The 49,324-nt window shown below is 61.1% G+C and carries 48 protein-coding genes and 2 pseudogenes; 43 read left to right on the forward strand and 7 right to left on the reverse strand.

Features of this window, described 5'->3' with window-relative positions; all coding sequences use genetic code 11:
• Nucleotides 1–427: 427 nt before the first annotated feature.
• Nucleotides 428–692: pseudogene (locus tag ILP92_RS16685) on the forward strand (IS66 family transposase); the annotation flags it as partial.
• Nucleotides 693–756: 64 nt separating this feature from the next.
• On the opposite strand, the gene ILP92_RS16690 reads toward ILP92_RS16685, so the two are convergent.
• Nucleotides 757–1,635: a hypothetical protein gene (locus ILP92_RS16690; protein ID WP_198917554.1), complete on the reverse strand. Its 879-nt coding sequence runs from the start codon at nt 1,633–1,635 to the stop codon at nt 757–759.
• Nucleotides 1,632–3,158 carry an AAA family ATPase gene (locus ILP92_RS16695; protein ID WP_198917555.1) on the reverse strand — a complete coding sequence of 509 codons (1,527 nt, stop codon included), beginning with the start codon at nt 3,156–3,158 and terminating at the stop codon, nt 1,632–1,634. The genes ILP92_RS16690 and ILP92_RS16695 overlap by 4 nt, the downstream gene beginning before the upstream one ends.
• 882 nt (nt 3,159–4,040) lie before the next feature.
• On the opposite strand from ILP92_RS16695, the gene ILP92_RS16700 reads away from it, so the two are divergent.
• Nucleotides 4,041–4,640 (forward strand): hypothetical protein, encoded by a 600-nt coding sequence (locus ILP92_RS16700; RefSeq protein WP_198917556.1) that lies wholly within the window; start codon nt 4,041–4,043, stop codon nt 4,638–4,640.
• Nucleotides 4,641–4,665: 25 nt separating this feature from the next.
• Here the strand turns inward: ILP92_RS16700 and ILP92_RS16705 are convergent, their stop codons facing one another.
• Complete coding sequence (locus ILP92_RS16705) at nt 4,666–5,946, reverse strand: tyrosine-type recombinase/integrase (protein ID WP_198917596.1); 1,281 nt, start codon at nt 5,944–5,946, stop codon at nt 4,666–4,668.
• A gap of 609 nt (nt 5,947–6,555) precedes the next feature.
• Between ILP92_RS16705 and ILP92_RS16710 the strand changes: the two genes are divergently transcribed.
• The 14 genes and pseudogenes from ILP92_RS16710 (at nt 6,556) to ILP92_RS16770 (ending at nt 21,440) form a co-directional block, all read left to right on the forward strand.
• Nucleotides 6,556–6,759, forward strand: a complete 204-nt coding sequence (locus ILP92_RS16710) for a helix-turn-helix domain-containing protein (RefSeq protein WP_370738344.1) — start codon at nt 6,556–6,558, stop codon at nt 6,757–6,759.
• Nucleotides 6,756–7,022, forward strand: coding sequence for a hypothetical protein (locus tag ILP92_RS16715; RefSeq protein WP_198917557.1), 267 nt, complete (start codon nt 6,756–6,758; stop codon nt 7,020–7,022). Before ILP92_RS16710 ends, ILP92_RS16715 begins: the two co-directional genes overlap by 4 nt.
• Nucleotides 7,019–7,414 (forward strand): VRR-NUC domain-containing protein, encoded by a 396-nt coding sequence (locus tag ILP92_RS16720; protein ID WP_198917558.1) that lies wholly within the window; start codon nt 7,019–7,021, stop codon nt 7,412–7,414. The genes ILP92_RS16715 and ILP92_RS16720 overlap by 4 nt, the downstream gene beginning before the upstream one ends.
• Complete coding sequence (locus ILP92_RS16725; RefSeq protein WP_198917559.1) at nt 7,411–8,427, forward strand: helix-turn-helix domain-containing protein; 1,017 nt, start codon at nt 7,411–7,413, stop codon at nt 8,425–8,427. The genes ILP92_RS16720 and ILP92_RS16725 overlap by 4 nt, the downstream gene beginning before the upstream one ends.
• A 71-nt stretch (nt 8,428–8,498) precedes the next feature.
• A pseudogene (locus ILP92_RS18630) lies at nt 8,499–8,888 on the forward strand (DNA cytosine methyltransferase); the annotation flags it as partial.
• A gap of 55 nt (nt 8,889–8,943) precedes the next feature.
• A complete protein-coding gene (locus ILP92_RS18635) occupies nt 8,944–9,507 on the forward strand; it encodes a DNA methyltransferase (protein WP_235971554.1) in 564 nt (187 codons plus the stop codon).
• Nucleotides 9,504–10,184, forward strand: a complete 681-nt coding sequence (locus ILP92_RS16735; protein ID WP_198917560.1) for a hypothetical protein — start codon at nt 9,504–9,506, stop codon at nt 10,182–10,184. Before ILP92_RS18635 ends, ILP92_RS16735 begins: the two co-directional genes overlap by 4 nt.
• A 58-nt stretch (nt 10,185–10,242) precedes the next feature.
• Nucleotides 10,243–10,452: a methylation-associated defense system helix-turn-helix domain-containing protein MAD1 gene (gene mads1, locus ILP92_RS16740; protein WP_198917561.1), complete on the forward strand. Its 210-nt coding sequence runs from the start codon at nt 10,243–10,245 to the stop codon at nt 10,450–10,452.
• A complete protein-coding gene (locus tag ILP92_RS16745; protein WP_198917562.1) occupies nt 10,445–13,510 on the forward strand; it encodes a BPTD_3080 family restriction endonuclease in 3,066 nt (1,021 codons plus the stop codon). The genes mads1 and ILP92_RS16745 overlap by 8 nt, the downstream gene beginning before the upstream one ends.
• A gap of 1 nt (nt 13,511) precedes the next feature.
• Nucleotides 13,512–14,420 (forward strand): hypothetical protein, encoded by a 909-nt coding sequence (locus ILP92_RS16750; protein WP_198917563.1) that lies wholly within the window; start codon nt 13,512–13,514, stop codon nt 14,418–14,420.
• A 3-nt stretch (nt 14,421–14,423) separates the two neighbouring features.
• A complete protein-coding gene (locus tag ILP92_RS16755; RefSeq protein ID WP_198917564.1) occupies nt 14,424–17,327 on the forward strand; it encodes a site-specific DNA-methyltransferase in 2,904 nt (967 codons plus the stop codon).
• Nucleotides 17,328–17,331: 4 nt separating this feature from the next.
• Complete coding sequence (locus tag ILP92_RS16760; RefSeq protein WP_198917565.1) at nt 17,332–17,556, forward strand: HTH-like domain-containing protein; 225 nt, start codon at nt 17,332–17,334, stop codon at nt 17,554–17,556.
• The gene (locus ILP92_RS16765; protein ID WP_198917566.1) at nt 17,556–19,646 is read left to right on the forward strand and encodes a 3'-5' exonuclease; all 2,091 of its coding nucleotides are present in this window, start codon (nt 17,556–17,558) and stop codon (nt 19,644–19,646) included. The genes ILP92_RS16760 and ILP92_RS16765 overlap by 1 nt, the downstream gene beginning before the upstream one ends.
• Before the next feature lie 534 nt (nt 19,647–20,180).
• The gene (locus ILP92_RS16770; protein ID WP_198917567.1) at nt 20,181–21,440 is read left to right on the forward strand and encodes a site-specific DNA-methyltransferase; all 1,260 of its coding nucleotides are present in this window, start codon (nt 20,181–20,183) and stop codon (nt 21,438–21,440) included.
• 53 nt (nt 21,441–21,493) lie between these two features.
• Here the strand turns inward: ILP92_RS16770 and ILP92_RS16775 are convergent, their stop codons facing one another.
• The 3 genes from ILP92_RS16775 to ILP92_RS16785 all read right to left on the reverse strand — a co-directional run bounded on the left by ILP92_RS16775 (nt 21,494) and on the right by ILP92_RS16785 (nt 22,735).
• On the reverse strand, nt 21,494–22,033 hold the full coding sequence (locus tag ILP92_RS16775; RefSeq protein WP_198917568.1) for a DUF3489 domain-containing protein: 540 nt from the start codon (nt 22,031–22,033) through the stop codon (nt 21,494–21,496).
• 97 nt (nt 22,034–22,130) lie between these two features.
• Nucleotides 22,131–22,400, reverse strand: coding sequence for a hypothetical protein (locus ILP92_RS16780; protein ID WP_198917569.1), 270 nt, complete (start codon nt 22,398–22,400; stop codon nt 22,131–22,133).
• A 116-nt stretch (nt 22,401–22,516) separates the two neighbouring features.
• Nucleotides 22,517–22,735, reverse strand: a complete 219-nt coding sequence (locus tag ILP92_RS16785; RefSeq protein WP_198917570.1) for a hypothetical protein — start codon at nt 22,733–22,735, stop codon at nt 22,517–22,519.
• 122 nt (nt 22,736–22,857) lie between these two features.
• Here ILP92_RS16785 and ILP92_RS16790 point away from each other — a divergent pair, with 122 nt between their 5' ends.
• Genes ILP92_RS16790 through ILP92_RS16825 form a run of 8 tightly spaced genes read left to right on the forward strand, consistent with a single transcriptional unit; the run spans nt 22,858 to nt 30,273 of the window.
• Nucleotides 22,858–23,397 carry a hypothetical protein gene (locus ILP92_RS16790; protein WP_198917571.1) on the forward strand — a complete coding sequence of 180 codons (540 nt, stop codon included), beginning with the start codon at nt 22,858–22,860 and terminating at the stop codon, nt 23,395–23,397.
• Entirely contained in the window at nt 23,342–25,396 is a 2,055-nt protein-coding gene (locus ILP92_RS16795; protein ID WP_198917572.1) for a phage terminase large subunit family protein, read from the forward strand. The genes ILP92_RS16790 and ILP92_RS16795 overlap by 56 nt, the downstream gene beginning before the upstream one ends.
• Before the next feature lies 1 nt (nt 25,397).
• Nucleotides 25,398–25,613 (forward strand): phage head-tail joining protein, encoded by a 216-nt coding sequence (locus ILP92_RS16800; RefSeq protein ID WP_198917573.1) that lies wholly within the window; start codon nt 25,398–25,400, stop codon nt 25,611–25,613.
• 3 nt (nt 25,614–25,616) lie between these two features.
• A complete protein-coding gene (locus tag ILP92_RS16805; protein WP_198917574.1) occupies nt 25,617–27,113 on the forward strand; it encodes a phage portal protein in 1,497 nt (498 codons plus the stop codon).
• The gene (locus ILP92_RS16810; RefSeq protein ID WP_198917598.1) at nt 27,113–28,471 is read left to right on the forward strand and encodes a S49 family peptidase; all 1,359 of its coding nucleotides are present in this window, start codon (nt 27,113–27,115) and stop codon (nt 28,469–28,471) included. Before ILP92_RS16805 ends, ILP92_RS16810 begins: the two co-directional genes overlap by 1 nt.
• A gap of 38 nt (nt 28,472–28,509) precedes the next feature.
• Complete coding sequence (locus tag ILP92_RS16815) at nt 28,510–28,890, forward strand: head decoration protein (RefSeq protein WP_198917575.1); 381 nt, start codon at nt 28,510–28,512, stop codon at nt 28,888–28,890.
• A 33-nt stretch (nt 28,891–28,923) separates the two neighbouring features.
• The gene (locus ILP92_RS16820; protein WP_198917576.1) at nt 28,924–29,946 is read left to right on the forward strand and encodes a major capsid protein; all 1,023 of its coding nucleotides are present in this window, start codon (nt 28,924–28,926) and stop codon (nt 29,944–29,946) included.
• A gap of 12 nt (nt 29,947–29,958) precedes the next feature.
• Nucleotides 29,959–30,273: a head-tail joining protein gene (locus ILP92_RS16825; protein ID WP_198917577.1), complete on the forward strand. Its 315-nt coding sequence runs from the start codon at nt 29,959–29,961 to the stop codon at nt 30,271–30,273.
• A gap of 66 nt (nt 30,274–30,339) precedes the next feature.
• Here ILP92_RS16825 and ILP92_RS16830 read toward each other — a convergent pair whose 3' ends face one another.
• Nucleotides 30,340–30,627, reverse strand: a complete 288-nt coding sequence (locus ILP92_RS16830; RefSeq protein ID WP_198917578.1) for a sll1863 family stress response protein — start codon at nt 30,625–30,627, stop codon at nt 30,340–30,342.
• A gap of 69 nt (nt 30,628–30,696) precedes the next feature.
• Between ILP92_RS16830 and ILP92_RS16835 the strand changes: the two genes are divergently transcribed.
• From ILP92_RS16835 to ILP92_RS16915, 19 genes are all read left to right on the forward strand, one after another.
• Entirely contained in the window at nt 30,697–31,332 is a 636-nt protein-coding gene (locus tag ILP92_RS16835; RefSeq protein WP_198917579.1) for a DUF6441 family protein, read from the forward strand.
• 221 nt (nt 31,333–31,553) lie between these two features.
• Complete coding sequence (locus tag ILP92_RS16840; RefSeq protein WP_198917580.1) at nt 31,554–32,672, forward strand: hypothetical protein; 1,119 nt, start codon at nt 31,554–31,556, stop codon at nt 32,670–32,672.
• Between the two features lie 88 nt (nt 32,673–32,760).
• Nucleotides 32,761–33,183 (forward strand): acyl-CoA transferase, encoded by a 423-nt coding sequence (locus tag ILP92_RS16845; RefSeq protein WP_198917581.1) that lies wholly within the window; start codon nt 32,761–32,763, stop codon nt 33,181–33,183.
• Nucleotides 33,184–33,207: 24 nt separating this feature from the next.
• Nucleotides 33,208–34,149 (forward strand): phage tail tube protein, encoded by a 942-nt coding sequence (locus ILP92_RS16850; RefSeq protein WP_198917582.1) that lies wholly within the window; start codon nt 33,208–33,210, stop codon nt 34,147–34,149.
• Nucleotides 34,149–34,586 carry a hypothetical protein gene (locus ILP92_RS16855; protein WP_198917583.1) on the forward strand — a complete coding sequence of 146 codons (438 nt, stop codon included), beginning with the start codon at nt 34,149–34,151 and terminating at the stop codon, nt 34,584–34,586. Before ILP92_RS16850 ends, ILP92_RS16855 begins: the two co-directional genes overlap by 1 nt.
• An 83-nt stretch (nt 34,587–34,669) precedes the next feature.
• Nucleotides 34,670–34,816, forward strand: a complete 147-nt coding sequence (locus ILP92_RS18760) for a DUF7697 family protein (RefSeq protein WP_438361563.1) — start codon at nt 34,670–34,672, stop codon at nt 34,814–34,816.
• Nucleotides 34,809–37,256, forward strand: a complete 2,448-nt coding sequence (locus tag ILP92_RS16860) for a phage tail tape measure C-terminal domain-containing protein (protein WP_198917584.1) — start codon at nt 34,809–34,811, stop codon at nt 37,254–37,256. The genes ILP92_RS18760 and ILP92_RS16860 overlap by 8 nt, the downstream gene beginning before the upstream one ends.
• Nucleotides 37,256–37,882 carry a DUF2460 domain-containing protein gene (locus tag ILP92_RS16865; RefSeq protein WP_198917585.1) on the forward strand — a complete coding sequence of 209 codons (627 nt, stop codon included), beginning with the start codon at nt 37,256–37,258 and terminating at the stop codon, nt 37,880–37,882. The genes ILP92_RS16860 and ILP92_RS16865 overlap by 1 nt, the downstream gene beginning before the upstream one ends.
• Complete coding sequence (locus tag ILP92_RS16870; RefSeq protein WP_198917586.1) at nt 37,879–38,229, forward strand: Clp protease/crotonase-like domain-containing protein; 351 nt, start codon at nt 37,879–37,881, stop codon at nt 38,227–38,229. Before ILP92_RS16865 ends, ILP92_RS16870 begins: the two co-directional genes overlap by 4 nt.
• Nucleotides 38,222–38,353, forward strand: coding sequence for a hypothetical protein (locus tag ILP92_RS18765; protein ID WP_268968567.1), 132 nt, complete (start codon nt 38,222–38,224; stop codon nt 38,351–38,353). Before ILP92_RS16870 ends, ILP92_RS18765 begins: the two co-directional genes overlap by 8 nt.
• A 4-nt stretch (nt 38,354–38,357) precedes the next feature.
• Nucleotides 38,358–39,017: a lysozyme gene (locus ILP92_RS16875; protein WP_198917587.1), complete on the forward strand. Its 660-nt coding sequence runs from the start codon at nt 38,358–38,360 to the stop codon at nt 39,015–39,017.
• A gap of 4 nt (nt 39,018–39,021) precedes the next feature.
• Nucleotides 39,022–39,252, forward strand: coding sequence for a hypothetical protein (locus ILP92_RS16880; RefSeq protein WP_198917588.1), 231 nt, complete (start codon nt 39,022–39,024; stop codon nt 39,250–39,252).
• An 86-nt stretch (nt 39,253–39,338) separates the two neighbouring features.
• Nucleotides 39,339–39,569 (forward strand): hypothetical protein, encoded by a 231-nt coding sequence (locus ILP92_RS16885; RefSeq protein ID WP_198917589.1) that lies wholly within the window; start codon nt 39,339–39,341, stop codon nt 39,567–39,569.
• Nucleotides 39,559–39,699 (forward strand): hypothetical protein, encoded by a 141-nt coding sequence (locus tag ILP92_RS16890; protein ID WP_198917590.1) that lies wholly within the window; start codon nt 39,559–39,561, stop codon nt 39,697–39,699. Before ILP92_RS16885 ends, ILP92_RS16890 begins: the two co-directional genes overlap by 11 nt.
• Nucleotides 39,696–40,580, forward strand: a complete 885-nt coding sequence (locus tag ILP92_RS16895; protein WP_198917591.1) for a phage/gene transfer agent baseplate hub protein — start codon at nt 39,696–39,698, stop codon at nt 40,578–40,580. Before ILP92_RS16890 ends, ILP92_RS16895 begins: the two co-directional genes overlap by 4 nt.
• Nucleotides 40,577–41,008 (forward strand): NlpC/P60 family protein, encoded by a 432-nt coding sequence (locus tag ILP92_RS16900; RefSeq protein WP_198917592.1) that lies wholly within the window; start codon nt 40,577–40,579, stop codon nt 41,006–41,008. Before ILP92_RS16895 ends, ILP92_RS16900 begins: the two co-directional genes overlap by 4 nt.
• A 9-nt stretch (nt 41,009–41,017) precedes the next feature.
• Nucleotides 41,018–44,986, forward strand: a complete 3,969-nt coding sequence (locus tag ILP92_RS16905) for a baseplate multidomain protein megatron (protein ID WP_198917593.1) — start codon at nt 41,018–41,020, stop codon at nt 44,984–44,986.
• Nucleotides 44,987–44,996: 10 nt separating this feature from the next.
• A complete protein-coding gene (locus ILP92_RS16910) occupies nt 44,997–46,073 on the forward strand; it encodes a DUF2793 domain-containing protein (RefSeq protein WP_198917594.1) in 1,077 nt (358 codons plus the stop codon).
• Nucleotides 46,074–46,496: 423 nt separating this feature from the next.
• Nucleotides 46,497–49,055, forward strand: a complete 2,559-nt coding sequence (locus tag ILP92_RS16915) for a cadherin-like domain-containing protein (protein ID WP_198917595.1) — start codon at nt 46,497–46,499, stop codon at nt 49,053–49,055.
• Nucleotides 49,056–49,324: the final 269 nt, after the last annotated feature.

The following is a 49,324-nucleotide window of genomic DNA, read 5'->3' on the forward strand; positions in this document are numbered from 1 at the left end:
GAAACCCTAGCGATTCCAATAGGTTAAAGAAACCAATCACTTAGGCGACAAGCCTTTGATTTCACGCAATTCCCGATCTGACACCGTCCGTCATTGACCGGCTTTCAACATCCCAAACCGCGCCAAACAGGCGTAGGCAGGTTGACATGGCGTTGACATGCATTGCGCGATCATCAATCGCGCCGCGGGGCAGCGCGGCGGAATTCAGCTTCGGAACGGTGCCCACGAAGAATAGATCGAGTGGATTTTTTCGATGTCCAGGTTCTCTGGCGGGGTCGGTGTATAGTGGCCCCTCTGGCGGCACCAATGGTCGCAAAACGGATAGACGCGCGCGCGGCGACATCCTATCCGGGCTTCATGACCAGTGCTGCCTCCCACATCCCGTCTACCGACCGCATCCTTGCAGGCGTTGTCCTGATGGTTGGGTTTCCTGACCGACGGCCGGGTCGAGATGGACAGCAACGCCGTCGAGCGAACGATCAGGCCGATTGCTTTACAGAGGAAGAATGCACTCTTCGCTGGGCACGATGCGGGAGCGCAAAATTGGGCTGTCATCGCGTGGTTGATTGACACCTGCAAGTTGAACAAAGTCGAACCGCATGGCGACCTGACAGGTGTACTCTCGGCCATCGTCTACGGGCACAAGCAAAAAGGACATCGATCAACTGCTACCGTGGAACCGGGCGGGATGAAGAACCGCTTGCGGTTCTCGAACAGCTATTCCGGATCAAGTTGCGGAACGTTCAGGCGACAGCGTCAGGCGAAATCTGCCTCGCAGAACCATTTCGAGGCGGCCAATGCAGAATACAGCGTTCGCTTCCAACCATTTATCGGCAGGTTCGGCTCATTCGCGATCACTAAGAGGTGCTCGCGGAACTGCTCAGAGCTAAATATCCTTAGTGTAGACTTGCGCTGAGATATCAAGGGAGTGAGCTCCGTCCATGCACGAGAGCGGTACCGTGCCTCAAGCTTGCAAGCTCTAAAGTGTGCCGTGACACGTTGTCGGTCCTTTTCGGGCCAACTAGCTGGTGACCTCACCTCAAAATCAACGACCAAAGGATCTTCATTACGAACGGATGCCGAAGTCCATTTCTCCAGAAAAAAATGGTCTTCGTCCAAGTACGGATGCAGTGGCTGAGAGTTTTCGTCCGTCGGAAAACTACCTCCCATCCCTTTATTGCAGACTTGACATGCGGGCACCAAATTTAGTGGTAGAACGGCGTAAGTTGGGAAGTATGCCTTCGGCAAAAAGTGATCTGCAGTGCCTAGTTCACCTACTTCACCCATTTCCCCCATACCTCCACAATATGGGCACTCATCGTGGGCGCCCAATTTGATCTGATCGTACATATTTCTTGGTTTACCCTTAGACTTCACAACGCCCTCATCATAAAGGCTCACCAACTCACCTTTTAAGAGTGAGCCCAAAACGATCGCCTCTGGATTACCATGAGCAGCCCTTGGGAGATCACACCAGGTTTTGGTCTGCGAGCTTTCATCAAACCGTCCATATGCTTCGACGACTGTCGGTCGATTGCGCAAAAACTTCTTTCTAAGTAACTCGTCACCTAAACCTGCGACGCTTTCATCGTACAGATTTATTGAAGCATAAGGCGGTGCGTCTAACCTCTTCATTCTTTGATATGCCCCTCATCGCGATTAATGATCATCGCCTTGAGAATTCCCCGAGCCTCATTGCCCAGACTTCCGCCTAGCCTCTCCATGATTTCATCGTACGTCCCACCTTGGCCAACTAGTTCGGACAGTACGGTATGGAATCCTGATCGGGAGACCTCAAGGCCGAACACGTCTCGGGTCAAGACACCCACATTCTCACCGAAAGTCTCTGTATCTGGGCGCTTTTTCTCTGATACAAGCTTGCTCCGAAAAACCTTCCAAACACAAGACCTCGGGATTTCCTGTAAAACGACCGGGGAGTGGGTCGCAATTATCGCGACTGCGTTTCGCGTGTGCAGGAGTTGGCTTAAGCTTCGCATCAGAGCAGAAAGTAGAGGTGGGTGGAGATGGCTTTCTGGTTCGTCGAATAGCACCAGTGTCTTCTCTTCAACCTTCATCACCAGAAGGGTCATTGCAAGAATCACTACCGCGTGCCCAGAGCTCATCTTATCAATCAAAAAGAGCCCACGTTTCTTTAATTCCTCGCCGCGCAGCTCCGCCAATGACAATAGCCGCATATCGGCGAAATTCTCATCACTTTGGAGGGTTTCAATTGCTTGGATCCACCGGTTTCGCCTGCGATCATCTTCCAAACAAAACGCTAGACCGTCGACAAATTCCTCAAAAATCTCGACTTTTGATTTTATGATCGCGCCATCATCATCGGCATAATCAGTCAAGCCGATGTATGTGTACGGCGTGTCATCGCCCTCGCCGGGAAGGTCAAATGGATCGAAAGCGCTAAAAGCAACCGATACTAAACTTCTGAAGTATTCGTTGTTTTTCTCAACCTCTTCAAAGATATCGCGTGTATAAAAGTATGCTTCCGTCTCCACATGATCGGCAACCGCTTTGACCATTGAATTCAACAGAGTTGTTTTCCCAACTCCGTTTCTACCGATCAAAGCATGCATGTTTGTACTAGGTGTCGAGCTTGCCCTAACTCGAAAAGGAAGATCGAAACCGGCAAATTTGTCAGAAGGCGGCAGACAAAACCCAAACTTATAATCAGTTAGGAGAACGTCGCCTCCAAGCACGCTGGCGAATTGATCTCGAATTTTGCTCATTGAGATCGAGCGGAGGTGAGAGACTTCAAAGACCCTTTCGCTCTTTATCGCTTCGAGAAGGTCCTTGTCCCAAACGACATCGCACATTCGCGTCAGGAATTCGCGTCGCCATTCTTCACTGAAGTCAGCGAATAAGTCTTTATAATATTCGACGTCCATTCCGAGGGAGAAATAACCTTCACCCAATCTGTCGAAAGTATCGCCCAGCTTTGAGTACGTTGAATCCTCTTCGGTTTGACCGACGAATCCTATCCTCACGTTCGACAAGCTGTGACCTGTACCGTCTTCATCGAACACATGGACGGCAAAGCTCGTGACGAAGGAGTAGTCATTCCAGTGATCAATAGTGAGATAAACCTCGTTGCAGCCGGACGACGGCGGGCGTCTCTTCGCTGGAATTACATGAAACTTCATTTGCGAGCTCTCTGTGGGTTGCTTTTCGTCACGGGACGCCTCCACCGACTAACTCAGTTTGCACGCTTCGAAAGTTCTGTACCATTTTTTCGAACGAACAAGGAACCCATTGAGAGTGTGACTGAGTTTGTAGCTTCCCAGAAACCTCGTGGGCAACGGTCAAACAAGTCTATGAAGGGCATTCCCTGATATGGAGCGAACCAGACCCTCAGGCCATAGATTTCTTGTCGACAGACCCAACACTTCAATCTCTCGGTCCTTAGTACCGGGACTATGCATTAGCTGTGATCGCAGAAGAGGACTTGAGCCATTGGCACCTCAGTTTGTCCGCACCAACATCTCGCAATTGTAGCAAATGGCTGCTGTGACGGGCCGCAGCGTTTCATTCGCTTGCCTTGGCGAACGGCAGTATTGGGCATGTCACATCCCAGAGGCCGAAAATAGCTCGCAACTTTGCGGCGTCGGCTCCTTGCGCATGGCTGCCGTTCGACGCCGATGTAGCATCCGATTCTCCGGACTCTTTTCCTATCCTTCACCGCACCTTGCGTCGAGGTCCGTCTGTCCAGCTTGGGGTCAGTTCACAACGTGAAGATCAAGTTTACCTCACGTTCCACACCAACGACCAATCCTGCCGCCGCGTTACCCACAGATTCCTGCTTCGCCCCTATTGCTCCCGTTTCTGTCGAATGCGAAATACACGCATGAGGTGAGCAGGCCTCAATCAGAATCATGACAGGACGACCCATTTCGCGCAGAAGTGTTGAAGAAGGCGATCGCACGCCCTGACCTTTTGCGCCCGGATTTTCCTGTCTTGCCATAAAAACATGGTCAGCAGGGCACAGGCATGGTCTCTCCTCTGGCCCAATTGAGGAGGGGGTCGCCGTGGCATTACCACCGCGCGTGTTTTTTTCGCTTTATGAAGTCTCAGTCCGTTGGGATTGTTCTGTCGCCGACATCGCGGGATGGGCATCACAGGGCAAGCTGAAGATCATGACGGGGATCGGCCTTGTCCGTTGTGGCGATGCCATGGTGGCGGGCCCGGTGACCCTGTCACCGATGGACCAGCTGCCCCTGTTTCGCCGCAGCGGACCCAGCCCGACCGAAGGTGCCATGCAACGCATCCTGCCACCCGATGCCTCGAACTGGCTGATCATCACAGACCCGCCGGATGGCGTGCCGGTGGCGGTGGCGGATATGTTGATCCGCGCGGAGGAGGTTTTCGGCTTCGAGGACGAGCACGACCTGGTTCGCAAGGCCGCTGCGGGCGCGAATGGCGGACAGCCCTATGATTGGGCAGGCATGAACATCGCCCTGATCCGGCGCATCCATGATCAGGGCCTGCCCGCCACACAGGCCGAACTCATTGCGGAGATGCAGGACTGGTTTGCCGATCAGGCTGGAGGCGCGAGGATCCCCGACAGCCGCAGCATCCGCAGGCGGATCACGCCGATCTGGCATGAGTTGCGCCGCGAAGAGGCCTGACGGGCCCCAAACAACGCGGCGCAGGTCAAGCGGACTTTTGATCGTCGGCCAGGTTCCTCGGCGCGGCATCGCCATCATGCACGATCTTCGGCCTGGGCCGGAGCATGCTGGCCACGGCATCGACACCGGCGCGCAGGGGCGAATCCATCAGGTGCGCATAGCGCTGGGTCGTCTGCATCTGGCTGTGGCCCAGAAGCTTGCCGATCATCTCCAGCGACGCCCCGCCGCTGACCAGCAAGGACGCGAAGGTGTGGCGCAGGTCGTGGATCCGCACCTCGGGAAGCTTGGCCTCTTTCTGCATGTTGATCCAGAAGCGACGAATTTCCTTGACCGGCTGGCCCGGCACATCGCCGGGAAAAAGCCACGGGGTGCCCTTTGACACCACCAGTTGGCGCTGGCGCACAATGGCGGCGACCTCGGCCGAGATCGGAATACGGTGGATCTTGCGCTGCTTGGTGGTGGTGGCGGGCTTTGCCCAGCTGCCCAGCTCCAGATTAAACTGCTCAAACCGCGCCTGCCGCACCTCGCCGACCCGGCTGCCGGTCAGCAGGCACATCCGGATGATCCCCGCCGCGCGCTGATCCTCAGCCCCGTCCAGTGCCTCGGCCAGCCGCGCGATCTCGTCTTGCGACAGGAACCGCTCGCGGGCGTTCTCCACCCTTTTCCTGAAGCCCGCCGCCGGATTGTCCGTGCGCCAGCCCCAGCTGATGGCAAGCGTGAACATCTTGCGCAGCACCTCGCCCGTCCGGTTGGCGCGGATCGGGGTCGGCTTTGACCCTTGCAGCTTGCGCGCCCGGTTGTTGGGTTTGTCTTTCGAAGGCCGCGCCCGGCCCTTGGCGATGATGTTCAGCAGTTTCGCCACATCATGCGGCGTGATCTCACTGACCAGTTTGTTGCCCCAATGGGGTGCGACGAGTTTCGTCAGCATGGACCTCTGGTCAGATGCGTTGGTTTTGGCCAGATGCGGAAGATGCTCGTCCATGTAGCGCGCGATCATGTCGTTGATCCTTGGGGCCTCGCGCAACTCACCCCGCGCGCCAAGGGGATCGTGGCCATCGTCAATCTCGCGGCGCAGGTCCTTGGCGCGTTCGCGCGCAGCTGTCACCGTCCATTCCGGCCAGCGCCCGATGGCCATGCGGCGCTGGGCCCCGGCATACCGATAATCAAGCGCAAACGACCGGTTGCCCGACCGCAGGATGCGGATCGAAAACCCCCGCACCTCGGTGTCGAAGATCTGATAGTCGCGCCCCTTCGCAGGGATCGCCTCCCGCACCGATTTATCATTCAATCGCAATCTGTTGACCAACTCAGCACGTCCTTTCACCTGTGACACAGGCGTAGATTCGCCCCACAATCAAGCCAAGCACACACACCGGGGTGGCGGGGAGGCGCAGGGTGGCACCGGATTGCCAGATCCGTGCCACCCGTTGTTTTGCTGGGTTTTGCGAAAAATCTGGCAAGTGCGGCTCACGCGGTGGTGACATGCAACGGGTCGCGCAGCGCGCATTGGCGCCAGATTCACCAGCGCGTTTTGTAAATTTCCAATGAAATCAGGGGGTGGCGCGGTTTTGGCGGAGCGATGCCACCCTGCCACCCAACTGAAACCCCGCGTGCGCTGCCGAGTGTCGCCCGATCCGGGCCGATGCGGTGCGAACAGGCACAACCGCCCCCGGCGCGGTGCTCGCGGGCACGCCTGCCCGTCCTGCGCCTGAGCAGTCCCTCTGCACGCCAGACGCGCAAACCCCAATAAAACAAGGGGTGGCACGCAATGCCAATTCCGGTGCCACCCTGCGCCTTCCCGCCACCCCTTTGCGTCTGCGTCTTTTGGATCCGGAAATCGGCCCGCTTCGGGCGATCAACGGGAGACAAGAGCATGCGAGATACCGGAACCTCAGAGCGATCCGCGCCAGGTGGCGTGTTGACCGGCTGGATCAGCCGCCTCGATCTGGCGCTTGAACTGGATCTGACGGTGGACACGCTGCGCCGCTGGGAGGCGCGACGCTTCGGGCCGCCCTGCGTGCGCGCGGGCCGCAAGGTCTATTACCGCCGTGACGCGGTGCAGGACTGGCTGCAACAGCAGGAACTGCCGAGCCCCCGGCGCGCGGGAGGTCGGCGATGAAGCCGCACCTTTCCGTTCGCAAACACTCTGCGCGGGACGCAGCGCGCACGGACTGGATCGACGAGCGGCGGCGCGAGGCCCGCGCCGTCGTGGCCGATGTGGTCCACCATTCCGATCATCTGATCCGGCTGGCCTGCAATGTGCTCGTTCAACATGGCGAGACGATTGAGGAACGCGAGGACGCGCGCATCCTGCTAGTGGTGGTCGATGCAAGGCATCCCACGCGGGGCAACCACCGGCCGGATCCGGAGGTGGGGTCATGAAGCGGCGCGGCACCCCCGAGGCCGATCTGCAACGCGCGGTGGTGCAGGCGCTGCGCGTTGCCCTACCGCGCACGGCCATCATCCATCACTGCGCCAACGAGGTGACCGAGGCTGGCCCCCGCGGCGCAAAGCGCCAGGCGATCCTCGTCGGCATGGGCGTCCATGCGGGCTTTGCCGATCTGATGATCCTCTGCGATGGCCGCGTTCTGTTTCTCGAGCTGAAGGCCCCGAAAGGGCGGCTGCGCCCGACGCAGGAGGCCTTCCGGGATGCGGTGCTCACGCAGGGCTTCGGCTGGGCACTGGTGCGCAGTCTCGACGATGCGCTGGGCGCGCTGGCCGATCACGGTTTTACAACCCGCATCGCGCCCCCAGCTCGGAGGCTCGCGCCATGAGCCATGACGCCACCAACTGGGCTATCAAACAGCGCGGGTTGAAGCCCACCACCAAGATCGTGCTCTGGCATCTCTGCGACCGGTTCAACCCGGACTATGGCTGCTTTCCCTCGCAGGCGCGGCTGGCCCATGATTGCGAGATCAGCCGATCGACGCTGAACGATCACCTGCGCCAGCTTGAGGCAGGCGGCCTGCTGCGCCGCGTGCCGCGCATTCACCCCGTCACCAAGCGGCAGATGCCGACCCGCTATATTCTGGGGTTCGAGCCGGGCTTTACACCAGATGATCCAACCCCGTGTCCAGAAACCGGACACGGCGATAACGATGCCGAAAACCCCTTTGCGGGAACAGAGGATCGGGCGGATGAACCTTCTTCTGTGCCCGAGCCGTGTCTGAATTCCGGACATGGAAAGGACGCGGGAGCCGTGTCCGATTTTGACCCCGACCCGTGTCCGGAAAAAGGCCAAAGCCGTGTCCGAAATCCGGACACTAACCTTGTAAGAGAACCCCTAAGTAAACCAGTAAAAGAGGAGGAGGACGCGCAGGCGCGAGATTCCGATTTTGATCGGTTCTTTGACGAGCTGCTCTCGGCGCTGGGCTTTGCCGCCAATGCGATGCTCCCTGCCTGGTGGCAGGGCTGGCCAGCGCGGCAGCATGTTTGTCGTTGGCGTGATGAGCTCGGTCTCTCCACGGATCGGATCATCGAGACCGCCACCGAGACCCGGCGCGATCATCCGAACCCGCCTGATGGGCCCAAAGCGCTGGATCGGTTCATGGAACGCGCTGCCCAGCGCGATGCGTTGGACGCTGCCAATTCCGTAAAAACCAAGCGCAGCCGCAAGGCCCAAGGCACGCCACCGCCCAGCCCGGATGAGCTGGCGGCCTTCTATGCGGCCAAGGTCAATTCCGAAGAATATCTGCCCCCCAGCATGATCAGTAACGCCATGTGCGAGGCGATGCTGGCCCGCAGGTTGGTTACATCGGACAGGCTGCGGCAACGGGGGGTGTGGTGAATGGCATGGTGTCACGTCCCCGGCACGGATTGTCCCTCTGCGCAGGCGGCGGAGGCCTTGATCTGGGCCTCATGCTCGCCGAGCCCGGATATCACACCCGAGCATTTGTCGAATGGGAGGACTGGCCCCGAACTGTCCTCATCGCCGCCCAGCGCGCGGGGTATTTCGCTCCAGCCCCGATCTGGGATGATCTGCGCAGCTTCGACGGCCATCCATTTCGCGGGGCCTTCGATATCGTCCTCGCCGGATATCCCTGCCAACCCTTCAGCGCTGCCGGAAAACGTGGAGGCGCCGACGATCCCCGCCACCTCTGGCCGGATGTCGCCCGCGTCATCACTGAATGCCGTCCCGCATGGGTCTTTCTCGAAAACGTCCCCGGCCACGTCAGCCTCGGCCTTGAAACCGTACTGCGAGGGCTTTGGGACATGGGCTACACGCCTACGGCGGGTCTGTTCAGCGCGGCAGAAGTTGGCGCGCCGCACCAGCGGCTTCGCATCTTCATCCTGGCCCACACCGATGAGCCTGCATCCGGGCACGGCCAGCTACAACCCGGCAGGCAACAGCGACATCGTGCAGAAGGCCAAAGCACTGGCGCTGGGCATCACGCAGGCACAAGCGCTGCAATGGCCAACCCCGGCAGCGCAGAACTGGAAGGGCAGCAGCCCGGAGAGCGTGACGCGGGCCGATGGCAAATCCCGGATGGATATTCTGCACTACCGGGCCGAGCAGGGCTTCATCCGCCCGGACCCGACGACCATGCCGCGTGGGCAGCGATCCTCGCCGCACGCCCCGATCTCGCGCCCGCTTTGGGCTTCAATGATTGCCTCGCATGGGCGCGTCGTCTCGCGGCGGATCCTGAAATCCCGGGCACGGCGGCGGCTGAGCCCGTTCTTCGTCGGATGGCTGATGGGCTGGCCCATCGAGCACGCGCTCTGCGCCTGCTCGGCAACGGAGTTCACCCACTGGCAGCGGCACATGCGTGGCGCTCTCTCGCGGCTTCCCATTGCCTCGGGCCCGTGGATTTGGCGACCGAGCGAGGGCCCGGCTCAGATGAACCTCTTTGAAGGATTGCTGCCATGAGCATGCAGGGACGGATTGGTCGGGCTGGCGGGACAAGGGTGAAACGTGCGCTGGGCGTCCAAGCGGCGCTGGAATGGGCGTTCCGTGTCGAGAAGGCTCAGCTGGAACTACCCCTGCCGAAGGATGTGACCGAGGAGGGTTTTGGCTTCGGCCTTGAATACGTTCTCATGCAGCGCGCCACGCTGGGCTGCAAGGTCGATGGCGGGCAGCACAAAATGGGCAGTTACACCCATGTGGACGCCGAGGTGATCGCGGCCACAGTTGCCGGAATGCCCGACAGCCTCGGCGGCATCCGCATGGCTATCCGCGTCGCGGAACTGGCCCGGGCCGGACTGACACCCGACTGGATGCCCAGTGTTGTGCCCCGCTGCGTCCCGGTGGAAACGCGACAAAACCAGCATGGCGTTCGGGCCGTGACGGAAGTCGTGGGCACCGAACGTATACTCTCGCGCGGACGGTGGCGAACAGTGGAGGTATTAGCCTGCCCAGTAACCTGGCGACCTCACCCCGAACAGATCGCATCAGCTCGGCGCGGTTATCACGATTGGTGGCTGGCATTGGATTGGGTGTTGGATGGGCTGATATCGGGCGGCATGCTGCGGGACATTGAGGTGACGGACGCAATGCCAAAGGTGCAACCTTGGCACTCGAAACAACTCAGAGCAATCAAACCCTAGTAAAGTCTAGCAAAGTCTGGCAGCTTCTCTCTAAGTTTTTTCCAGAAGGAGCAGGTCCATGAAGGACCCTATTCTCACTTTGCCAGAGGTTGCGGTTTTGTTGAAGGTTGCCGAGAAAACTGTCTACACAATGGCGCAGAGCGGCCAGATACCGGCTTTCAAGGTGCGCGGGCAATGGCGGTTCAAACATGACGACATTGACGCATGGATAGACGATCAAAAGGCCGCCGCGAAAGCGAACATCGGAAAAGGTGTTGCGGATGTCTGAGCAGTTCTTTGAAAAGCCGATTCTGAATTCTCCATACTTTTATCCTGGCAGACATTGGGAACTTGATCCCGAAGGTCAGCCAACGAACCGCATTCTCGATTCGAGACGACGTTCCGACCTGATAACGCCGGTTCCAAAGACTAAGAAACAGCGGCAGAATACTAAACAGGGTGCGCTATTACTTGGTGCTGATGATGAGCTTTCGAGCGAGGATCAGGAATACAATCCGACCCCAATCATCAACGAAATCCGGGGATATGTCGAAACCTGGCGCAAACTGCCGAACCCCGATCAATGGCTGGTGACGCCAGAGACGGCCCGTCTGTTGCAGCACTGGCGGCACCACAAGTTCGAGGGCATCCGTCCGTTCTTCTGCCAAATCGAAGCCGTTGAAACCGCCATCTGGCTAACCGAAGTCGCGCCGAAGATGGGACCAAGGGTCGCCAAGTTCTGGGCCCACATCAAGGGGGCCAATGAGCAGGCAAACCCTGAACTGATGCGACTTGCACTGAAACTTGCAACTGGGGCGGGCAAGACCACAGTGATGGCGATGCTGATTGCCTGGCAGACGGTCAATGCCGTGCGCCACCCTAACAGCAAGCAGTTCTCCAGCCGGTTCTTGATTGTTTCTCCCGGCATCACCATTCGTGACCGGCTGCGCGTTTTGCTACCCAACGATCCCGAAAGCTATTATCGCGGTCGCGAGATCACGCCACCAGATATGCTGCGCGATATTCAGAGCGCAAAGATTGTCATCACCAACTACCACGCCTTCAAGCTGCGTGAAAAGCTGGCGATCGCCAAAGGCACACGTCAGGCGCTCGAGGGGTGGCGCGGCGACAAGATCCAGACAATCGAGACTGAGGGCGAGATGATCCAGCGGGTCATGGGCGACCTGATGGGTCAGAAGAACATCGTGGTACTCAACGACGAAGCGCACCATTGCTATCGTGAGCGAGTGAAGGACGCCGATGGCGAGACCGAAGACGATCTGAAGGGCGACGACAAAAGCGAGGCCAAGGAGAACAACGAAGCCGCCCGGATGTGGATTTCTGGGCTGGAAGCAGTCAAGCGCAAGCTGGGCATCAGCCTAGTCTATGACTTGTCGGCCACTCCATTCTTCCTCCGCGGCTCGGGCTACATCGAAGGCACGCTGTTTCCGTGGACAATGTCAGACTTTTCTTTGATGGACGCCATCGAATGTGGGATCGTCAAGCTGCCGCGCGTTCCTGTGGCCCAGAACGCTCCCGGCGACAGTTTGGTCTATCGAAACCTCTGGGAACACATCGGTAAGTTGCTTCCAAAAAAAGGGCGCGGCACATCGGCGAAAGCTGCTGATCCCCTATCTCTTCCCGCCAAGCTGCTCGGCGCTCTTGATGCACTGTATGGACACTACACGAAGACTTTCGAGCTTTGGCAAGAAGAAGGGATCGGCGTCCCTCCGGTGTTCATCGTCGTCTGCAACAACACAGCGACTTCGGAACTGATCTACAAGTACATCTCCGGTTTCGACCGGGTCAGCGATGATGGCACCGAAACCACGCTGGAAAACGGCCGCCTCGCTCTGTTCCGGAATTATGACGACTTCGGCAACCGGATGCCGCGCCCGAACTCGATCCTGATCGACTCTGCACAACTCGAATCCGGCGAGGCGCTGGACAAGGATTTCCGCGAGATGGCAGCAACGGAAATCGAGCAATTCAAACGTGAAATGGTTGAACGCACCGGCGACATTACTGCGGGCGACAAAATCGACGAATCCACCCTGCTGCGCGAGGTGATGAACACCGTGGGCAAGAAGGGCAAGCTGGGCGAACAGATCCGCTGCGTCGTGTCCGTCTCGATGCTGACCGAAGGCTGGGACGCAAACACCGTCACCCACGTTCTTGGGGTGCGTGCGTTCGGCACGCAGCTTTTGTGCGAACAGGTCGTCGGCCGGGCGCTACGCCGCCAGTCATACGAGTTGAATGACGAAGGCTTGTTCAACGTCGAATATGCAGACGTCCTCGGCATCCCGTTCGACTTTGCGGCCAAACCTGTCGTGTCGCCTCCGGCCAAGCCCCGCGAAACCGTCCGCGTCCAGGCCGTGAAACCCGGCCGTGATGCACTGGAAATCACCTTCCCCCGTGTCGAGGGTTACCGTGTCGAGTTGCCCGACGAACGGTTGGAGGCCAACTTTGGTCCCGATCATGTGCTGGAACTGACGCCGGAACTGCTAGGACCTACAATCAACACCAATCAGGGCATCATTGGAGAGAGCGTTGACCTTACCCTCGCGCACCTGGAGGACATGCGCTCGTCCACCATTCTGTTCCACCTGGCACGGCACCTGCTTTATACCAAATACCGCGACCCGGGCGAGGAACCCAAGCTACACCTGTTTGGCCAGTTGAAACGCGTGACGCGCCAGTGGCTCGATGGCGGTTACCTGAAATGCACCGGCGGCACATACCCCGCCCAGCTGGTCTACAAGGAAATCGCCGACATGGCGGCCGAGCGGATCAAGGCCGCCATCACAGAAACACTGCAAGGTGAGCGTCCGGTCAAGGCAATCCTTGATGCCTACAACCCCACCGGAACCACAGCCTTCGTCAATTTTACCACCTCCAAGGAACTGCGCTACCAAACCGCTCCGAACAAATCCCACGTCAACTGGGTAGTCTGCGATAGCGAGTGGGAGGCCGAGTTCGCCCGCGTGGCCGAAGCGCACCCCAGCGTGCTGTCCTACGTCAAGAACCAGGGGCTCGGGCTGGAGGTGCCTTATCTGACCGGCGCGACCCCGCATAAATATATTCCCGACTTCATCGTGCAGGTTGATGACGGTCGATTGACCGCCGAGGGCGAACCCGACCCGCTGAACCTCATCGTGGAAATCAAGGGCTACCGTGGCGAAGATGCCAAGGATAAAGCCAACACCATGCGCAGCTATTGGGTGCCAGGAGTGAATAACCTCGAGAAATTCGGGCGCTGGGCGTTCGCGGAGTTCACAGCGGTTTATGAAATGGAGGCAGAGTTCTCCAAATTGATTGATGATCTCCTCGCCAAGGAAGTCGCGTGACATGCCGAACGAATTGATCAAGCCGACGAATGCCAATCTGGACAAACATGCAGAGCCAGTCTTGGCAAAGTGGTTAATAGAATCTGCACTGAACAGAGGTGATCTAACCTATGGAGAGGCGATGTTGCGACTTGAAAAACAAGTTGGTTTTTCAAGCATCGGTCGCGCGACACGACTTGGATATTGTGCCGGTCAGATCATGTACAACATCCACTCTGAATTTCCCGACGCTCCACTCTTGAACACGCTCCTCGTTCTGCAGGATGACCACATGCCAAGCACTGGCGCAGGTGGCTTCATGGCATCCCATTTTGGAAAACCAAAACTTGCCCGAGAAGGTATTCGGGATGATAAACCAGACCTTTGGCGAAAGTATTTCGAAGCCGCTGCCGAGGAAGTTTACGACTTCGCGGGTTGGCCTGATGTCTACCAAAAGGTCTATGGAATACCCTACAAAGCCGATGAAAGCACCATGTCTGTTTCCAACCCTGAGGGCGGAACAGAAAAGGATGGCCTGCCCAGAGGGCGCGGCGGCGAAGGCCCCAATCATAAAGCTCTGCGTTTATGGGTCCAGGCCAACCCGCAGGCACTCTTTCCTAAACTGACGATCTCACGTTCTGAAACCGAGGTGGATCTTCTGTCTGGTGACCGCGTCGACGTCGTCTACTACGCGTCGGAAAGCACCATCGCTTTGGAAGTGAAATCGAAAGACTCGAACGAGGCCGACCTGACACGCGGCATCTACCAATGCGTAAAGTATCGCGCAGTGATGCACGCGATGGACCCGCGCGACGATGCTGAAATCACAGCGATTTTGGTAACCGAGCAGAAGCTGCCTGGTTACCTGAAAGAATTGGCAAAACGGTTGAATGTCCCGCACAAGCTGGTCTCGCCGAAGAAGGATACCTGACCCATGGCCAAGAAACCCATCGAGGTCGAAACCCTCACCCATGACGCCACCCGCCGTAACATCCCGACGGCGGAGTTCGAGAGCATCATGCGCGAGCAGGATAAGACGCCGATCCAGTTGGCGTATGAGCGGCGCAATAAGGATCTCGATCCGCAGTTGGTCTGGCGCGGCAAGGATATGGCGGATTGGTCCGATCTGATCGTGCAGGCGCCGCCGCTTTATATTCAGGAAAAGGTGCATCCCAAGGCGATCATCGACGATCTGAAACGCGAAAGCAGCACACGGGCGACAGCAGCCGATGATGCGCCGCAATTCGACATGTTCTCCGATTTCAACGGGTTGCCCGATGCCGAGGCGGCGACCGAGTTCTACCAGCACGATCAGCACTGGTCGAACCGGATGATTTCCGGCGACAGCCTGTCGGTGATGGCGTCACTGGCCGAGCGTGAGGGACTGCGCGGTCAGGTGCAGTGCATCTATTTCGACCCGCCCTATGGCATCAAGTTCAACTCCAACTTCCAGTGGTCCACCACCTCGCGCGATGTCAAGGACGGGTCAAAGGACCATGTGACCCGCGAGCCTGAACAGGTTCGGGCTTTTCGCGACACCTGGCGCGACGGCATCCATTCCTACCTGACCTACCTGCGCGACCGGCTGACCGTGGCGCGGGATTTGCTGCACGACAGCGGCAGCATCTTCGTGCAGATCGGTGATGAGAACGTCCATCGGGTGCGGGCACTGATGGATGAGGTATTTGGAGAGGATAACTACATTAGTCAGATTGATTTTAAGAAAACGGCAGGGCTTGCATCTGACTTTCTTGCGACCTCAAAAGATCACATCCTCTACTATGCGCGAAATCGAAAATCCACGAAGTTTAGGCGCGTGTTTAACGTAAAGCAGGCTGGCTCCGAGGGAGCCACACAGTTTAATTGGGTCGAAAGTGAGGATGGAACAACTCGAAATTCTTTGCGTGCTTCAGACGAAGCCCCAAAAGGCTGGAAGATGATATCGCATGATAATTTGACCTCTACCGGATTTGCCACCACCACAGCCTATCCGCTTGATATATTCGGGCGGAAAATCTCTCTGAAGCAGGCTAATCAACGCTGGAAAACGACAACGGACGGCATGTTCCGGGTCAAAGCGGCAGACCGGGTGATGCTCATGGGAAGCACTCCGCGCTACGTCCGAAAGCTCGACGACTTTCCGGTTTTTCCCATTACCGACGTGTGGTCCGATACGGGGGTATCAGGTTTTGCTGATCCCAGAGTTTATGTTGTTCAGACTAGTTCCAAGGTCATCGAACGCTGCATCCTGATGGCCACCGACCCTGGCGATCTGGTTCTCGATCCCACCTGCGGATCGGGCACCTCGGCTTATGTGGCCGAGCAATGGGGCCGCCGCTGGATCACTATCGACACCTCACGCGTCGCCGTGGCTCTTGCCCGGTCCCGCATGATGGGCGCGCGCTATCCCTATTACCTGCTGGCCGACAGTCCTGAAGGACAGGCGAAGGAAGGCGAAATCACCCGCACCCCGCCGAAAACCTCTTCAACCAATGGCAGTATCCGGCAGGGTTTCGTCTATGACCGCGCGCCGCACATCACACTGAGGAGCATCGCTAACAACGCTGAGATCAACGTGATCTGGGAGAAGCTGCAACCGGCGGTCGAGGATGCGCTCGCCGCCCTCAACACCGCCCTTGCAGGCCACGCCACCCCGTTCAAAGTGGAAACCGGCGGCCGCAAAGGCGAGAAAGTCAGCTTCACCGCCAGCGGAGAGGCCAAACTCCCCTCGGGCGAAATGGCCCCGGCAAACGGCTTGATGGAATGGGAAGTCCCGCGCGAGGCGCCATCCGGCTGGCCCGCCCTCGCGCAAAAGGCGCTGGCCGCGTTCTGGGAGGCCCGCATCGCCCGGCAGCATGAAATTGACGCCAGCATCGCCGCCAAGGCCGATTTCGAATACCTCTATGACAAACCCTTTCCCGACACCTCAAAAACCCGCGTCGCGGGCCCCTTCACCGTGGAAAGCCTGTCGCCCCACCGCACGTTGGCCGTCGATTGGAATGACGAGCTGATCGACCTGCACGAGGCCGCCGAAGGCAAACGCCGCGCCGCCGAACGCGACGACGGCTTTACCGACTTCGCCCATATGATCCTGGAAAACCTGAAAGCTGCAGGCGTGCAGCAGGCCCACAAGGAAGACCGGATCACCTTTACCGCCCTCAAAGGCTGGCCCGGCGACCACATCAGCGCCGAAGGCACCTTCATGGAAGGCGACGTACAACGCCGCGCGGGGGTGTTCATCGGCCCTGAATTCGGCACGGTGTCGCGCCCCGATCTGGTGGCCGCCGCGCGCGAGGCTGGCGACGCCGGTTTCGACGTGCTGATCGCCTGTGCCTTCAACTACGACGCCCATTCGTCGGAGTTCGACAAGCTGGGCCGCATCAAGGTGCTGAAGGCCCGAATGAACCCCGACATGCACATGGCCAAGGATCTAAAGACGACCGGCGCTGGCAACCTGTTCGTGATCTTCGGCGAGCCGGATATTCGCATCACCGATGTGGGCGACGGCATGGTGACGGTGCAGGTCTACGGCGTCGACGTGTTCAAGCCGCAAACCGGCGAGGTCCAATCCGAAGGCACCGACGGCATCGCCCTGTGGATGCTGGACACCGATTATAACGAGGAGTCGTTCTTTGTCCGCCACGCCTATTTCCTTGGCGCGAACGACCCCTACAAGGCGCTGAAAACCACGTTAAAGGCCGAGATCGATGAGGAAGCCTGGGATAGCCTGTATTCCGACACGTCGCGGCCGTTTGCCAAGCCAAAGTCAGGCCGGATCGCGGTGAAGGTCATCAACCACCTCGGCGACGAGGTGATGAAAGTGTTCGCGGTGGAGTAGAAACATGACGATAGACGAAGCAGCACGTAAACTTGCAGATATGTATCAAAAGGGTGCCGCCCAGAAAGAACAGGTGACCCATATTCATCTGTTCGCGATCACCTATGCGGACGAGATCACCGGTATGTCTTTGCCAGAAATCCTCGCGCGGGCCGGATTGCCTGACTCCTACAAGACGGAACTTCGCAAGGGCATCAATCTTGCCAAGTATGTTCGGCCGAAAGACTGATGGAATTCCGGATCGCCGACACTTTCACTGATAGCCTCGCCCGACTAACTACACAGGAGCAGAAGGCGGCCAAAATGACGGCTTTCGATCTGCAACTGGACCCGACCTCGAACGGCCTGTCATTCCACAAACTCGACCGTGCGAAGGATACAAACTTCTGGTCGGTGCGGGTGAATTCCGATATCCGTCTGATCGTACATCGCACCGCAGCCAGTATCCTGCTGGTCTATGTCGACCATCACGACGACGCTTACAAATGGGCCGAGCGACGCAAGATCGAACGTCACCCGACGACCGGCGCGATGCAATTGGTCGAGGTGCGCGAGCGGGTTGAAGAGATTGAAATCTTCAAACCCAAGGAAGTGCCTGTTGCGCCTGCACCCGCTGCCAAACCGGCAGCCCGGCTGTTCGACAACCTGCGCAAGTTCGAACTGATGGCTTTTGGCGTGCCCGAGGAATGGGTGAACGATGTCCGTGCGGCCGACGAGGACACCCTATTCGATATTATCGAACACTTGCCGCAAGAAGCGCAGGAAGCACTGCTCAAACTGGCCGTGGGCGAGAAGCCGCAACCGGCCGAACCTGCTCCCGTAGAGGCTGATCCCTTCGCCCATCCTGATGCCCAGCGCCGTTTCCGCATTCTCACAAACGCCGAAGAACTGAAACAGGCACTCGACTACCCCTGGGACAAATGGGCCGTATTTCTGCATCCGGCCCAAGCGGAACTGGTCGAACGCTCCTTTTCTGGCCCAACCCGAGTGTCAGGATCGGCAGGAACCGGCAAAACCATCGTAGCGCTACATCGCGCTGTTCATCTGGCACGTGTCAACCCAGGCTCGACCGTTCTGCTAACCACTTTCTCCAAAGCTCTGGCAAATTCCCTGCGAGTCAAGCTAGCCAGTCTGGTGGGGGGCGAGCCATCGATAGCAGACCGGATCATCGTCAAAGCGATCTCCGCAGTAGGATATGATCTCTATTCCCAACTGTTCGGCCAACCCCAGATTGCCGCACCCGCGTTGATCCGTACGCTGATCACCAAGGCGGCATCAGAGGTCGAAGGACACCGCTTTTCCGCCCATTTCCTTGTTGGTGAGTGGGAGGACGTTGTTGACGCTTGGCAACTGCGATCATGGGACGAATATCGGGACGTGTCCCGCCTGGGTCGCAAGACCAGGATCGGCGGCAAACAGCGCGAAACCCTGTGGGCAATCTTTGAACGCGTGAGGGCCGAGCTCGTGGAACGGCGCATTGTCACTTGGTCTGACGTATTCGAAAAACTGACAGAAAGCCTATCGGGAAAGATTGACCGACCTTATGATTTCGCAGTCATCGACGAGGCTCAGGATCTGGGCGTCGCAGAGGCGCGGTTTTTCGCCGCGATGGCTGCAGGCCGAAGTGACGGGCTTTTCTTCGCGGGCGATCTCGGCCAGAGAATTTTCCAGCAGCCATTTTCCTGGAAAGCGCTGGGCCTCGATGTCCGCGGCCGTTCCCATACGCTGCGCATCAATTACCGCACGTCACATCAGATCCGACTTCATGCCGACAGACTGCTTCCGGCGACAGTCTCTGACGTCGATGGAAACACAGAGGGACGGCGTGGCACGGTATCGATGTTCGACGGACCGCCGCCAATGGTTGAAGCTTGCAAAGATCCCGAACATGAATGCCACATCGTGAGCAAATGGATCATGGACCGGCTGCAGGAGGGGTGCGCACCAAGTGAGGTGGGCGTTTTCGTACGTTCCGAAGCTGAACTGAAACGCGCACGGACTGCAGTCAAGGCTGCAGGGGCGCGCGCAGTTGAGTTGAACGACAAGGTTGAGGTCGAGGATGGTGCTGTCGCCATCAGCACGATGCACTTCGCCAAGGGGCTGGAGTTCCGCTCGGTCGTGGTAATGGCCTGCGACGATGACGTCATACCACAATCGAATCGCATTGAATCGGTGGCCGACGATGCTGACCTCGAGGAGGTCTACAATACGGAACGGCATTTGCTCTATGTCGCGTGCACCCGCGCCCGCGATCATCTTCTGGTAACGGGCATCGCGCCGGTGTCCGAGTTTGTCGATGACTTTCTGAAAGGAACTTGATTAGACCTTTTGGATGGCTGGTCGCAACGCACCGACTGGCGCACAAGCAACGATCATCTTCGGCGGTTTCACAGCGGCCTCCCCCTTGGCATGGTTCCTCCGCGGCCCTGGACGTATACGGGGGGGCGCAGCGCGGCATTTTGCTAGCGACTGGCACTTTCACCGGGGAATCCACTTGGAATCCACCTCGGTGATTGCCAAAAATTAAGTCACGCGATTACAGAGACTTACGCTGGATCATTCGCTCTCCGGGTGGATTCTTGACAAAAACAGTAAAATCCACCCGACGGAAGCCAGGGAAGCCACCCTGACCAGAAGCCAGCCACCGGAAGCCACCCGCTGGGAAGACCTTGAATCGACGCAAGATTTTCTGTTGACAGACCTGCCCCCCTTGACTCATACCTTGATCATCGAAGCAGTTCGCCCGGAGAAACCCTCGCGGGCGATTTTGATTTCCCCAACATCGCCGACCCCGATCTGATCGCTGGCCATTCGCCCGCGCGCATCGGCGTGTCCGCCTGTCAGAGAGCCCCCATGGACCTCGCTTTTGCGCCAAGCCAGATCGAAACCTGGCCGCTTGACCGCCTGCGCCCCTATGCCCGCAATGCCAAAATTCACGGCACCGATCAGGTGGCCAAGATCGCGGCGAGCATGGCGAAATTCGGCTGGACCGTGCCCTGCATGGTGGCCGACGATGGCGAGCTGATCGCGGGGCATGGGCGGGTGCTGGCGGCGACCATGTTGGGGCTGACGGATGTACCTGTCATCCGCCTCGGCCATCTCGATGAGGCCGAGCGACGGGCCTACCGCATCGCCGACAACAAACTAACTGAGTTGGGCGACTGGGACGAAGCCGTGCTACGCGATGAAATCGCCGGGTTACTGGCTGAGGATTTCGACCTGTCGCTCCTCGGGATCACCGATGAGGATCTGGACGCCCTGCTGCGCGATCCGGATCAGGTCGAAGGCGAGGCGGTCGAGGGCGAAGATGATATTCCCGAACCGCCGGTCACGCCGGTGTCGGTGGCGGGCGACCTCTGGCAGTTGGGATCGCACCGGCTGATTTGCGGCGACAGCACGTCTGCCGATGTGGTTGATCGGCTTCTGGGCGATGTTCGTCCGCTGCTGATGGTGACTGATCCACCCTACGGCGTGGAATATGACCCAAGCTGGCGCAACCAGGCGGGGGCGGCCAAGACCAAACGCACCGGAAAGGTCCTGAATGATGACCGTGCCGACTGGCGCGAGGCTTGGGCGCTGTTCCCCGGCGACGTCGTCTATGTCTGGCATGGTGCGCTGCATGCCACGACCGTGGCCGAGAGCCTGGTAGCGGCGGGCTTCGCAGTCCGCTCGCAGATCATCTGGGCCAAGGACCGCCTCGTTCTCAGCCGAGGCGACTATCACTGGCAACATGAACCCTGCTGGTATGCGGTCAAGAAGACCGGCAAGGGCCACTGGGCGGGCGACCGCAAACAGACCACCCTCTGGCACATATCCGGCAAGGATCAGGATGCGGCCACCGTCCACGGCACCCAGAAGCCGGTCGAGTGCATGCGCCGCCCGATCCTGAACAATTCGAGCCCGGGTCAGGCCGTCTTTGAACCGTTCATGGGATCCGGCACCACGCTGATCGCGGCCGAAACGACCGGGCGGGTGTGCTTCGGGATCGAGTTGAACCCGGCCTATGCCGATGTAGCCATCGAGCGCTGGCAGCAATTCACCGGTGCCAATGCCGTGCTGGCCGACACGGGTGAGACCTTCGCCGACTTGAAGGCAAAGAGGCTGGCGGCATGAATATGCCAACCGTGCCGCAACGGATCGAGTATTGGCCGCTGAAGTTCAGACGGTCAGGAGGCGTTCAAACGATGTACAGTGCCGCGTCCGTCGACCTTTTCGGAGGTGATCGGCAGGCCCAGCTTCTTCTTCAGCGCCCCCGCGATCATGCCCCTCGCGCTATGAGCTTGCCAACCGGTTGCAGCGACAATCTCGGCGATAGTAGCGCCTTCGGGACGCTGCAGAAGGGTGATGATCTGCGCCTGTTTGGTCCCGGCGCGCGGTGTCGGCCGTTTGGGCGCTGGTGGTTGGGCGGCGTGTGTGCGGATCGCAGCCATGGTCTTGACCACGACAGGCTCCAGCCCGGTGGCGAGCAACCCAGCGTCGGTGGCGACCAGCGTGGTGCCATGACCATCGCCGGTCTCGCGCCAGAGCGGCTCGCCCTTGCGCAGGTCGGCGTCGACCTCCTCGAGCCAGCCGCGTCCGATCATCATGGTGATGACCTTTTTCGCGGCGGCACCATGCAGCCCCTTGGGCAGTGGCATTGCGAGATTATCAGCGCGCTGGGCGGCCGCGCTGAGGATGATGGTTTGCGTGTCGGTGAGTTTGGGCATCTGAGCCTCCGGCCTGATCGGGTAGCGCGAGATTGCGCAACCTTCTACCGGGGCAAGCCCGCCGCATTGGCGGGCCGCGTTATAGCGCGTAGTCGGTTTATTCGGCGTGCTCGCCCTCGCCAAAGGCGCTGTCGGTGAGGCGCTTGAGCAGCCCGGCGTAGTGCTCAAGGGTGCCGACCATCGCCCAGCCAACCTCGTCAGGATGGCAGTTGAAATGATCGTCGCTGAGCGTCTGCAGGCGAGTGAGCATCTCATCGATCTCGGCCTTCTTGGCCGTAAAAGCGTTCAGGGCGGCTTCGCGGTTGCGCCGGGCCTTCTCGGCGCGCAGCTGGTGGCGGGGTGTGGTGATCGGGTTGAGGCGTGTCATGGCGTGGCTCCGTTGGGTGAGTTGCATCGTTTTCATGTCATCACAATCGCTCTGTTGCGCCGATCATCGTAGACAATTCCAAGCAATATCAGTGCTTTCTGATTACACTGGGGGCTTCAAATCAGCTGCAGATCGGCCAGCACGGCGCTGGCAGCGGCCAGCTGCGTGGTCGGCAATTCGATCTTGATGTGCGAGATCACGTCCGAGGCTTCGGCGGTGATCCCGTCATCGCGCAGCGCGACCTCGATGGCCTCGGCGACGGCGTCGGGGCGCAAGCGGTCGAACTGGTGGGGCAGCGCGTCATGATCGATGCGGATTGTGGTGATGGCGGTCATGGGCGTGTCTCCGGTCCGAGGTGATTTCTTGATCCGAGAATCGCTCGACGGGCGAGTGTAATCAACTGAATAAGATCACTATTTTCGTTTAAATCCAATATCTTGAGGGCAATCCAATCGCCATGGAAGGTATGTCCGAACGCGAGTATTCCGCCCATTCCGGCCTGTCGCGCGGGGCAATCCAGAAGGCGCGCAAGGCCGGTCGGCTGGTGGTTTATAGCGATGGCTCGATCAACGCCGCCGCGTCAGACGTGCGCTGGGCCGACATGACTGACCCTGACCAGCAGCGGCGCAGCACCGGCGGCGATGCCAGCTTCTCGGGCCCCGCGGACAGCTCGTCCTACCTGAAAGCCCGCACCGCGCTGACCGTCTATCAGGCACAGGAGCGCCAGCTGGCAATCCAGAAGAAGAAGGGCGTTCTGGTTGATCGGGCGCGCGCCGAGACGCTGGTGTTTCGCCTTGCCCGGCAGGAACGGGACGTCTGGGTCACATGGCCCAGCCGGGTGGCGGCACTGATGGCGGCCGAAGTTGCCGCCGAGGTGGAAAGGCAATCCGGTGGACCGGTGATGATCGAGGCCGCGATCCTGCAGAGGGTGCTGGAAACCCATGTCAGAGCGCAACTCGACGCCCTCGCCGATCTCCGGGTCAGCCTCGGACAGTGACAACACGGCAAGCGACGACCTGACGGCAGACCTCGATCTCGCCTTTGACGGGGCCGAGGATATGCTGCGGGCCTGGCGTCGCGGCATGCGGCCCGATCCGGACCTGACGGTGTCGGAATGGGCGGATCAGCACCGCAAACTGTCTTCTCGGGCTTCGGCCGAACCGGGGCAATACCGCACCACGCGGACGCCTTACTTGCGCGAGATCATGGATGCGCTGTCGCCGCGGCACCCGGCACAACGGATCAGCTTCATGAAGGCCGCGCAGGTTGGGGCGACGGAGGCGGGCAACAACTGGGTCGGCTTTGTGATCCACCATGCGCCGGGACCGATGCTGGCGGTACTGCCGACGGTGGAAATGGCGAAACGGACCTCGCGCGGGCGGATCGACCCCTTGATCGCGGAAAGCCCGGCGCTGCGGGAACGGGTAAACCCGGCCCGGTCGCGCGACGCGGGCAACTCGATGCTGTCCAAGGAGTTTCCGGGCGGCATCCTAGTACTGACTGGTGCAAACTCCGCCACCGGCCTGCGGTCCATGCCTGCCCGCTACATCTTTCTGGACGAGGTCGACGCCTATCCGGCCTCCGCCGACGAGGAAGGCGATCCGGTCACCTTGGCCGAAGCGCGGACCACCACCTTCTCGCACCGGCGCAAGGTGTTCATGGTCTCGACCCCGACCATCCGGGGCATCAGCCGCATCGAGCGCGAGTTCGATGCATCGGACCAGCGCCGCTATTTCGTGCCCTGTCCGCATTGCGGGGCGATGCAGTGGCTGCAGTTTGAACGCCTGCGCTGGGATAAAGGTCGGCCCGATACCGCAGCCTATCATTGCGAGAGCTGCGAGCAGCCGATCGCAGAACATCACAAGACGCAGATGCTGGAAAAAGGCGAATGGAGGTCAACTGCGGTGTCCGCCGATCCGCACTCCATCGGCTTCCACCTCTCAGCACTCTATTCGCCGCTGGGCTGGAAAAGCTGGCAGCAGATCGCGCGGGACTGGCTGGCGGCGCAAGGCTCGGAGGAGATGCTGCGCGCGGCCCGCAACACCCTGCTGGGCGAGACATGGGTCGAGTCTGGCGATGCGCCGGAATGGCAGCGGCTGGCCGAACGACGCGAGGCGTATGGTGCCGTGCAGATCCCCATGGGCGGGCTGTTCCTGACGGCTGGCGTTGATGTGCAGAAAGACCGGATCGAGGTTGACGTCTGGGCCTGGGGGCGTGGCTTGGAAAGTTGGCTAGTCGATCACATCGTCATTGCCGGTGGTCCGGATGATCCCGCCTGCTGGGACAAGCTTACGGCCCTACTCGGTCGGACGTGGGTCTGCGCCAACGGGGCGGTGATGGTGATCGGAAAGCTGGCCATCGACACCGGATATGAGGCCGCCGCCGTTTATGCCTGGGCGCGGGCGCAGGGGTTCGATCAGGTCGCTCCCGTCAAAGGTCTGGAAGGCTTCAACCGGGCGACGCCGGTGTCGGGCCCGACCTTCGTCGACGCCACCATCGGCGGCAAACGTCTGCGCCGGGGCGCGCGGCTATGGTCGGTGGCCACAGCGACGTTCAAGACCGAGACTTATCGCTACCTGCGGCTGGAGCGGCCCTCGGATGAAGACCGTTCGCTGGGCGTTTGTGATGCGCCCGGCACGGTGCACCTGCCCTCCTGGATCGACACCGAATGGCTGAAGCAGCTGGTGGCGGAACAGCTGGTCACGGTGCGCAACAAGCGCGGCTATGCCCATCCCGAATGGCAAAAGATGCGGGAGAGGAACGAGGCGCTGGACTGTCGGGTCTATGCCCGCGCTGCCGCATGGATCATGGGCGCGGATCGCTGGGACGAGGCGACATGGCGGCGGCTTGAAGAACAGGCCGGGGTCGAGACCAAGCCCCCAATGCCGGTAACAAATCCTGCGGCACCAGAATCTCTGACCCCGCCCAAGGCCGGAACATTGACCACGCCGCGGCGGAAACGCCGGGCTTACACACCGAACTTCATGAGGGATTGAGATGGATCTGGAACGGATGCGCGCGCTGCTGGCCGCACTGCAAGAGGCCCGCTACGCGGGCGTCCGCTCGGTGAGCTATGACGGCAAGAGCATCACCTATGGCTCGGATGCCGAACTTGCGAATGCCATTGCCGATCTGGAAACCCGGATCGCCACCGCCACCACAGGTGCACCGCGTCGCAGGCACTGGGGTACCGTCGCCTCAAAAGGTTTGTGAGCCATGGCGTTTGAGGCCTTCCGCCAGCGCATCGGGTCGATCATCGGAGGCTTCGATGCCGCGCAGGCACATCGACGCCTGCGTGGTTTCCGGGCCAGCCGCGCCCATGTGAACACGCTGATCGCGGCCTCGGGCGACACCATCACTGCCCGGGCCCGCTGGCTGGTCCGTAACAACGGTTATGCGGCGAACGCGGTGGAAAGCTTCGCCAGTAATGTCGTTGGCGATGGCATCAAACCCTCGTCGACCATCGCGGATGCGGCCAAGAAGGAAAAACTCCAGGCGCTGTGGCTTGCCTGGACCGACGATGCCGACGCGGAAGGCCTGACCGATTTCTATGGTCTCCAACGCCGGGCAGCGCGCGAAGTGTATCTGTCGGGCGAGGTCTTCATCCGCATCCGGCCGCGCCGGGCGGAAGACGGCCTGACCGTGCCGCTGCAATTGCAGATGCTGCCTGCGGAAATGCTGCCCCTCGACATGAACCGCACCCTGCCCGGTGCCGGGCTGATCCGGCAGGGGATCGAGTTTGACGGCATTGGCCGCCGCGTTGCCTATCACTTCCTACGTCGCCATCCCGGCGATCTGACCGATCCGGGGCTGGCAGGCGAGACGGTACGCGTGCCCGCGGGGGACGTGATCCACGTCCTCGACCCGGTCGAGGCTGGGCAGTTGCGCGGCGTGTCCCGGTTTGCCGCTGCCATCGTGAAGCTGTTCACGCTGGACCTCTATGACGATGCGGAACTGGAGCGGAAGAAAATCGCGGCGATGTTCGCGATGTTCATCACCTCGCCCGCGCCCGAAACCCCGCTGGAACCGACCGAAGAGGATCTGGAGGTTGAGCCCGGCCAGGTGGTGAGGCTGGACCCGGGTGAAGATGTCTCGACGCCTGCCACCCCGGACTCTGGCGGCACCTACGAGCCGTTCCAGTACCGCACCCTGCTGCAGATCGCTGCGGCCTTGGGCATCCCATATGGTTATCTGACCGGCGATACCGCCAAGGGCAACTTCTCCAACACCCGCATCTCGCTGATTGAATTCCGCCGTCGCATCTCGGCTTGGCAGCATGGCGTGCTGGTGTTCCAGCTGTGCCGCGCGGTCTGGGTGCGCTGGATGGACACCGCTGTGCTGTCAGGCGCGCTGGATCTGCCCGGCTATGACAGCCAGCGGCGGCAGTGTCAGGCCTGCGCATGGTTGCCGACCAAATGGGACTGGATCGATCCGATGAAGGACGCCTCGGCCGAGATCCTGCAGATCGAAGCGGGTCTGAAATCCCGCACCCAAGCCCTCTCAGAGCGTGGCTATGACGCCGAACAGGTTGATCGCGAGATCGCCGCTGAGCGCAAACGTGAGCTGGCGCTGGGCCTCGACTTCCGGCGTCCGGGATCGCCTGCGCAGGGGCCGGGCGAAGGTGGGGTGAAAGACACGGATCAAGACAGCGCGAAGAACGACGCGGCCGACGATAGCGGCGACGAGAAACCCGACCCCAAGGAGGGGACATGATGCACCACGCCCAGATCGCCCAGCGCGCCTTCAACACGCCACTGATGGTTGATCCCGCCAAGGCGCTGGCGTTCCTGTCCGGGCTGGGACCGCGGATCACCGGGCAGGAAATCACCTTTCAAGGTGTCGATCTGCCCTCTGGGGATGTCGAACACGCTGCCGTCACTGCCCGGCCCTCACTGTTCGGTGATGACCTCGCCCAGCGCCATCGGCGCAACGGCAACCAACCCTTTGCCATCATCGACGGCATTGCCGTGATCGAAATCGCCGGAACGCTGGTGCATCGCGGGGCGTGGATCGGGCAATCCTCGGGGCTGACGTCTTACGAGGGGATCGCCGCGCAATTGCAGGCGGCATCGGCCGACCCTGCCGTGAGCGGTATTGCCCTCGATATCGACAGCTTCGGTGGCGAGGTCGCCGGGGCCTTTGATCTGGCCGACCGCATCCGGGCCGCACGCGCGCAAAAGCCTGTCCATGCCTTCGTCGCCGAACATGCGCTGTCCGCTGGCTACGTTCTGGCCAGCCAGGCGGACTGGATCGTCCTGCCGCGCACCGGGGGCGTTGGCAGCATCGGGGTCGTGGCGCTGCACACCGACATGAGTGGGGCGCTGGATCAGAAAGGCATCGCCGTCACGCTGGTCCATGTCGGATCGCACAAGATCGACGCGAACCCGTATCAGCCTTTGCCCGAGGCCATACACAATCAGATGCAGCGTGAGCTGGAGGTGGTCCGTTTCCTCTTCGCCGAAACCGTCGCGGCCGGTCGCGGGGATCGGCTAACACAGGCGGCGGCGCTGGCCACGGAGGCAGCCGTCTTCCGCGGTGCCGATGCCATCGCGGCAGGTCTGGCTGACGAAATCGCCGATCCCGTCACCGCCTTCCACGCCTTCGCCGCCACGCCACGTGGCTCCAATCCCACCAGTAGAAAGGGTCCACAGATGACGACCACGCCCACCGACACTCCCAACCCGGCCGCAACTGCCATTCCCCCCGATGAAGCCGCCGCCCCGACCACTACCGAACCGCAGGTCGCTGCCGCCACGCCTGCAACGGACGCTCCGGCACCTGCCGCGCCGACACCAGAAGCAGCAGCCATGACCGCCGAGGCCATTCGTGCTGAGGCCGCCGAGGTGGCGCAGGTCTGTGCGCAAGCTGCCCGGCTCGGTGTGACCATCGATGCCGCCGACGCAGTCACGCGTGGCATTAAACCCGAGGCTCTGCGCGCCCGCGTACTGGCCGACCTTGCTGCCCGCGGCGATGCTGCTGCCATCGTCGCCACCGCTCCAGCGGCGGCGGCCGCAAAAGACAGCCCGATCATCGCGGCGGCGAAGAAAACCGCGACTGACCTCAAGCGCTGAACCAGCGCCCCAATCCCCAACATCATGGAGACTGACCAATGCCCGTCCTGACGGAACAGCCCATCATGGGCGATGTCCTCAAATATGAGGTCAACCCGAACTACACCCGTGAAGTGATCACGCTGCTGCAAGGCATGCCTTATCCGGTCGGCTCGGTGCTCGGCCAAATCACCGCCAGCGGCAAGTACAAGCTGGCGACCGCTACTGGCTCGGATGGTGCGCAGACCGCCAGCGCCGTTCTGCTCTACGCAGTTGATGCCACGCTGGCGGACGCTACTGGCATTGTCGTGGTCCGTGGCCCCTCGATCGTCTCGCGCGCAGGCCTCGCCTATGACGCCACCGTCGATGACGGCACCAAGATCACCGCCAAGATCGCCCAACTTGCTGCCGTCGGGATCATCGCCCGCGACGGCGTCTGACGCCCTTTCCCCCTTCATCCCCCGGAGCACCCTATGACCCTTGTCCGCAATCCCTTTGACGCTGGCGGCTATTCGCTGGCCGAGATGACGCAGGCCATCAACATCCTGCCCAACCTCTACACCCGCCTCGGCCAGATCGGCCTCTTCCGCTTCGAGGGCGTCAGCCAGCGGTCGGTGATCATCGAGCAATACGAGGGCGTGCTGAACCTGCTGCCCTCCGTGCCACTGGGCGGCCCCGCCACCGTCGGCACCCGTGAGGGGCGGTCGATGCGGTCCTTCGCCCTGCCATGGATCCCGCATGATGACGTCATCTTGCCGGGCGACATTCAGGGCCAGCCCGCGCTGGGCGTCTTCGATGGGGCCGACCCGCTGGTCGAGGTGATGAACCGCAAGCTGCAGCTGATGCGCCGCAAGCACGCCCAGACCCGCGAATACATGGAGATGAACGCGCTCCGCGGTATCGTGAAGGACGGCGCGGGGACCACCCTTTACAACTACTTCACCGAGTTTGGCCTCGCGCAAATCTCGGTCGACTTCGTCCTCGGCACCGCTGGCACCAACGTGCAGGGCAAGGTGCGCGAGGTCTTGCGCGCCATTGAGGACAATCTGCTGGGCGAAAGCATGTCGGACGTGCATGCCCTCGTAAGCCGGGAATTCTTCGACAAGCTGATCGCACATCCCAAAACCGAGGAAGCCTACAAGTTCTACGCCGCAACCGGCGCGCAGCCCTCGCGCCAGGATGTCCGCCGCAACTTCCCCTTCGCGGGCGTCGTGTTTGAGGAATATTCTGGCACAGTCACGCTTTCCACCAAGGCGACCGAACGGCTGGTCCCCGCCAGCGAAGGCATCGCCTTCCCGATGGGCACCATGGACACGTTCACCACCTATGGCGGCCCAGCGAACCTCTTGGAGGCGGCGAACACCCTCGGCCTGCCGCTCTACGCCCGCCAGCATCTCGACGAGAAAGGCCGCTGGATCGACCTGATGACCGAGGCTTCGATCTTGCCGGTCAACAAGCGGCCCCGCATCGCGATCCGCCTGCACACGTCGAACTGACGGGCACTCCCCATGACCGTCTTCGCCGCTGCCATGGATCGCATCTATGCCAACTCGTCTATGGCGGTGGCCGCGCTCTGGATTTCCGCCACCACCTCGGAGGAACGCCCGATCCGGGTGATCCGCCGCGCCCCGGATCGCATCACCGAATTCGGCGCTGGGCGCTTGGTCAGCGACACCATGATGGTGGACGTGCGCGTGTACGATCTGCCAGACCCTCGCCCCGGCGATCTGATCGTGATCGGCGCGGACAGCTTCACCGTTCAGGGGGAACCGATCCGTGACCGCGAACGCCTGATCTGGTCGCTGGACCTGCGGCCATCATGAAATTGAGGCCCGATATAGATCCTGATCTCGTCACGTCGATGGCCGCCAAGGTGCCAGCGTGATCAGCTATTTGAACCGCTTCATCGCACTTTGGAATGACTCCGAGAGGCTGTCCCATGCCTGCTCGAAGCCTTTGCGCATATCGCCCCAGGCGGCGTCGGACGCCTGCTGCGCCTCCTTCATCTTCGCCTCGGCCTCGTCGCGCTGCTTGCGCATTTCCGCAAGCTGCTTCTCGTATTTGATCTTCGCATCGGCCTCCGCTTCCCTGGCGTTTGCCTGCATCTTGTCGATCTCTGCGTTCCACTTGTCGATATTCGCCTTGGCCTTCTCCACATACGCGTCACGATCAATCATCGTCTTCCTCCCCGGTACTGAAGTTGAAATGAACCCGCATCATAGCCGGAAAATGAGGTCTGTGGAAATTTGAAGCTGAAACTCGACATTGATCCCGACCTCGTTGCCATGATGGCTGCCGAGATCAGTGCAGGGGAAAAGGCTGTCAGTGCTGCAATTTGCGAGGCCGGAACCGGGCTGAAATCCGACTGGCGGGCACAGATCACTGGCGCAGGACTCGGGCGGCGGCTGGCGAATTCGATCCGGCTCGCCACCTACCCTAAGGCCGGGGACAGCCTGAACGCCGCGGCTCTGGTCTGGTCGAAGGCACCGGAGATCATTGGCTCGCACGACACAGGCCCACTGATCCGCTCAAAGGATGGATTCTGGCTTGCAATTCCGCTGCCCGCCGCAGGTAAGTCTACCCGCGGTGGCCGGATCACCCCCGGTGAATGGGAACGGCGGCGCGGTTTGCGTCTGCGGTTTGTCTATCGCCGGACGGGCCCGAGCCTGCTGGTGGCGGAGGGACGGCTGAATACCAATGGTCAGGCAGTAGTGTCGCGCTCGAAGACCGGGCGCGGCAAGGTCACCGCGCCGATCTTCCTGTTGGTCCGGCAGGTGAAGTTGCCAAAGCGGCTGGACCTGGCGCGGGATGCAGACCGGGCGTTGGGCAGCGTCCCGGGGCTGATCGTTGCGAACTGGCTGGAGCAAAGACGATTTTTATAGAGGTCCAAAGCAGCATTACCCATCGATCATCAATCTGCTAATCTTTCAGTTGAATTAGTACTGGAACTTGGATGGCGGAGTATGGCTAACGAACTGTTCTCGATCGCTTGGGGCGCGCGCACATGAGCCGCCGGGACGCACTAGTTTCGGGCGCCGTTCTGGCAGTCGCCGCATGGACCGCAGCCCTTGGAGAGTTCTTTTACAGTTCAGGTCGTGCGGAGATGATCGAACTTGCTACCGCGGGCGTGTTGCTCGACGCTCAACGATCAGACGCTAAACTTCTCATAGATAACTTTTGGGACGGATCGAGCGAAAACACGTTTCGACTAGCGGACGCGAGAATGGCAACGAGCTACTGCGCTTATCCGTTCGACCGCGAAGTTGGGGCTCTTGCCGCGTCGCTCATAGGCAGCAGCAATGAAATGCTCGTCGAGATTGCAACTGGTCCGGGATCATCTGTGGATATTCTCGCCCAGGCAGCTGAACATCCCTCTGGACATGACGACGGCTCGAGCGGCGAATCCTGCCGCGATTGGATCAGAGGAAGCTCGCCACCATGGGCTTCTACCATACCTGTTGGGCATCAATGTTTCGCCGGAAACTCTTTTCGTGGTCACAATCACTCCGAAAGTGGTGAGTTTGATTTTGCTAATTCGACCCAATCGGAAACTTGGGGAGAGCACGAGTATTGCTGGCTTGCAATGAGAGCGGACCTATACTTTGAAGCCTCAGAAGACCAAGTCACGTCGCTGATTAACTTTGTTGGCCAAGACATATTTGGACTTCAAGACCAAGGCGATCCGCTACCGCTCGATCAGTCCTTGGTTTTTGCAACCGGAGTAGCCTCACTATACGATCAAGCTGGAATGTCTCGATATCCCGGGTCGGATCACGAGCGCTGGGAAGCATTCTCTGAGAGTTCGGATGGATCGCTTGTTCGACTAGGTAATTCTAGTGAGATTGCAGCGAAGCTGTGGCGTATGGCCCGGCCTTTCGAACTTCAAGGCTTGTCTCCGCGGGAATTGCTTGCGCAACTTCAGGCAACTCCGGAACGCCAGTATGATGTACCGATCATTGGCGCTACGCTACGGGCGTCATATGCACTGGCCGCGATCTTACTTCTTGCTGTATTTCCGCTGACTTTCCTCTCAAACTTCGATCGAGGTGAGGTTCGCGATTGGTTTTCGGTCGGGTTCCCCGCTTCGGTTCTTCTTGCCGGCGCAATGCACCTAACGGTGGCGGGGGCGAGCTGGTCGGGAACCGTCGTTGGAATTGCGCTCACCTTTGGCACTGTTCTCTGCGCAATTCGACTGCGCGGCTTGCTGCGGCAAGCCAGCTAGAAGCAGTTACCACAAGTAACATTTGACCTCGAAACGAGGCCAACTTGCGTCTGCTTACATGAAGCTTTGACCAGAACTGACAATCGAGATGCCCACCCTTCACGAAACCATCCTCGCCGCGCTGCATGGGCGGCTGCAGCCGCTTGCCGCCCTTGTTCTGCGCGATGAAGTTCTACCCGAGCGTATCCCGGCGGCGGGGCTGATCATCCTGCGCGACGGCCAGCCGGGCGAGCCTGAAGTCACGCTGTCGCCCTTGCGCTATCACTACCAGCATAGGGCGGAGCTGGAGGTTGTCGTCCAGGCCGGGACCGGCCGGGCCAGCGCCTTCGATGACCTGATCGCCGCCGTTGGCACAGCGCTGGAGACAGACCGCACACTGGACGGGAACTGCGACTGGATTGAACCCGAAGCCCCGGCTTCGGTTGATCTGCCCATCGAGGGCGCGGCGGCGCTGAAGGCCGCGGTGATCACCGTTGCGCTGCACTACACCACAACCGGCCCTCTGGCCTGAAACCCCGACAACCAGGAGAAAGACATGGCACGTGCGCAAGGCGCGCGGGCGCAGATGGCGCTCGGATTCGAGACAGTTTACGGCACCCCGCCAGTCAGTGGGTTCACCAAAATGCCCTTCGCCAGCACGTCGCTGGGATCGGAACAGCCGCTGCTGAACAGCGAACTCTTGGGCTATGGCCGCGATCCTTTGGCCCCGATCAAGGACTCGGTGACGGCGGACGGCGATGTCGTCGTGCCGATCGATGCCAAGGCCTTCGGGTTCTGGCTGAAGGCGGCCTTCGGCGATCCCTCGACCACGGGTGCTGCGGCACCCTATTCCCATAAGTTCCAGTCCGGATCCTGGACGCTGCCATCAATGTCGATCGAAACCGGCATGCCCGAGGTGCCGCGCTTTGCGATGTATTCCGGCTGCGTGCTGGATCAGCTGTCCTGGCAGGTGCAACGCTCAGGCCTGCTTACCGCCACCGCCCGGCTGGTGGCGCAGGGCGAGACCATTGCCACATTGAGCGGCGCGGGCACGCCTGCTGATCTGGCCCTGCAGCGCTTCGGCCATTTCAACGGCGCTATCAGCCGGAATGGCTCTGCGCTGGGCAATGTGGTGTCAGCGGAAATCACCTATGCCAACAATCTTGACCGGATCGAAACCATTCGCAGCGACGGCAAGATCGACGGGGCAGACCCGTCCATCGCAGCCCTCACAGGGCGGATCGAGGTCCGCTTCGCCGACAGCACGCTTGTGACCCAGGCGATCAACGGCGATCCCTGCGAGATCAGCTTCGCCTATGTCCTGCCATCGGGCGAGAGCTTCACCTTCACCGTGCACGCCGTCTACCTGCCACGCCCCCGGATCGAGATTTCCGGGCCGCAGGGCGTGCAGGCGACATTCGACTGGCAGGCCGCGAAAGCCGCCAGCCCCGCCCGCATGTGCACCGCAACCCTGATCAACGATATCGAGGGCTACTGATGATCCGACTGAACCTGACCGCCGCCCCTGAATGGCTGGAGCTTGCCCCCGGCCTGCGCCTGCAGGTCGCCCCGCTGACCACCGCGTTGATGGTGTCTGCCCGCGCCGATGCCACCCTCGAGGCCTTGCCCGAAGATGCCAGCCAGGAAGAGCTGGCGCTCGTCATGGCCAAGTCCGTCGCCCGCCGCGCTATTCTGGATTGGGACGGCGTGGGGGATGCCATGGGCACAATTGTGCACGTGTCACCGGACGGCATCGACGCCCTTCTGGAAATCTGGCCGATCTTTGAGGCGTTCCAGACTCAATATGTCGCGCGCGGCCTGCTGCTGGATCAGGAAAAAAACGCCTCCGCGCCCTCGCCGAGTGGTCCTTCGGCGGGGGCGACAGCTATTGCACGGCCTGCGAAGGGCGCTGCGCCGACTGCCCGGCCAGACTGAACCAGCCCCAAACGCAAGACGGCTGGCAGGTCTGGGACCTCGTCGGCCGTCTTGGCGGTCAGCTGCGGGTTACCCACGGTGCAGTGCTGGGCTGGGATATGGGTGCTGCCATCGCTTTGGCCCAAGCGCTGGGCATCGACACCCTGATCGCCGCTGAACTTCTGCCCGGGATCGAGGCGGTGATGGTACGCAAACTCAACGAACAGATGGAAGGAAGCCGCGATGGCTGAGAAAAGGGTCTCTGTCCGCCTTGTGGCGACCGGCGGCCGCCAGGTGCGCGCCGAGCTGGAAGGCGTCGGTGAGGCCGGGGCGCGCGGGTTCGGACGTCTGTCGCGCGAGATGGACCTGGCCAATACACGCGTTGCCGCATTTGCCCGCCGCGCCACGCTGGCAGCCGCTGCCGCCACGGCTGCACTGGCCGCAGCCGGGGCCGCTATGATCAGGTCCGGGCTCCAGACCGTCGATGCGCAGGCCAAGCTGGCGCAATCGCTCGGGACGACCGTCGCCTCGATCCAGACGCTGGAGCGTGCGGGCGAGTTGGCGGGCGTATCGATGTCCGGCATCGAACAGGCGACCAAGGATCTGACGCGGCGGCTGAGCCAGGCGGCCGACGGGACTGGCCCTGCGGCAGACGCGTTGAACCGGCTCGGGTTGTCGGCCAAGGAGCTGACCACCCTGCCGCTGGACCAGCGTGTCGGGGCGATCAACGCCGCCATCGCGGATTTCGTGCCTGTCGCCGAACGCGCTGCCGTCGCGGGGCAGCTCTTCGGCGAGGAAGGCTCCATCGCCATGTCCCGGATTGATACAGCGACCCTGCGCCAAGCGACAGAGGACGTGCTTGCCTTCGGGGTGGTGGTCTCCGAGCAGGACGCTGACCAGATCGAACGCACCAATGATGCGATTTCGCGGCTGGGGCTGATCTGGCGCGGCGTCTCGAACCAGCTCGCAGTCGCGGCCGCTCCGGCACTGGAGGCCGTGGCCAATGCGCTGGCCAGCGTCGCGCGCACCACCGGGCCGGTGGGCATCGCGATCAAGGCACTCTTTGACAACATCGGGCGGCTGACCACTTATGCCGCGACGTTCGCAGGCATCATGGCCGGGCGCTGGGTGGCGGGCATGGCAGCAGCCGCCCTGTCGGTACGCGGGGTCGCCACGGCACTGGTTGTTCTGCGCGGGGCGCTAATACGAACCGGTATCGGGGCGCTGATCGTTGGCGCTGGCGAGCTGGTCTATCAGTTCTCGCAGCTGGTTTCCCGGGTTGGCGGCGTCGGTGAGGCGTTCCAGCTGCTGGGCGATCTGGCAAAGGAGGTGTGGTCCCGAATGGAGCTGGGGCTGGATGCCGCCTTTGCCAACATGTCGGCCGGTTGGGAGAACCTGAAGGCGTCCGGACTTTCGGCGCTGGAAGGCACCATCGCGGGCGTGGTCAGTTTCGGCAACCGGACAGCGGCGATTTTCCAGGGGGCCTATGATGCCTCCCTGGCGATCTGGCGCAGTCTGCCCGGTGCCATCGGTGACTTCGCATTCCAGGCGGCGAACGGGCTGATCTCGGGCGTCGAGGCGATGCTGAACGGCGTCGTCACCCGCATCAACACTTTCATCTACGGGTTGAATGCGGCGCTGGCGCTGCTGCCGGAATGGGCAACGGGTGAGGGCGGCGTGCGGATCGGCGCGCTGGACCCGGTAGACCTGGCGCGGATCGGCAACCCCTTCGAAGGTGCAGCAACCGCAGCGGGTGCCGCCGCAGCCGATGCTTTCTCTGCCGCCCTGTCACGCAGCTATCTTGAACCGCCAGACCTTGGCCTTGGCACGATGGCCGAGGATGCGCTCGGCCGGGCCGACGGCTACGCGCAAGCGGCGGGCATGCTGGCAGATGCCGCAGGTCGGCCGCTCGCCAGTTGGCAGGCGCTACGTGATGCGGTGACCGGCGCGGGGACTGAAGCAGATACCGCACTGGCCGATGCTGCCAGTTCTGCCGATGCGCTGGCAGCGGGGCTGAACGACACGAGCATCGCTGCCGATGGCGCGGGCGGTGCCGCACGCAATGCCGGTGCGGCAGCGGCTGCCAGTGCCGAAACAGCAGCAACCGGATGGGCTGCGGTAACCGCGTCGCTCGCCGACTATGCCGCCAGGGCCCGCGATATTGGTGGCGATATCGGCCAGACATTGGTCGGGGCCTTCCAAAGCGCCGAGAACGCGGTGGCCACCTTCGTCAAATCCGGCAAGCTGGATTTTCGCGACCTCGTCACCTCCATGATTGCCGATCTGGCCAAACTGGCCGCGCGGCGGTTCATCCTTGGTCCCATCGCCAATGCCCTCTCGGGCGCGCTGGGCGGTGCGGGCGGGTTGTTCGCGGATATCCTGCACACAGGCGGCGTTGTCGGATCGGCGGGCCCGGGCCGCATGGTGCCATCGATGGCCTTCGCAGACGCACCACGTATGCATTCCGGTGGCTGGGCGGGTCTCCGGCCAGACGAGGTTCCGGCGATCCTGCAACGAGGTGAGCGCGTCCTTTCCCGTCGCGAGGCCGCTGGTTATGGCCAGGGACAGTCCTCCACGCCCGCCGTCAACGTGACCATCCTGGCCCGTGACGCCGATAGTTTCCGCCAATCCCGTACACAAGTCGCGGCCGATATCGCCCGGGCGGTATCCCTCGGGCGGAGGGGCATGTGATGGCGTTTCACGAGGTGCGATTTCCCGACAACATCAGTCGCGGCGCACGCGGAGGGCCTGAACGGCGCACCCAGATCGTCGAGCTGGCGAGCGGCGACGAGGAACGCAATGCCAGCTGGGCAAACAGTCGCCGCCGTTATGATGTCGCCTACGGCATCCGCCGTGCGGACGATCTGGCGGAAGTCGTGGCCTTCTTCGAGGCGCGCAAAGGGCGGCTCCACGGATTTCGCTACAAGGACTGGGCCGATTACAAATCCAGCCTGCCATCGCAACCCGCGACCCCGACCGATCAACTCATCGGCACCGGCGACGGTGCTGTCACCAGTTTTGCATTGCTGAAGCAGTACAGCTCCGGTGCCCAAAGCTGGACCCGCACGATCGCAAAGCCCGTTGCGGGCAGCGTGCGAGTCGCGCTGGGCGGGGTCGAACAGATGTCGGGCTGGGGCGTCGACACCACCACCGGCGTCGTTAGTTTCGACACCGCCCCCGGCGCAGGAATGGTGATCACCGCTGGCTTCGAATTCGACGTACCCGTCCGCTTCGACACCGACACGCTCGACGTCACCCTCGATATCGAACGGCTTGGATCCATCACATCCATCCCGCTGCTGGAGATCCGCAGATGAACGAAGAGACCCGCTTTCTGGCTGCGGTGTTGCGCGATCTGGCGGCGTCCACGGCCGTCATTCTCGCCGCCTGGGGCGCGCTGGGCGGCGCAACAAACGCGCTGACAACAAGGATGCGCCTGCGCGACGCGCTGCGCCACATCCTGCTCGGCGGGTTGATTGCAGCCGGAATGGGCAGCCTGTCGATGGCGGTCATCACCGCCTGGCTCGGCCTGCCGCCCGAGGCGATCCCGGCAGGCGGGGCCGCTGGATCGGCGGCCTATCTTGTAGGCGTCTTCGGCCCGGCCTTTATCGAAATCGTCCTCGTCCGGATGCGCCACACGAAAGGCGGCGACGACGATGCATGACCTCATCCGCCTTGCGCGCATCCTGCGCAGCGACGCTGCCGATCCGGGCCAGACCTTCAACCACCGCATCCGCATCGGCATTATTGTTGCGGCCCTGATCTTGCTTCTCTCACTTCTCGGGTAAAACCATGCAGATGACAGACCGGGGCCTTCTGGCCCTCGCCCGGCACGAAGGTCTCGTGCCCGGGCCCTATCGGGACGTGAAAAACGTCTGGACCTTCGGCATCGGCCATACCGTCGCCGCCGGGCCGCCTGATCCGATCAGTATGCCGCGCGGGATGCCCGCCGATCTCGATGCTGCGATCCGGGAGGCATTCCGGCTGTTCCGCAGCGACATTCAGACTTGCGAGGCCGAAGTGCGGCGGGCCGTGAAGGTCCAATTGGCACCGCATGAATTCGATGCGCTGGTCAGCTTTCACTACAACACCGGCGGTATCGCGCGTGCCATGCTGACCCGCCATCTGATCGCAGGCGACCGCGAGGCGGCTGCGCAGGCCTTCATGGGATGGAGCAAGCCCGCCGCGATCATTCCGCGCCGCGAGGCGGAACGCGATCTGTTTCGGGATGGCAGCTATCCGGGTGGGACGATCCCGGTCTGGGCGGTGGACCGATCGGGACGCGTCGACTTCTCCCGACCCGTTCGACGCCTGAGCGAAGATCAGGCGCTGGCGCTGTTGCGCCCGGCCTTCACGCCACCGCCACTCATTATCCCATCCACGCCAGCCAGAGAGACCAGCTGGCTCGCTCGGCTGAGCACCCTTCTTTCTGTACTGATCCGGAGGACCTGATCCCATGCGCTATATCCGTCCCAATTCCCTGACCTGGTGGTCGGGGTGTCTCGCCGCTCTTACCGGCGTGGCATCTATCCTGCTGCCCGCCACCGGCTCACTTGCCGAGCTGTCTCGTCTGGTCGCGCTGCTGGCGGGCTCTGGCGATGCATCCCCGGCCGGGCTGATGTTCCTCGGGCTTGGCCTGATCGGCCTGCGCGACCGGCTCGAGCGCGGGTTTCAGGGCGATGCTTGAGTTCCTCGCAGGTCTGGTCATGGGCGGCTGCCTTGGCGTGCTGATCGTCGCCCTCTGCGTCGCGGCGGCACGCGGGGAGCGGAACGATGGCTGAGCTCCTGATCTGGCTGATCGCGGCTCTGGGTGCGGTCGGGGGCGTCGTCCTTGGCCGCCTGCTGGGGCGCGCGGAAGGCAAACGCACTGGACGAGAGGAGGCCCATCAAGATGCACGAAGCGATCAGATTGACCGGATGGACGCCGGACGCAAGGCGGTTCGCGACGGGCGCGATGCTGGCGCTCCTGCTGACAGGCTGCGCGACAACGACAATGCCTGGTGATGCTGGCTGCGCCTCCTACGGCGAAGCGCGGCTGGCCCGGCCTGCTGCCGAGACCGTCGCAGAGGTGCCGAGCGGTTGGGCGAACTGGATCGCCGATCTCGACGACCGCATGACGGGAACCTGCCGATGAAATCCCTCTCCCCCGAACTTCAAGCCCATCTCGACGATGGCACCACCACGCTCGCCTGGTGCTGGCGGATTTCGCGGGCGGACGGCGCGAGTTTCGGTTTCACCGACCACGACCGGACGCTCAGCTTCGATGGCACCAACTTCGAGCCGGAAAGCGGGCTGACCGCCTCCGAGGTTCGCTCGGGATCTGATCTGTCGGTCGATGCACAGGACGCCGAAGGTGTGCTTACCTCTGACCGCATCACCGAGACCGACATCCTGGACGGCCGCTGGGACAATGCCGAGGTCGAGGTCTGGCGGGTGAACTGGGCGGACACGGGCCAGCGGGTGCTGATGCGGCGCGGCGCGATTGGCCAGATCCGGCGCGGGCGGCTCGCCTTCGTCGCCGAGGTGCGCTCGCTCGCGCACGTGCTGGGCCAGACTGTGGGGCGGAACTTCCAGGCGACTTGCGACGCGGCACTCGGGGATGCCCGCTGCGGCGTCGATCTTGAAGATCCCGCCTTCAAGGGCACGGGCGCTGCCATCGATCCCTTGCGTGATCGGGCCTTTACCGCCTCGGGACTCGGCAGTTTTACCTCTGGCTGGTTCACCTTCGGCACGGTCGAATGGATCGGTGGCGCAAATGTGGGGCGGCGGGCAGAGATCATCGCACATGACCTGACTGACGGCATCGCAGTGCTGACGCTGCTCGAAGCGCCGGTGCGTTCCATCGCAGGCGGTGACGCTTTCACCATCCGTGCTGGCTGCGACAAGCGCATTGAGACCTGTGGCACGAAGTTCGCCAATACCGCCAACTTTCGTGGCTTCCCGCACATCCCCGGCCAGGATGCTGTGCTGCGTTACGCCACAAAGGACGGCGGGCACGAGGGGTCCGTGCTGTGAATGCCGACCCCGATCGCGTCATCACCGCAGCGCGGTCATGGCTGGGCACGCCGTATCACGACCAGGCCAGTCTCCGGTGCGTCGGCTGCGACTGCCTCGGGCTCGCGCGCGGGATATGGCGCGAGGTGGTCGGGCCAGAGCCGTTCCCGATCCCGCCTTACAGCCGCGACTGGGGCGAGACCGGCCCGTGTGAGGTTTTGGCAGAGGGCGCGCGTAGGATGATGCCGGAAATCGCACCTTCTGAGGCTGGCCCGGGCGCGCTGGTACTCTTTCGCATGATGCCGCGCGCCATCGCCAAGCATGTCGGGATCCTGATCGGGCCCGACAATTTCCTCCACGCCTATGAGCGCCTCGGCGTGATCGAGGAACCGCTCACACCATCCTGGCGGCGGCGTATCGCCTTCGCCTTCCTGTTTCCGCAACGCTGAGATCCCCACATGGCAACCCTCGTTCTCGGTGCAGCAGGTGCCGCCATTGGCGGCAGTATCGGCGGCGCAATCCTCGGCGTCAGTGCCGCCACAATTGGTGGCTTCATCGGCTCCACCATCGGATCGGTCGTCGACAGCTGGATCATCTCGTCGCTCGCGCCGACCCAGCGGATCGAAGGCGCGCGACTGGACAACCTGCGCATCACCTCGGCCACTGAAGGGGCAGTGATTCCGCGCCTCTATGGCCGCATGCGGATTGGCGGCAACATCATCTGGGCGACGGATTTTCGCGAGGAGACAAAGACCACGACGCAGGGCGGCGGCAAGGGCGGCGGGGGTGGCGGCAAGGTCAAAACCACCGAATACTTCTACTATGCGAGTTTCGCGGTAGCGCTCTGCGAGGGCCCGATCACGGGCATTGGCCGCATCTGGGCCGACGGCAAGCTACTCGATACCGCCGGGATCACCTGGCGCTGGTATCCGGGCGACGAAAACCAGGCGGCCGATCCGTTCATTTCGGCGAAGATGGGCGCGGCCAACACGCCCGCCTATCGCGGCACGGCCTATGTCGTTTTCGAGGACCTGCCGCTCGGGAACTACGGCAACCGTATCCCGCAACTGAGTCTTGAGGTCTTCCGCCCACTCGCCGATCCGGACACGGCGGAGGGCAACGTGAGGGCCGTCACCATGATCCCGGCATCCGGCGAATTCGCCTATGCCACGCAGGGCATCCGGAAGGGCGGTGGCGGGTCGTCGGAGCCCGAGAACCTCAACGCGTTGACCGATACCGCTGACATGGTGTTGGCGCTGGACCGATTGCAAGCCATGACTCCGAAGGTCGAGAGCGTGTCGCTGGTGGTTGCCTGGTTCGGTGATGATCTGCGTGCAGGCAATTGCAAGGTGCGGCCCGGGGTCGAGGTCACCGCCAAATCGACCACGCCGTCGGCATGGTCCGTGAATGGCGTCAGCCGGGCCAATGCCTTTCTGGTCAGCCGCGATGATCAGGATCGCCCTGTCTATGGTGGCACGCCCGCCGATTTCGCCGTGGTGCAGGCAATTCAGGAGATGAAGGCGCGTGGACTGCGCGTCACCTTCTATCCCTTCATCCTGATGGACGTGCCGCCTAGCAATACGCTGCCGAACCCCTATACCGACAACGCCGCGGAGACGGGCCAGCCCGCTTTTCCATGGCGGGGGCGGATCACTTGTTCTCCGGCTGCGGGATATGCCGGGACGGTGGACAAGTCCGCCACGGCCGCCTCGCAGGTGTCCGCACTGTTCGGCACGGCGACGCCCGCCAGCTTCAGTGTCTCGGGTCAGTCGGTTTCGTGGACCGGCGCGGCAGGCGACTGGGGTCTCCGCCGCATGGTGTTGCACTATGCCCATCTCTGCGAAGCGGCGGGCGGCGTCGATGCGTTCCTGATCGGAACCGAGATGCCGGGACTGACGACGATCCGCTCGGGTGCCAGCACCTATCCGGCGGTGCAGGCGTATCAGGACCTGCTCGCGGATGTCCGCTCCGTCCTCGGGTCGGGCACAAAGATCGGCTATGCGGCCGACTGGAGCGAGTATTTCGGACACCAGCCGGGCGACGGCAGCGGCGACGTGTTCTTTTACCTCGATCCGCTCTGGGCCGATCCGGAGATCGATTTCATAGGCATCGACAACTACATGCCGCTGTCGGATTGGCGCGACGGGTTCGAGCATGCAGATGCGGCCGAGGGTTGGCCCGCAATCTACGATCGCGCTTACCTGCAAGCGAACATCGCGGGCGGCGAAGGCTTCGACTGGTTCTATGCCAGCCCTGCCGACCGGTCCGCGCAGGTGCGCACGCAGATCACCGATGGCGCGGCCAGCAAGCCATGGGTCTTCCGCTACAAGGATCTGCGCGCCTGGTGGTCGAACCAGCACTATGACCGCCCGGGCGGAGTGGAGAGCGGGACGCCGACGGCATGGGTGCCGCAGTCCAAGCCGATCTGGTTCACCGAGCTGGGCTGTCCTGCCATCGACCGGGGCACCAACCAGCCCAACGTCTTCTTCGACCTGAAGTCGTCCGAGAGCTTCACGCCGCATTTCTCGCGGGGCTGGCGCGATGACGCCATCCAGCGCGCCTATCTCGAGGCGACCTACCTCTGGTGGGGCACCCCGACGAACAACCCGCTGTCCGAAGTTTACGGCGGCCGAATGGTGCACGTGCCCGAATGCGCCGCCTGGACCTGGGACGCGCGGCCGTATCCGTTCTTTCCGGCACTTACAGACGTCTGGACCGATGGCGCGAACTGGCGGCTCGGTCACTGGCTGACGGGGCGGCTCGGAGCGGTATCGCTGGCCGCACTCGTTCGGCACCTCTGCATGCGGGCGGGGATGCCCGAGTCACGGATTGACGTCTCCGGCCTCTGGGGTGCGGTCGAGGGCTATGCGATTGGTGCGCTCGAAAGCCCGCGCGCCTCGATCACCACGCTGTCGAGGCATTTCGGGTTTGACGCGGTCGAGACCGAGGGCGTGATCCGCTTTGTCATGCGGGGGCGCGCAGCGGTGACCAGTGTGACACATGAAGATCTGGTGGCCGCCCGCGACGGCGACGTTCTGGAACTGACCCGTGCGCAGGAAACCGAACTGCCGCAGGCGCTGAAGTGGCAGGTGGCCCGCGCCGATGAGGATTACGATGCCGCCCTTGTCGAGGCGCGACGCATCACCGTGGACACAACCCGGATTGCCTCGGAGAGCTTTCCGATGGCAGTCCCGCCAGAGGAAGCTGAACGGCGCTGCCGCCGCGCGCTGATGGAAGCCTGGACCGGGCGGGAAACGGCGGCGTTTCGCCTGCCTCCCTCACGGCTGGCGCTGGATCCGGCGGATGTTGTGACTCTGGCCCATGACGGGCGCCAAGTTCCGCTCCGGCTGGTCTCCATCGCCGACGCAGAGGCGCGTGGCATGGAGGCCGTTCGTCAGGACCGGGAAGCCCACGACCTTCCGCCCGGATCGCCAAGACCGTCCTCACTCTCGAAGGCCGTAGTGTTCGGCGAACCCGAAGTGCTTCTGATGGACCTGCCACAGCTGACCGAGGATCAGCCCGCGCATCGGCCGTTCATCGCTGCCCATGCCACTCCCTGGCCGGGCGAGATGGCGGTGTTCCGCAGCCCATCGACGGACGGGTTTGAGCTACTGATGACATTTGGCGGCCGCGCCCGGATCGGGACGCTGGTCTCGGATTTCTATTCAGGCCCGACCTCGCGCTTCGATCTCGGCAATGCGCTGGTGATCGATCTGCTCTCCGGCACGTTAGAAAGCATCACCGACCTGACGCTGCTCGGCGGTGCAAATGCGCTCGCCATCGAGACCGCGTCAGGTGGCTGGGAAATTGTCCAGGCGGGCACAGCAGAGCTTATTGCACCGGGCCGCTATCAACTTACGCGGCTCCTGCGCGGCCAGCGCGGCACGGAAGCAGCTATGGCAAATCCAGCTGTGGCGGGCGCGAGGGTGGTGGTGTTGGACGAGGCGCTGGCTTCATTGCCAATCGCAGAGGCCGATCTCGGCTTGCCGTGGAACTGGCGCATTGGCCCGGCAAGCCGCTCTGTCAGCGACGAGACCTACGTGGCGCGCGCCTTCACACCGGTAGGCGTGGGTCTGCAGCCATTCTCGGTGGCTCATGTCGAACAGCCATGGCGCAGGCCGCGCAAGCCCGGCGATCTGACGATCCGCTGGACACGGAGGTCCCGTGCCCTCGCGGCCGACAACTGGGGTGCCGTCGAGGTGCCGCTCTTCGAGGAGGTCGAAGCCTATGAGGTCGAAATCCTCGATGGTGCCACGGTGAAGCGGGTACTGACCGTCTCCACGACCAGTGCGACTTACACGGCCGCCCAGCAAATGGCCGATTTGGGTGCGCTGCTCACGCCCGGCGACACGCTGACAGTCCGCATCTCCCAGCTCTCCGCCCTGATCGGGCGGGGTACGGCCAAAACTGTCACGCTCACCTTCTGAAAGGACCACCATGTCCGACGCCACGACCAACTTGGCTCTGCCATACATCCTGGCGGCGCAGGCCCAGAAGCATGTCACCCACAACGAGGCCCTGCGGCTTCTCGACGGGCTCGTGCAACTCTCCGTCCTCGACCGCGACATGACCGTGCCGCCCGGGAGCCCCGCCGATGGCGACCGCTACATCGTCGGCTCGGGCGCCACCGGCGACTGGGTGGGCTGGGACATGAACGTGGCGCTGTTCACGGATGGGACCTGGCTGCGCCTGCCGCCCCGGGCGGGCTGGCGTGCATGGGTTGAGAACGAGGGGCTGCTGCTGGTCTACGATGGCGCGGGTTGGATTGGCACCACGCCGACAGATCTGCAGAACCTTGCGCTGCTCGGACTCGGCACGACAGCCGATGCCGCCAACCCGTTCTCTGCCAAGTTGAACGCGGCGCTCTGGACCGCGAAGACCGTGGCCGAAGGCGGGACCGGCGATCTGTTCTATACCATGAACAAGGAGGCCGCAGGCGACGATCTCGGGCTGACCCTCCAGACCGGCTTCGTGACCAAGGCGCTGGTCGGCCTCTTCGGCTCGGACCGCTTCCGGCTGGCAGTCTCCGCCGACGGCAGCACCTTCTTCGACGGGCTGAGCGTCGACAACGCCAACGGCATCGTCGACCAGCCCCGGCTGCCGCGCTTCAAGGCGTACACCAACTTCGACAACTATGTCGGCGTCGGGACCTGGACGAAGATCGCCCTCAACAACACCGACTACAACGATCAGAGCGCGTTCGACGCCGCGAACAACCACTTCGTCGCCCCGGTCGACGGCACCTACCTGTTCGGTGCGACGCTCCTCTACAAGATCAACGCCAGCGCCACGGCCCGCATGCGCGGGCGGCTCGTCCTGAACGGCACGACGGAAATCCGCGGCTCCCTCGGGGAAATCTCCGCCACCCACGTCTCGCTCGCCACCGCGATCTGGCTTCAGACCATGGTGCCGCTGACCGCGGGCGACACCGTCGAGCTGCAGGGGTATTTCCGGGTGGCGGACGGCTATTTCGCCGCCGATCACACGTCCTTCTGGGGCTGCAAAGTCGGTTGAAGCACGCGAGGTCTGTGCAGGCCATCGACATAGGCGGGAGATGTTTAAAGGAGGCGCGGCTCGGAAGCCGCAGGATCCCGCGATAGCCGCCGTTGCGAAATTGCGAAGCCACGGGCGTCGTCACCGACGCGATTGGCCTGGAGCAGAGTTTGGTCCTCGTCGCAACGAATGGCAGTAAGGGGTGGCTAATCGCTCAAATATTTCGAAAACGCTACAGCAGTCTCATGAAACTTATGTCGGCCAATCGTCTGGTAACTTGATTTTTCAATCCACTTCAAAGACCCTAGTTTGAGGGGATGTGATTCGAGTAGGGGCTTTTCTAACATTTTTGCAGTTGGCCAGCGGCGGCTTGGCAAACTAAATTTTTTTTTGCGCGACTGAAATTAAGCGTTCTGTTTGCGCGGTTTTTTGAGGATAATATTGATGGCACTGTCACCAAACGTTTCATACAGCGGCAACGTTGGCATTTCGAGTGACGCGACAAGCGGATCCTTGACCGGCGGCGGCACAATCGATGTGCAGGTACCCGAGGGTTCTACTATTATTCAGGCGTTTCTCTACGCGACGACCTTTACAGGCGAACAGGACATCGCCGTCACACTGACCGGCGGAGAGTCGTCTCAGGTTGTGGACGATTTCGTCAGCCTCGGAACAAATGACGCTGCATTGCAGCTGACTGCTTACCGCTCTGACGTGACCGCCTTGGTAGGAGAGGTTGTTGGGGACGGAGATCTCGAACGGTTCATGTTTGAAACGAGCCAGCTTTCCGGTTCGGCGATCGATGGTTTCGCTCTTGTTGTTATCTATGAGAACCCGGACCTCGAGGTCGGAACGGTTGCGATACTGGATGGCTTCAGCGATACCAGCGGTGACAGTTTTTCCATTCAGTTTGATGAAGCCATCACCGATCCGGATGCGGACACATTCCGAGCTGAGTTATCGCTCGGAATTGGCTTTGGCTTTCAACCATCAACCCAAAGTTCTGTAGTCACGGTGAACGGTGAACTTCTGACAACGTCCGCTGGCGGTCAGGACGATGGAGCGAATGGCAACGGCGGACTGATAACAATTGGCGGCCTCGACGACGATCCAACGAACCCGGACCCTAATGCCGGATCATCTGTTCAGCCCACTTTCGATGATGAACTGTATGATCTTACGGAATTTGTGGAAGCTGGCGACACATCGATCCAAGTCACCACGAACAACCCCTCCCGTGACGACAACATCTTTTTTGCCGCGCTGATTACGAATCCACCAACGCGTGTGGTGACGGAGGCACCTTCAGTTGTCGCGGACAACTATGAAACTGCTTTCGAAACCCAGATTGTCATCGCGGTTGAGAATGGCATCCTTTCAAATGACACCGACGATGGCTTTATCGTCGGAGCCTTGCTTGAAACTGATGTACCCGCATCAGATGGAGTGCTCGAACTCGCATCCGATGGATCCTTCGTCTTCACTCCGGCGGGGAGCTTCGTCGGCGAAACCAGTTTCAAGTATCGCGCCCAAGATAATGATGGGCGAGTTTCCTTTGCCCAGACTGTCACTATAAATGTAGCCGAAGGTATGGAAGAACCATCCTTTGACTTCAACGTGCTTACGGCTATGCAACTTTCGGCTGCTGTATATGCACCAATTGAGCAAAATCGTGATCCTGAAACAGCACCCGACCTAATCGATCTTGGAAATCCTGCAGATATTGCCACTCGTGAAGCTCAAGCTAACATCTATAACGCGCTTTTTGACGGTTCCACCGACTTAGAAGTGCTTGGCGATTATACTACGCTTACTGATAACAATGGGTTTTTCGTCAACCAGAATGCTGCAGCGTTGGTGGCAACCACTGACGATGCGCTCATCATTTCTTTCAGGGGAACTAACGATAATGAGAGTACTTTTAACAATGTCGGAGAGACCCTATTTGGCATTGATGCGAATGTTCGCGGATCGCAATTCACTGGGCCTTTCGCCGCATGGAACGCAATCCAAAATGCAAACGGGAAAGGCAAAGGATTAGAAAAAATCCGTGACAGTGCAGTGGAAAGGGGCCTGCCGGAAGAGATTGATTCACCTGATGTTGAGGACTGGTTCGATCTGACAAGCCATTTTCGCCTCTTTGACGATCTAATCGCGTCAATCCCTACCATATTGGACGAATATGGACTTAGCCAAGTGTACTTTTCTGGCCATAGTCTTGGCGGGGGCATGGTGCAATATGCCATGGATGCATTCGGTGATGATGATCACGGTGCGACGTACGATGCGTTTGCGTTCGCCCCCTCTGGCGTGGATGACGACGCCATCTCAACCGACGATTCCCGGATCCTAAACATCACTTTTGAGAACGATCCCATCCGTTGGTCTAGCCTAGGAACTGAGCAGCGCGGGGACATACTTCGACTGTTTTCTGATGACACAGGCGGGCATGAAACCAATCTCTATTTAGAGGCAGCCAGAGCTCTTTTTGACGCTGGGCTTCGTTCAAAAGATGATTTTGCGAACGGAGAAGGTGATAAACTGGATGCCGTAAGCCTGCGAGTTGGGAACCCAGACGATGCAGAAATTGAGCTCTTCAATATTGTGTTGAACCAAGCGGCCATTGGAACGGATGGGAATGACGAGATCGACGTCAATACGATCGACCGTCCTTCGCTTATAGCTGGTTTAGGTGGAGACGATGAGATCGATCTATTCCAGGCTATTCAAGCTGACACGCTGATTTTCCGTGATGGGGACGGTCATGACACGGTTCTCAGATTCGATCCGACTGAAGATCGCATTGAACTAATTGGCTTCCAGGATCCAACCAATTATCAAGTTGTTATAATCGACGGCGGCCTTTTCTTTGATGATGTAGCTACAATCACATGGAATAGTGAAACATCTATAGAATTCCGTGGCATAAATGGCGATGATTTCACACCCGATGCCGTCGATAACTTCTTGTTTATTGCAGATGAAGGTCTGTTTATTGCTTAGTAAATGGGATTGAAGCTTAATCCATTCGCCTTGTAATGCCAGACGATGGAGCAAATCATCTAGATATTGGTTGTTGGCCATTGTGAATGAAGTGCTTGCAGAGTCTTGGCAAGAATGTCGTAAAAGGGATTGAGCGGGCGGACCCGCAAAGAGGTTGGAATACATTGCGGTTGTCTCCCTCTTCGTATTTCAGTGATGCACATCCGCTGCAGAGAAGGCCCGCTTCCCACTGACCTTCCCCCGCGGTTAGGGCCGGTTTGATCTGGAAT

The organism is Palleronia pontilimi, from assembly GCF_016412875.1.
Taxonomy (GTDB): domain Bacteria; phylum Pseudomonadota; class Alphaproteobacteria; order Rhodobacterales; family Rhodobacteraceae; genus Palleronia; species Palleronia pontilimi.

Excerpts from the sequence above, each read along its gene's own strand:
- ILP92_RS16690 (WP_198917554.1), bottom strand. The coding sequence starts at position 1,635 with ATGAAGAGGTTAGACGCACCGCCTTATGCTTCAATAAATCTGTACGAT.
- ILP92_RS16695 (WP_198917555.1), bottom strand. The coding sequence starts at position 3,158 with ATGAAGTTTCATGTAATTCCAGCGAAGAGACGCCCGCCGTCGTCCGGC.
- ILP92_RS16715 (WP_198917557.1), top strand. The coding sequence starts at position 6,756 with ATGAAGCCGCACCTTTCCGTTCGCAAACACTCTGCGCGGGACGCAGCG.
- ILP92_RS16720 (WP_198917558.1), top strand. The coding sequence starts at position 7,019 with ATGAAGCGGCGCGGCACCCCCGAGGCCGATCTGCAACGCGCGGTGGTG.
- ILP92_RS16725 (WP_198917559.1), top strand. The coding sequence starts at position 7,411 with ATGAGCCATGACGCCACCAACTGGGCTATCAAACAGCGCGGGTTGAAG.
- ILP92_RS18635 (WP_235971554.1), top strand. The coding sequence starts at position 8,944 with ATGAGCCTGCATCCGGGCACGGCCAGCTACAACCCGGCAGGCAACAGC.
- ILP92_RS16735 (WP_198917560.1), top strand. The coding sequence starts at position 9,504 with ATGAGCATGCAGGGACGGATTGGTCGGGCTGGCGGGACAAGGGTGAAA.
- mads1 (WP_198917561.1), top strand. The coding sequence starts at position 10,243 with ATGAAGGACCCTATTCTCACTTTGCCAGAGGTTGCGGTTTTGTTGAAG.
- ILP92_RS16745 (WP_198917562.1), top strand. The coding sequence starts at position 10,445 with ATGTCTGAGCAGTTCTTTGAAAAGCCGATTCTGAATTCTCCATACTTT.
- ILP92_RS16750 (WP_198917563.1), top strand. The coding sequence starts at position 13,512 with ATGCCGAACGAATTGATCAAGCCGACGAATGCCAATCTGGACAAACAT.
- ILP92_RS16755 (WP_198917564.1), top strand. The coding sequence starts at position 14,424 with ATGGCCAAGAAACCCATCGAGGTCGAAACCCTCACCCATGACGCCACC.
- ILP92_RS16760 (WP_198917565.1), top strand. The coding sequence starts at position 17,332 with ATGACGATAGACGAAGCAGCACGTAAACTTGCAGATATGTATCAAAAG.
- ILP92_RS16765 (WP_198917566.1), top strand. The coding sequence starts at position 17,556 with ATGGAATTCCGGATCGCCGACACTTTCACTGATAGCCTCGCCCGACTA.
- ILP92_RS16770 (WP_198917567.1), top strand. The coding sequence starts at position 20,181 with ATGGACCTCGCTTTTGCGCCAAGCCAGATCGAAACCTGGCCGCTTGAC.
- ILP92_RS16775 (WP_198917568.1), bottom strand. The coding sequence starts at position 22,033 with ATGCCCAAACTCACCGACACGCAAACCATCATCCTCAGCGCGGCCGCC.
- ILP92_RS16780 (WP_198917569.1), bottom strand. The coding sequence starts at position 22,400 with ATGACACGCCTCAACCCGATCACCACACCCCGCCACCAGCTGCGCGCC.
- ILP92_RS16785 (WP_198917570.1), bottom strand. The coding sequence starts at position 22,735 with ATGACCGCCATCACCACAATCCGCATCGATCATGACGCGCTGCCCCAC.
- ILP92_RS16790 (WP_198917571.1), top strand. The coding sequence starts at position 22,858 with ATGGAAGGTATGTCCGAACGCGAGTATTCCGCCCATTCCGGCCTGTCG.
- ILP92_RS16795 (WP_198917572.1), top strand. The coding sequence starts at position 23,342 with ATGTCAGAGCGCAACTCGACGCCCTCGCCGATCTCCGGGTCAGCCTCG.
- ILP92_RS16800 (WP_198917573.1), top strand. The coding sequence starts at position 25,398 with ATGGATCTGGAACGGATGCGCGCGCTGCTGGCCGCACTGCAAGAGGCC.
- ILP92_RS16805 (WP_198917574.1), top strand. The coding sequence starts at position 25,617 with ATGGCGTTTGAGGCCTTCCGCCAGCGCATCGGGTCGATCATCGGAGGC.
- ILP92_RS16810 (WP_198917598.1), top strand. The coding sequence starts at position 27,113 with ATGCACCACGCCCAGATCGCCCAGCGCGCCTTCAACACGCCACTGATG.
- ILP92_RS16815 (WP_198917575.1), top strand. The coding sequence starts at position 28,510 with ATGCCCGTCCTGACGGAACAGCCCATCATGGGCGATGTCCTCAAATAT.
- ILP92_RS16820 (WP_198917576.1), top strand. The coding sequence starts at position 28,924 with ATGACCCTTGTCCGCAATCCCTTTGACGCTGGCGGCTATTCGCTGGCC.
- ILP92_RS16825 (WP_198917577.1), top strand. The coding sequence starts at position 29,959 with ATGACCGTCTTCGCCGCTGCCATGGATCGCATCTATGCCAACTCGTCT.
- ILP92_RS16830 (WP_198917578.1), bottom strand. The coding sequence starts at position 30,627 with ATGATTGATCGTGACGCGTATGTGGAGAAGGCCAAGGCGAATATCGAC.
- ILP92_RS16840 (WP_198917580.1), top strand. The coding sequence starts at position 31,554 with ATGATCGAACTTGCTACCGCGGGCGTGTTGCTCGACGCTCAACGATCA.
- ILP92_RS16845 (WP_198917581.1), top strand. The coding sequence starts at position 32,761 with ATGCCCACCCTTCACGAAACCATCCTCGCCGCGCTGCATGGGCGGCTG.
- ILP92_RS16850 (WP_198917582.1), top strand. The coding sequence starts at position 33,208 with ATGGCACGTGCGCAAGGCGCGCGGGCGCAGATGGCGCTCGGATTCGAG.
- ILP92_RS16855 (WP_198917583.1), top strand. The coding sequence starts at position 34,149 with ATGATCCGACTGAACCTGACCGCCGCCCCTGAATGGCTGGAGCTTGCC.
- ILP92_RS16860 (WP_198917584.1), top strand. The coding sequence starts at position 34,809 with ATGGCTGAGAAAAGGGTCTCTGTCCGCCTTGTGGCGACCGGCGGCCGC.
- ILP92_RS16865 (WP_198917585.1), top strand. The coding sequence starts at position 37,256 with ATGGCGTTTCACGAGGTGCGATTTCCCGACAACATCAGTCGCGGCGCA.
- ILP92_RS16870 (WP_198917586.1), top strand. The coding sequence starts at position 37,879 with ATGAACGAAGAGACCCGCTTTCTGGCTGCGGTGTTGCGCGATCTGGCG.
- ILP92_RS18765 (WP_268968567.1), top strand. The coding sequence starts at position 38,222 with ATGCATGACCTCATCCGCCTTGCGCGCATCCTGCGCAGCGACGCTGCC.
- ILP92_RS16875 (WP_198917587.1), top strand. The coding sequence starts at position 38,358 with ATGCAGATGACAGACCGGGGCCTTCTGGCCCTCGCCCGGCACGAAGGT.
- ILP92_RS16880 (WP_198917588.1), top strand. The coding sequence starts at position 39,022 with ATGCGCTATATCCGTCCCAATTCCCTGACCTGGTGGTCGGGGTGTCTC.
- ILP92_RS16885 (WP_198917589.1), top strand. The coding sequence starts at position 39,339 with ATGGCTGAGCTCCTGATCTGGCTGATCGCGGCTCTGGGTGCGGTCGGG.
- ILP92_RS16890 (WP_198917590.1), top strand. The coding sequence starts at position 39,559 with ATGCCTGGTGATGCTGGCTGCGCCTCCTACGGCGAAGCGCGGCTGGCC.
- ILP92_RS16895 (WP_198917591.1), top strand. The coding sequence starts at position 39,696 with ATGAAATCCCTCTCCCCCGAACTTCAAGCCCATCTCGACGATGGCACC.
- ILP92_RS16905 (WP_198917593.1), top strand. The coding sequence starts at position 41,018 with ATGGCAACCCTCGTTCTCGGTGCAGCAGGTGCCGCCATTGGCGGCAGT.
- ILP92_RS16910 (WP_198917594.1), top strand. The coding sequence starts at position 44,997 with ATGTCCGACGCCACGACCAACTTGGCTCTGCCATACATCCTGGCGGCG.
- ILP92_RS16915 (WP_198917595.1), top strand. The coding sequence starts at position 46,497 with ATGGCACTGTCACCAAACGTTTCATACAGCGGCAACGTTGGCATTTCG.